General features: G+C 66.7%; 33 protein-coding genes and 1 tRNA gene. 19 read left to right on the forward strand and 15 right to left on the reverse strand.

The genetic code is table 11. The annotated features are described in order from the left end of the window. Window positions 1-70: 70 nt before the first annotated feature. From O3932_RS08625 to O3932_RS08640, 4 genes are all read right to left on the reverse strand, one after another. Window positions 71-154 (reverse strand) — tRNA-Leu (locus O3932_RS08625). Window positions 155-277: 123 nt separating this feature from the next. Continuing rightward, complete coding sequence (locus tag O3932_RS08630) at window positions 278-1,174, reverse strand: energy-coupling factor transporter transmembrane component T (protein WP_371537735.1); 897 nt, start codon at window positions 1,172-1,174, stop codon at window positions 278-280. Next, window positions 1,171-3,387: a DUF2232 domain-containing protein gene (locus O3932_RS08635; protein WP_371537738.1), complete on the reverse strand. Its 2,217-nt coding sequence runs from the start codon at window positions 3,385-3,387 to the stop codon at window positions 1,171-1,173. The genes O3932_RS08630 and O3932_RS08635 overlap by 4 nt, the downstream gene beginning before the upstream one ends. Before the next feature lie 72 nt (window positions 3,388-3,459). Continuing rightward, window positions 3,460-4,392 (reverse strand): 5'-nucleotidase, encoded by a 933-nt coding sequence (locus O3932_RS08640; protein ID WP_009647417.1) that lies wholly within the window; start codon window positions 4,390-4,392, stop codon window positions 3,460-3,462. A 249-nt stretch (window positions 4,393-4,641) separates the two neighbouring features. Between O3932_RS08640 and O3932_RS08645 the strand changes: the two genes are divergently transcribed. The 6 genes from O3932_RS08645 to O3932_RS08670 all read left to right on the forward strand — a co-directional run bounded on the left by O3932_RS08645 (window position 4,642) and on the right by O3932_RS08670 (window position 10,354). Further along, a complete protein-coding gene (locus O3932_RS08645) occupies window positions 4,642-5,769 on the forward strand; it encodes an ABC transporter substrate-binding protein (protein WP_371537783.1) in 1,128 nt (375 codons plus the stop codon). A gap of 88 nt (window positions 5,770-5,857) precedes the next feature. Next, window positions 5,858-6,886, forward strand: coding sequence for a FecCD family ABC transporter permease (locus O3932_RS08650; RefSeq protein WP_371537740.1), 1,029 nt, complete (start codon window positions 5,858-5,860; stop codon window positions 6,884-6,886). Then, window positions 6,883-7,683 (forward strand): ABC transporter ATP-binding protein, encoded by an 801-nt coding sequence (locus O3932_RS08655; RefSeq protein ID WP_314736592.1) that lies wholly within the window; start codon window positions 6,883-6,885, stop codon window positions 7,681-7,683. The genes O3932_RS08650 and O3932_RS08655 overlap by 4 nt, the downstream gene beginning before the upstream one ends. A 201-nt stretch (window positions 7,684-7,884) precedes the next feature. Beyond that, window positions 7,885-8,094 (forward strand): cold-shock protein, encoded by a 210-nt coding sequence (locus tag O3932_RS08660; protein WP_314736591.1) that lies wholly within the window; start codon window positions 7,885-7,887, stop codon window positions 8,092-8,094. Between the two features lie 329 nt (window positions 8,095-8,423). After that, the gene (locus O3932_RS08665) at window positions 8,424-8,642 is read left to right on the forward strand and encodes a hypothetical protein (protein ID WP_371537743.1); all 219 of its coding nucleotides are present in this window, start codon (window positions 8,424-8,426) and stop codon (window positions 8,640-8,642) included. 230 nt (window positions 8,643-8,872) lie between these two features. Beyond that, window positions 8,873-10,354 carry a hypothetical protein gene (locus O3932_RS08670; protein ID WP_371537746.1) on the forward strand — a complete coding sequence of 494 codons (1,482 nt, stop codon included), beginning with the start codon at window positions 8,873-8,875 and terminating at the stop codon, window positions 10,352-10,354. A gap of 87 nt (window positions 10,355-10,441) precedes the next feature. On the opposite strand, the gene O3932_RS08675 is transcribed toward O3932_RS08670, so the two are convergent. The 6 genes from O3932_RS08675 to hemE are packed head-to-tail and all read right to left on the reverse strand — an operon-like array spanning window position 10,442 to window position 17,299. Further along, window positions 10,442-11,827: a glutamate-1-semialdehyde 2,1-aminomutase gene (locus O3932_RS08675; protein ID WP_371537749.1), complete on the reverse strand. Its 1,386-nt coding sequence runs from the start codon at window positions 11,825-11,827 to the stop codon at window positions 10,442-10,444. A 49-nt stretch (window positions 11,828-11,876) separates the two neighbouring features. Continuing rightward, on the reverse strand, window positions 11,877-12,908 hold the full coding sequence (gene hemB / locus O3932_RS08680) for a porphobilinogen synthase (protein WP_371537752.1): 1,032 nt from the start codon (window positions 12,906-12,908) through the stop codon (window positions 11,877-11,879). Next, window positions 12,905-13,696: a uroporphyrinogen-III synthase gene (locus tag O3932_RS08685; protein ID WP_371537754.1), complete on the reverse strand. Its 792-nt coding sequence runs from the start codon at window positions 13,694-13,696 to the stop codon at window positions 12,905-12,907. Before O3932_RS08685 ends, hemB begins: the two co-directional genes overlap by 4 nt. A gap of 11 nt (window positions 13,697-13,707) precedes the next feature. Then, window positions 13,708-14,742: a hydroxymethylbilane synthase gene (hemC, locus tag O3932_RS08690; protein ID WP_371537756.1), complete on the reverse strand. Its 1,035-nt coding sequence runs from the start codon at window positions 14,740-14,742 to the stop codon at window positions 13,708-13,710. Further along, window positions 14,739-16,205 carry an NAD(P)/FAD-dependent oxidoreductase gene (locus O3932_RS08695; RefSeq protein ID WP_371537758.1) on the reverse strand — a complete coding sequence of 489 codons (1,467 nt, stop codon included), beginning with the start codon at window positions 16,203-16,205 and terminating at the stop codon, window positions 14,739-14,741. The genes hemC and O3932_RS08695 overlap by 4 nt, the downstream gene beginning before the upstream one ends. After that, entirely contained in the window at window positions 16,202-17,299 is a 1,098-nt protein-coding gene (gene hemE, locus O3932_RS08700) for a uroporphyrinogen decarboxylase (RefSeq protein ID WP_371537760.1), read from the reverse strand. Before hemE ends, O3932_RS08695 begins: the two co-directional genes overlap by 4 nt. A gap of 241 nt (window positions 17,300-17,540) precedes the next feature. On the opposite strand from hemE, the gene O3932_RS08705 reads away from it, so the two are divergent. Next, complete coding sequence (locus tag O3932_RS08705) at window positions 17,541-18,863, forward strand: glutamyl-tRNA reductase (protein ID WP_371537763.1); 1,323 nt, start codon at window positions 17,541-17,543, stop codon at window positions 18,861-18,863. After that, window positions 18,860-19,810: an EamA family transporter RarD gene (gene rarD / locus O3932_RS08710; protein WP_371537765.1), complete on the forward strand. Its 951-nt coding sequence runs from the start codon at window positions 18,860-18,862 to the stop codon at window positions 19,808-19,810. The genes O3932_RS08705 and rarD overlap by 4 nt, the downstream gene beginning before the upstream one ends. 603 nt (window positions 19,811-20,413) lie before the next feature. Here the strand turns inward: rarD and dnaB are convergent. After that, entirely contained in the window at window positions 20,414-21,769 is a 1,356-nt protein-coding gene (dnaB, locus tag O3932_RS08715; protein ID WP_314736581.1) for a replicative DNA helicase, read from the reverse strand. A gap of 341 nt (window positions 21,770-22,110) precedes the next feature. Between dnaB and O3932_RS08720 the strand changes: the two genes are divergently transcribed. The 5 genes from O3932_RS08720 (at window position 22,111) to rplI (ending at window position 25,561) form a co-directional block, all read left to right on the forward strand. Beyond that, a complete protein-coding gene (locus tag O3932_RS08720; protein ID WP_314736580.1) occupies window positions 22,111-23,484 on the forward strand; it encodes an MATE family efflux transporter in 1,374 nt (457 codons plus the stop codon). Between the two features lie 328 nt (window positions 23,485-23,812). After that, window positions 23,813-24,103, forward strand: coding sequence for a 30S ribosomal protein S6 (rpsF, locus tag O3932_RS08725; RefSeq protein WP_009058013.1), 291 nt, complete (start codon window positions 23,813-23,815; stop codon window positions 24,101-24,103). Between the two features lie 32 nt (window positions 24,104-24,135). After that, on the forward strand, window positions 24,136-24,744 hold the full coding sequence (locus O3932_RS08730; protein WP_009647984.1) for a single-stranded DNA-binding protein: 609 nt from the start codon (window positions 24,136-24,138) through the stop codon (window positions 24,742-24,744). Between the two features lie 94 nt (window positions 24,745-24,838). Beyond that, window positions 24,839-25,081 carry a 30S ribosomal protein S18 gene (rpsR, locus tag O3932_RS08735; RefSeq protein WP_003791435.1) on the forward strand — a complete coding sequence of 81 codons (243 nt, stop codon included), beginning with the start codon at window positions 24,839-24,841 and terminating at the stop codon, window positions 25,079-25,081. Between the two features lie 21 nt (window positions 25,082-25,102). Further along, a complete protein-coding gene (gene rplI, locus O3932_RS08740; protein WP_371537768.1) occupies window positions 25,103-25,561 on the forward strand; it encodes a 50S ribosomal protein L9 in 459 nt (152 codons plus the stop codon). A gap of 426 nt (window positions 25,562-25,987) precedes the next feature. On the opposite strand, the gene O3932_RS08745 is transcribed toward rplI, so the two are convergent. The 3 genes from O3932_RS08745 to O3932_RS08755 all read right to left on the reverse strand — a co-directional run bounded on the left by O3932_RS08745 (window position 25,988) and on the right by O3932_RS08755 (window position 31,809). Next, window positions 25,988-28,495 carry a transglycosylase domain-containing protein gene (locus tag O3932_RS08745; RefSeq protein WP_371537771.1) on the reverse strand — a complete coding sequence of 836 codons (2,508 nt, stop codon included), beginning with the start codon at window positions 28,493-28,495 and terminating at the stop codon, window positions 25,988-25,990. Window positions 28,496-28,640: 145 nt separating this feature from the next. Then, window positions 28,641-30,107, reverse strand: coding sequence for an NADP-dependent phosphogluconate dehydrogenase (gndA, locus tag O3932_RS08750; RefSeq protein ID WP_296502542.1), 1,467 nt, complete (start codon window positions 30,105-30,107; stop codon window positions 28,641-28,643). Between the two features lie 175 nt (window positions 30,108-30,282). Further along, window positions 30,283-31,809, reverse strand: a complete 1,527-nt coding sequence (locus O3932_RS08755; RefSeq protein ID WP_371537786.1) for a CCA tRNA nucleotidyltransferase — start codon at window positions 31,807-31,809, stop codon at window positions 30,283-30,285. 210 nt (window positions 31,810-32,019) lie between these two features. Here O3932_RS08755 and O3932_RS08760 point away from each other — a divergent pair, with 210 nt between their 5' ends. Genes O3932_RS08760 through O3932_RS08785 form a run of 6 tightly spaced genes read left to right on the forward strand, consistent with a single transcriptional unit; the run spans window position 32,020 to window position 40,194 of the window. Continuing rightward, window positions 32,020-32,490 carry an NUDIX hydrolase gene (locus tag O3932_RS08760; RefSeq protein ID WP_291449890.1) on the forward strand — a complete coding sequence of 157 codons (471 nt, stop codon included), beginning with the start codon at window positions 32,020-32,022 and terminating at the stop codon, window positions 32,488-32,490. Beyond that, a complete protein-coding gene (locus tag O3932_RS08765; protein WP_371537775.1) occupies window positions 32,483-34,963 on the forward strand; it encodes a DUF6049 family protein in 2,481 nt (826 codons plus the stop codon). The genes O3932_RS08760 and O3932_RS08765 overlap by 8 nt, the downstream gene beginning before the upstream one ends. Then, window positions 34,960-38,055, forward strand: coding sequence for a lipid II flippase MurJ (locus O3932_RS08770; protein WP_315295383.1), 3,096 nt, complete (start codon window positions 34,960-34,962; stop codon window positions 38,053-38,055). The genes O3932_RS08765 and O3932_RS08770 overlap by 4 nt, the downstream gene beginning before the upstream one ends. A 17-nt stretch (window positions 38,056-38,072) precedes the next feature. Continuing rightward, window positions 38,073-39,107 (forward strand): thioredoxin-disulfide reductase, encoded by a 1,035-nt coding sequence (gene trxB, locus O3932_RS08775; RefSeq protein WP_371537778.1) that lies wholly within the window; start codon window positions 38,073-38,075, stop codon window positions 39,105-39,107. Beyond that, entirely contained in the window at window positions 39,107-39,532 is a 426-nt protein-coding gene (locus tag O3932_RS08780; RefSeq protein WP_371537789.1) for a YchJ family protein, read from the forward strand. The genes trxB and O3932_RS08780 overlap by 1 nt, the downstream gene beginning before the upstream one ends. Window positions 39,533-39,552: 20 nt before the next feature. Continuing rightward, window positions 39,553-40,194: a phosphatase PAP2 family protein gene (locus O3932_RS08785; RefSeq protein WP_009648062.1), complete on the forward strand. Its 642-nt coding sequence runs from the start codon at window positions 39,553-39,555 to the stop codon at window positions 40,192-40,194. A gap of 500 nt (window positions 40,195-40,694) precedes the next feature. On the opposite strand, the gene O3932_RS08790 is transcribed toward O3932_RS08785, so the two are convergent. Beyond that, the gene (locus O3932_RS08790; protein WP_371537780.1) at window positions 40,695-41,264 is read right to left on the reverse strand and encodes a hypothetical protein; all 570 of its coding nucleotides are present in this window, start codon (window positions 41,262-41,264) and stop codon (window positions 40,695-40,697) included. Between the last annotated feature and the right edge of the window lie 340 nt (window positions 41,265-41,604).

Consider the following 41,604-nt stretch of genomic DNA (forward strand, 5'->3'; position numbering starts at 1 on the left):
ACCCGCGCACTGGCCACGCACGGTGAGGAAAACAAAAACCGCAGATCCCGAAGGATCTGCGGTTTCATCGTGCGCGAGGGGGGAGTTGAACCCCCACTCCATCACTGGAACACGGACCTGAACCGTGCGCGTCTGCCTATTCCGCCACTCGCGCGTACCCAGAAAGAATAGGGGGTTTTAGCGCCTCACGTCAAATCAGCAGAACATGACCCGGGACACATACTGAACCCACAGGACATAAAACCATTGCAATCACACCGAAAAATCGACATAAAGCCTACAGCATCAACGCGCACGCAACGACGCCACCCACACCCAACAGGGTCGCAGCGAACACGCACGCGTCCACCCATCCAAGCCGAGTACGTCGCTTCGGTACACTGCCGCCGACCTCGCCAACGGCATCCAGGGCACCGCGCATGGACATGGCTCGCCCGGTCTCGGCGGCACCGCGCGAGGCCGCGGACAGGATCGCCGTGATCACGTCGACGCTGAGACGCGCGTAGCCACCGAGGGACAGGGTGGCGACATCTTGGCCGAGGCGCAGCTTCGCCGTGTCGAGCACGGCCTGGGCCTGGTCGCGCAGCATCGGCAGGCCGCGCAGAGCGGAGGCCATGACGAGTGACCACTCATCGACGGGCGCGCCGACCACGCGCAGCGGCCGCAGGAAGACCCGCAGCGCTCCTGCGAGCGCCGCAGTGGGCGTCACCCAGGCGATGAGCGCGGATCCCCACAGGACGACGAGCGCCAGGACAGAGATCCGTAAGAACACCTCGAGTCCATCGCCCAGCCACGCGCCGATACACCCTCCGGCGAAGCCGGAGATCAGCCACATGGGAGGGCGCGGTACGACGCTGCGAGGCAGACGAATAGCCATGGAGGCGACGGCGAGGAGACCACCGACGATCGCCAGGGTTGACCAGCGTGGTTGCAGGATGACGCACGTCGTGAGAGCCGTCCAGCAGGCGATGAGCGTGCCTGGCCACGCGCGCCCGAGGACGGTCTGCCACGGCAATGGACGAGGCAGACTCATGCCCGTGCTTCGCCGCGGCTTGCGGCGCAGACAGGGTTCGCCGCCCACACCGGGACTCTGGGCCGGATCGGTGGGAAACCACCCGTGGGTGGCACCGCCGCCGGGGCCGGTCGCCCCGCATGAGGAGTGAGGATCGTTCATGCGAGCACCCCTTCATGCAGGTGTCGGTGGGTGTCACACAGCGCGTCCATGCCTTCGAGGTCATGGGAAATAACAAGAATGGACAGCCCAGCGCGTCGGCGCTCGTCGAGCACGGAGATGAGCAGTTCGCGCGAGGCCATGTCGAGTCCCGCCATGGGTTCGTCAAGGATGAGGACGCTCGGATTGGAGGCGAGCAGCCCGGCCAGGGCGACGCGCCGCATCTGGCCGCCGGAGAGATCGTCGATGCCGCGCGAGGCCAGGGCAGGGTCAAGTCCCACCAGGTTCATGGCCTGCGCGACGATCCGGTCGCCGTCCTCACGGCTCAGTCCTTTCTTGCGACGCCCCGCACCGCTGCCGATGCGCGGGCCGTGCCCGGCGGCGGCGAGAATGTCAGAACGCACGGAGGGGCGCTGAAGTTGGAGGCGCGCGAATTGCATGGACAGGGCGACGTCGCCGACCCGGCGTTCCATGGGGGTCCCGCCGAGGGTCACGTTTCCCCACGTCGGGACCAGCAGCCCGGTGAGGATGCGTGAGAGTGTCGTCTTGCCCGACCCGTTGTCGCCGGTGATGAGCATCGCCTGCCCGGGTTCGAGGATCAGGCTGACGTCGCGCAGGACGGGTTTCTCCCACGGTGTCCCGAGGTCATAGGTGTGTGCGACTCGGTCCGCCCACAGGTGCTCCGTATTCGTGAGGGTCGGGGTTCCCCACGCGCGCTCGCCCCCCTCTTTAGCGGACGAGGCCGTGGTCGCTTCTCGTGTCTTGCTTACGTCGCGGGTCGCTCCCCGGGATTCCTCCTCGGGGATAACGGGGCGCGCATTCCCGGCCACGGCCTCGTCGATGGAGGAGGAGCCGGGCACGTCGGAGAGAACACGCCCTCCATCGACTGTGATGACGCGGTCGGCGCGCGCGGCTTCGGCGGGGTCGTGGGTGATGTGGACGACGGCGATGCCGGTGTCGGGCAGGGAGGCGAGGAGATCGAGCATGTCGGCGCGCCCGTCGCGGTCGATCATGGCGGTGGATTCGTCGGAGATGAGCAGGCGCGGCGAGCGGGCGAGTGCCCCTGCGAGCGCGAGGCGTTGCAGCTGCCCGCCGGAGAGGGAGCGCGGGTCGGCGTCGGCCAGGCCATCCAGGCCCACGCGCGCCAGGAGGGCTTCGAGGTCGAGGGCCCGCGCGTCGCTAGCACTCATGCCCCAGGTGACGTCTTCGGCGACGTTCTGGCCGAGGACCAGCAGTTCGGAGCGCTGTCCGACCAGGGCGGTGCCGCCGACCTGGCCGAGCATGCCGCCGCCGGTGCGCGTCCCCTCGCTGGGGGTGGCACCGGCGAGGAGGAGGGCGAGGGTGGACTTGCCGGAGCCGTTGTGTCCGACGATGACCGTGTATTCGGGGCGCTCGAAGCGGAGCGTGACATCGCGCAGCGCGGGGTGGTCGGCGCCCGGGTAGGTGAAGGAAGCGTCGGTGAGAGTTAGGGGCAGGGGCGAGGCTGGGGTCCTCTCCCCGGGTCCCGCGTCCTCCTCGGATTGTGTGGTTCCGGCGGGAGCATAGTTGGGGCGGCCGGGCGCGTCCAGGAGCGGGTCCCACCCGTCGTCGAGGGTGATGCGGCGCAGGATCGCGCCGAGGAGCCAGCGCGCGGCGAGGACCAGGAAGGCGACGCCGATGAATCGGGTGATGGGCAGCCACACCCACCAGAAGTCGACGAACCATTGGCTCAGAAAATGGCCTGCGTCGACGAACCAACCGAATCCGGGGATGCGGCCGACGAGTGTGAGGAAGCCGTTGAGTGTTTTTTGGATGCTTTCGAGGCCAAGGTTGCGCAGGTCGACGAGGAACCAGAAGGCGATACCGGTCCCGACGCCCCAGACGAGGCCGAGGCCGGCGGCGACCGCGCCGACGCTCAGCCAGGTGGCACGTTTCTTGTGGAGAACACCAATGATGAGGCCGATGAGGGCGGCTTGGAAGGCTCTGCCGGCGGTGGCGAATCCGCCGACGGCGATGGCCAGGAGGACGGTGGAGGCAAAAGCCGCGATGGAGGCGCGGGCGCGCAGTTTGAGGGAAACCATGGCGAGGGGGACGGCCGTGGCTACCTGGAAGAAGAGTTGAAAGACGGGCGTGACGGCGGCGATGAGACCGAAGGTGACGGCCAGGCCCGAGAGCGCGCCTGCGGTCGCCACCTCAACAGGAGTGAGGCGGCGTGCGTCGCGCGCGTGGTTACTCATGTACCTAGTCTCCCAGGACGCGCCCTCATCTGCGACCGCCGGGCCGGGCGACCCAAAGGTTCGCCGACACCCCTACTCTCTGTTGATCTCCCCGAAGGGGATGTGGACGCTCGGGGTTGAGCGCGACGCGCCCTCGACGTGGCGTCGTTGGTCGTCGAAGAAAATGTGAGGCTCCAAAACCTCCAGGATAGGCCCCTTCGGGAGACCGCCCAGGAAGAAGGCATCGTTGACGCGCAGTCCCCATTGCCGGATCGAGTTGATCGCCCGCTCATGAGCGGGGGCGCTTCGGGCAGTGACGACCGCGACGCGGACCCTGCGCTGATACCCTTGTGGCTCGCTGACGCACCGGGCGTCCTCGATCCCCTGGATCCGGTTGATTTTCTCCAGGAAATCCGCCATCGGGCCGCGCTCGAGCGGCACCTCGGCCAGGGCGCGCTCGCTTTCCTGATATTCATCCAGACCCTCACTCTGGAACACGCGCTCGGCCGAATCATCGGCCAGGACCCCATCGAAGTCAAAGGCGATACGCAGGTCCGAGTCCCCGTCGTCAGGGACAGATCGGCCCACGACATGCCCCGCCGCAAACCCCAGCTCGGTCGCCTCGCGCACGTCGGCCTCGTTCGCGGAAAGGAACAGGGACATCTTCAACGGTCCCATATAGAGGTAGGGCGCGTGGCCCTGCATGAAGATCGCGCGCGTGATGTCCAGGCCGTGGCTCTGGACCGACCGCATGACGCGCATCCCAGTCTCCGGGTCGTTGCGCGAGAGGATGACGACCTCGACGAGGCGCTCGGTCTCCGACAGGGCGTTCAGGTCCAGGAGGCGCCGTATAAAGGGGAAGGCGACGCCGGGTGCGAGCACGTCATCCAGGTGCTCACGCTGATACGCCCGGTACTGCTCTTCCCCTTGCTCGCGAAAGACTGCGTCCGACTCTGCCAGGTCAAACAGTGCGCTGGACGCAACCCCAATGACGAGGGCACGCTCCAGGTCCAGACTCTCACCCACGATACGTTCCTTCCACTCACGCCAGGCACCTCACCCGACGCCGCCAGAGTAAAAGGAGGCGTGCACATCTGCGTCCCAGCCTGGGCCTCGTCCTTTATCGACGAGGCCGTGGCCGTGCCTCGCGCACCAACAACACGCGCAAGAAACCAAGGAAAAAACACCATATCATAATGCCGTACTCACTCTTGTGAGGAGCGCCTAATTTTGTGTAGTATCTCCCTCATAATCCCTGACATGCGAGAGGACACAATGAAGACACGCCTCGCCACGCTGACCGCGATCCTGACCACCGCTGCCCTGGCCCTCACTGCCTGCGCGGGCAGCTTCGGCTCCACCGCCCAGTCACAGACCACCACCCCGGACGCATCGTCAACACGCACGATCACCGACCACGCGGGCAACGAGGTCGTCCTGCCCGCCACGATCACCCGCGTCGCCATCGACCAGATCCCCATCGAATCCACCTACCTGGCCTACTTCGACGGCAAGGCCCCCTACCTGGTGGGCATGAGCGCCGCCCGTGTGAAGGCCATGAGCCAGACGATCGCCGCCGAGATGGCGCCCGACATGATGCAGGTGGACACCAGCTACTACGACAAGGGCGAGCTCAACGCCGAGGCCCTGCTCAACCTGGACGTCGACGTCGTTTTCTACAACGCCTTCAACAAGGAACACGGCGAAATGTTCCGCAAGGCGGGCATCCCAGCCGTCGGTTTCACAACGATGGGGAACCCGTCGGAGACGTACACGGAGTGGATGGAACTCCTCGAGGACGTCTTTAACGAGGATGGCCATATGGCTGACAAGATCACGCTCGGCAAGGATCTGGTCGCCGACGCTCGCGCGCGCACCGCGAAGGTGCCCGAGGACCAGCGCGTCTCGACGATGGTGCTCATGGGCGCGGCCGACGGCCAGCTCGCGGTCGCGGGCGGAAAGGACGGCTGGTTCACCAATGAATGGGCCGACTCTCTGAATTACACGAACGTCTCGAGCGACACGGACACCTCGCATACGCCGGTCACCTTCGAGCAGGTCCTCACGTGGGATCCCCAGGTCCTCCTCGTCACCGGCAAGGGCATGTCGAACATGACGGCGAACTCCGTCTTGACGAACTCGGTGCAGGGCGTGGACTTCTCGACCCTCAGCTCCGTGAAGTCCGGCCGCGTCTACTCCACCGGCCTGGGTATGTGGAATTGGTTCACCCCGAACCCGGATGCCCCCATTGTCGCCAACTGGATCGGCGCGTCCCTGTACCCGGAGCAGTTCTCCGACGTTGACCTCGTGTCGATGACGAAGGACTACTACCAGAAGATGTACAACTTCACGCTGACGGACGAACAGGCCCGCACGATTATCAACCCCGACACCGCGTCCTAACACCTGTCCCCGGCCTCGTTTTTCCCTTCGACGAGGCCGGGGTCCCTTGTGCGGTGAGACGCCCAGTAAGTGTCGGGAAGAGGACATCATGGCATCTGTGTTGACCAAGAATGGGCGGCTGCGCGTGTGGGTGGTCCCCACGCTGGTCGCCCTCATCGTCGCGTGCGCGGCGGCGGCCATGTTGATTGGTCGTTTCTCCGTGTCTCTGGAGGACGTGGTCGCGGCGCTGCGCGCGAGGTTTTGGGGCGGACCATCGGTGTCGCCCCGCATCAACTCAGTCGTGTTTGACCTGCGGGCACCGCGCATCATCGTGGCGATCCTGATCGGCGGGGGCCTATCCGTCGCGGGTGCCTCCTTCCAGTCGCTCTTCTCCAACCCCCTGGCCACGCCGGACACCCTGGGCGTCGCGGCGGGCACGTGCGTCGGCGCGGTGATCGCTCTGCTGCTGGACTGGAACCTGATCGGCGTGCAGGCCGCGGCCCTTGCGGCGGGCCTGGCGACGATGGCTTTCACGACGGCTATTTCGCGCACGCGCACGGGCGCGTTCAACGTCATCACGCTCGTGCTCGGCGGCGTCATCGTCTCCGCCCTGGCGAACGCGGTCCTCTCGCTCCTCAAGCTAACGGCCGATCCGACGAGTCAGCTCCCCGAGATCACCTACTGGCTCATGGGTTCACTCGCCGCGGTCACCTACCACCAGATCGCGCTGGGCGCACCCTTCATCATCGCAGGTGTCGTCGTCATCGTGGCACTGCGCTGGCAGCTCAATATTCTCTCCCTTTCAGAGGATGAGGCCCGCTCAGCCGGCGTGAACGTCTCCCTCATGCGCGCCGTCCTCATCATCGCCTCGACGGTCATCACGGCCTCGGTCATTTCGATGTGCGGCCAGGTCGGTTGGGTCGGCTTGCTCGTGCCACACTGCGCGCGCATGCTGTGCGGACAGAACAACCGCGCGGTCATTCCGGTCTCACTGCTGCTCGGGTCGGCGCTCATGATCGTCATCGACACGCTCGCACGCTCCCTGTCGGCCTCGGAAATCCCCATTTCGATCCTGACGGCCATCATCGGTGCGCCCTTCTTCATCGTGCTGCTGCGCCGGACGGGAGGAGCGCGATGATCAGTGTCGAAAACGCGACCTTCACCTATCCGGGTGCCCCCTCCCCGATCCTGACGAACGTGTCCTTCGAGGTGCCCGAGCGCTCGCTCTTGGCGATCCTGGGACCCAACGGCGCGGGAAAGACGACGCTGCTGCGCACCATGATCGGCCTGCAGAAGTGGGATAGCGGCCGCACGCTCATCGACGGCACCCCCATTTCGTCGATGTCGACCCGGGCGCTGGGCCGTGTCCTGTCCTACGTGCCGCAGGCCCGCAACGCCTCCAACGTGGCGCTCACCGGCCTCGAAATGGTGATGGTCGGGCGAGCCCCGCATATGCGCACCCTCGCTCAGCCCGGCGCGCGCGAGGAGCGCATGGCCCGCGACGTCCTCGACGAGGTGGGCGCCTCCCACCTGGCCGAGATGCCCTGCGCGACCATGTCGGGCGGCCAGTTCCAGATGATCCTCATCGCCCGAGCGCTCGTCGCCGACCCACGCGTCCTCGTGCTCGACGAGCCGGAGACCGGCCTCGATTTCCGCAACCAGCTCATCGTCCTGGGACTCCTCGAGCGCCTCGTGAGGGACCGAGGCCTCGCCGTTATCATGAACACGCACTACCCGGCGCACGCCCTGCGCATCGCGGACCAGGTCGCACTCTTCTCCTCCACGCACGAGGCCGTGGTCGGTCCGGCGTCCTCCGTGATGAACACGGATACCCTCGCGAGCGTCTTCGGGGTGGACGTGGCGATCGGGAACGTGACCTTCGAGGGTGAGGACGTGCAGGCTATCGTTCCGGTTCGTCTCACCTCAACAAACTAACCTGCCGCCACAGACGATACTTGGTCACGTTTTCGCAGGTCAGACACATTTTGCGTCGAAGTGCGGTACCGTAAGAGTGTGATTCCACACGCTGTGCGCGGGTGTGTGAGAGACGCCGGGGCGCGCGGGCGGGATCGCGTCGGTTTCCGCAGGCGAGACCGACCGGTGCCCCAGCGTTGGGGCGAACACGAAGGAGGGTCCATGGCTACCGGAACCATTAAGTGGTTCAACGACGCCAAAGGCTTCGGGTTCATCACTCCCGATGACAAATCTGGCGACATCTTCGTGCACTATTCAACCATTATCGGCCAATCTGGGCGCCGCACTCTTCTTGAGGGCGAGAGGGTCGAATATGAGGTGATTGAGGGACCCAAGGGTCTCCAAGCCATGAATGTGGCACGAACCGAGTGACATTGTGTGCCCGGGTGGATCATCCACTCGGGCACACGTGCATGAAGCGACATATTCATCGGAACCCTATTTTTTGACGTCGCAGCCATCCTCGAAAGACTCTTGACGCGGCGTCTGTGCACTCCCTAACAAGCACTTGTGCGGTATAGACCATGCGGTTATTTGCGCGTAGAATTGGTGATGCACCAACGGGGGCGACAACACGTCGGCCCCGTTTTTTGATGCAGAGCCGCCCACCCGGGCGGCGCGGGCCAAGAGGCCCACACAACACGCTGGCGTGCGGGGCGCGCTTCGCGCATCCGTGCGAAGACACTCACAAGGAGAACCTCATGAACCAGATCGTCAAGGCTGAAACCGCCCCCACCATGAGCCAGGCCACCACCTCGGCCTCCGTCTTCATCGCCCTCGTCGTCATCCTCGCCGGCCTCGGCATGGCCGCCGCCCTCCAGGTCGGCTCGATCGCTTCCGCTGTTCTCGCTGTCGTCGTCGCCCTGACTGCTCTGATCGTCTCCCCCGCGCTCCTCTCGATCGCTCGCACGCGCGCCTGAGACACTGCGGGGCGCGTGAGTTCCGCGCGCCCCTCCCCTGCCAGCGTGGCACCACCGAGGTGCCGCGCTTTTTCTTTACATAAACACTCGCCTCAACAATAAGGGCGATATGACAAGCGGCGATTATGGCTCCGACATGCGCATATTGACCATCTGATAGAAGGATTGCCAATTCCTGACAAGCATGACACAATGCACAGTTAACTTCCTGTCTGCGAAAGGTGTCAACAATGTCAAACCCTCACTACGGCGGCCAGTTCGGTCAGCCGGGGAACACCGGCCAATTCCAGGGCCAAGTTCCCCAGCCCAGTCAGCAATTCCAGGGTCAGATGCCCCAGCAGGCGGGTTTCAACGGCCAGATGCCCCAGGCTCCCCGCAAGAAGAACAACAAGGCAACGGCGTTGATCGCCGCGATCGTCGCCGCAGTCCTGGTCATCATTGGCGGCGGCGCGTTCGCCCTCGCCCACTCGCTCTCCACCTCCGGCGGTTTCGCCAGCCCCACCGCGCTGGCCAACTCCATTAATTCGGCGTTCGGCTCCAATAAACTGACGTCGCTGGCCACGGCCCTGTCGCCCTCGGAGCTGAAGGCAGCAACGACCTGGCAGAAGGATTACAAGGCCAACGGCAAGGCCGACTGGTCGAAGCTGGTGAGTCCCGAGGCATTGGCCGACTACATCGGCCAGATCGACCTCAGCAAGTCCACCATCGAATATACGGTCGACGAGAAGTCGGAGAACCTGAGCCTCATCACGATCACGAAGTGGGAAGGCGAGGTCACCATCAAGCCGGAACTCGTCGATAAGATTCGTCAGAACTACGAGAAAGCCAAGGGCGAGAAGCTCACGGCAAACGAATCCTCGATGCTCGACGACATGAAGTCCTCGCTCTCGAAGGAATCCACGTTTAGTGGCAACATCCTGGGTCAGCTCGATCTCGACACGCTGACGATCGTGTCCGTGAAGGAAGACGGCAAGTGGTACATCTCCCCGGCGATGACGATGGCCGAACAGATGTACCCGACCAGCTCCATCCGTCCCAACTACGACGCTGACTTCACCGATGTGAAGGGGGCTTCCTCCGCCGAGGAGGCCGTCTCTGGCCTGGTTGACGCCCTGCGTAACGGCGCCGGCATGGGTGACAAGGACTTCTACCGCTACCTTGACCTGCCCGAGCGCCGCATTGCCGCGGTCTACGGAGGCACTGGCTCCGGCTCGGACATGAACATCGGCGCAGGTATCCAGGTGCACTGGGGTCTGACCTCCACGAAGGTCACCGACGGCGCGATCGTCGGCTTCGGTACGACGTCCATCACCTTCGACGGCGACTACAAGGTCGATTTCAACAACGACACGGTTACCGTCGGTTTCCCCGATTTTAGCTCCAGCTACGGCTCGTCCAACAAGAACACGAGCAGCCAGTCTCAGAACCTGACTGTTCGCTTCACGGAGGGTCTGGTCAACCCCGAGCGCCTCGGCGTGTTCACGGTGAAGGACAAGACCGGCTGGCACGTGTCCTTCATTCGAACTGCGGGCAACCTGAACCTGCTGGAAGCGACTGACGACGCGGTCAACCAGGCCGTCGATGGCATGAGCAGCTCCTTCGGCTACGGTTCCGACGTCTCGGCTGACGAAATGCGCGACATGGCAACGACCAACAAGCCGGTCGGCGCGATGCTTGTCATCGCGTGGAACTTCATGAAGAGTCTCAACTGACGTTTGCACGCGCGCGAGGGGGGCGGGAATCCGACAGGGTTCCCGCCCCCTCACCCATCCACAGCACAGACGCCGCGGCGCGGTTAGCTACTCGGGCTGAGCCGCAGCGGCGGCCTGCGCGGCGGCCGGAGCCGCGGCGGCAATGGCCTCCAGCTCCGCCTCGCCGTGAGCCCCGGACACGAACCACACCTCGTACACCGAGGGCGGCAGGGCCACGCCCGAGGACAGGAAGGAGTGGAAGAAGGGAGCGTAACGCCACGCCTCCTGGGCGCGCGCCTGGTCGTAGTCGTACACGCCCGAGGCTGCTGCGGCCTCGCCGAACATGACGGAGAACAGCGACCCTGTGCGCTGGACGCGGTGCGCGACGCCGGCAGCGCTGAGCGCGTCCGACACGATCGTGCTGATCTCCTGCGCCGAGGCATTGACGCGGTCGTACACGCTCTGATCGGCCAGTTCGAGGGTGCGCAGGCCAGCGGCCGTGGCCAGGGGATTGCCCGAGAGGGTGCCCGCCTGGTAGACGGGGCCCAGGGGAGCCAGCAGGTCCATGACGTCCGCGCGCCCGGCCACGGCGGCCAGGGGCATGCCGCCGCCCACGACCTTGCCGAAGGTCACGAGGTCGGGCACCCAGTCGGCGCGCTCGACGGAGGAGGCATCGACGAAACCAGCGCCGTAGCGGCCCGCGGGCGCGCCGTCCACCCACCCGGCCACGGCCTCGAGGCCCCACCAGCCGGCGGGGTCGACGCGGAAGCCGGTGAGGACCTCGTCGAGGATCATGAGCGCGCCGTGCGCGGTGCACAGGCGGCGGATCTCTCGGTTCCACCCGGGGTGGGGCGGGACCGTGCCCATGTTGGCGGGGGCACCCTCGAAGATGACTGCGGCGATACTCTCACCCACCTGCTCGAAGCACGCGCGCAGGGCGTCGACATCGTTGTAGGGCAGGACGATCGTCTGCGCGGTAATGGCCTCGGGGACGCCCGCGGAACCGGGCAGTCCGCCGGTGGCGACGCCCGAGCCGGCGGCGGCGAGCAGGCCGTCGGAATGACCGTGGTAATTGCCGGCGAATTTCACGATGAGGTCGCGCCCCGTGGCACCGCGCGCCAGGCGGATCGCCGTCATCGTCGCCTCGGTGCCCGTCGACACGAAGCGGACGCGCTGCGCGAAGGGCACACGCTCGCGCACAGCGCTGGCCAGCAGCGTCTCAGTTTCGGTGGGTGCGCCGAAAGACAGGCCGCGCGAGGCGGCCTCCTGGACGGCGGAGACCACCTCGGGGTGCGCGTGTCCGAGCAGCGCCGGGCCCCACGACCCGACCAGGTCCACGTAGGAGCGTCCCTCGACGTCGGTGACGCGCGCGCCGCTCGCGCTCGCGATGAAGCGCGGGGTGCCGCCGACGCCGCCGAAGGCGCGCACGGGCGAGTCCACGCCGCCGGGGATCACGGATTTTGCTTGGGAGAATGCGGTTTCGTTAGTGGTCATAGCTACCTTCATCAGGAGTCAGAGGGAACAGCAGGACGGGGACGAGAGCTCAGCGAACCCGACGGGCGACCTCGAGGGCCCAGTAGGTGAGGACGGAATCCGCGCCCGCGCGGAAAATGCCGGTGAGGGATTCGTCGATGACGCGCGTGCGGTCGATCCACCCGTTGGCGGCGGCGGCCTCGACCATCGCATACTCGCCGGACACCTGGTAGGCGGCGACCGGAATATCAGAGGCAGTGGCCACGTCGGCCAGCACGTCGAGGTAGGGGCCGGCGGGCTTGACCATGAGCATGTCGGCGCCCTCGGCCGCGTCAAGCAGCGCCTCAAAGAGGCCTTCGCGTCGGTTGGCGGGGTCCTGCTGGTAGGTGCGTCGGTCGCCCTTGAGCGTAGAGCCAACGGCCTCGCGGAAGGGCCCGAAGTAGGCGGACGCGTACTTCGCGGAGTAGGCGAGGATCGCGACGTCCGCGTGTCCCGCCTGGTCGAGGGCGGCGCGGATCGCAGCGACCTGGCCGTCCATCATGCCCGAGGGCGACACCATGTGCGCACCCGCGCGCGCCTGGGAAATCGCCATCGCCTGGTAGAGCGGCAGGGTCGCGTCGTTATCGACGCCGCCTTCGGCATCGAGGAGGCCGCAGTGCCCGTGGTCGGTGAACTCATCCAGGCAGGTGTCCGCGCACACGACCAGGGCGTCGCCGACCTCGGCGCGCACGGCAGCGAGGCCACGGTTGAGGATCCCGTCCTCCGCCCACGCCTGGGAGCCGATCGCGTCGCGGTGGGAGGGCACGCCGAACAGGTCGATGGCGCCCACGCCGGCTTCGGCGGCCTCGGCTGCGGCCCGGCGCAGCGAGTCGATCGTGTGCTGGTACTGGCCGGGCATTGCGTCGATCTCGCGGGGTTCGTCGATGTCGTCGCGCACGAAGACGGGCCAGATGAGCTTGGCGGGGTCGACGTGGGTTTCGCGCACGAGCGCGCGCATCGCGGGGGTCGAGCGCAGGCGGCGCGGGCGAATCGTCGGGATCGGGGCGCAGTCCACCCCGGCCTCGGCCAGGTAGGAGGTAACGGATTCGGGGACGGTAGTCATGAGTTTCTTTCTTCAGGTACGTCGGCTTGGGCGGGGCGGGTGAGGGCGTCGACGAGGGCGCAGACGATGGCTTCGGGTGTGGGGGACGAGGCCTGGGCTGCGACCGCGATTCCCTGACGCCTGGCGGTGGCGGCGGTGGGCGCGCCGATGGTCACAACCCGAGTTTCGGGGGGCGGCAGGCCGAGGAGCGAGGGGAGGGCGCGTGCCTGGGAGGATGCAGTGAGCACCGCGCCGTCGTAGTACCCCGCGCGGAAATTCTCCGCGATATCTGCGTCAATATCACCAGCGCCCGCGGGGAGAGTGGTGTAGGCGTCGACGGCCTCGACGCTCCAACCGAGGGCGCGTAGCCCTTCCGGCAGCGTATCGGGGGCGAGCGCCGACCTGGGGATGAGGATCGGGCGCGCGCCAGAGTCCGGGGCTGGGAAGTACTGAAGCAGTTCGGCGGCAGACCCGCCACCGGTCAGGTCGGCGCTGACTCCCGCGTGGTCGCTGATCCATCGGGCCGTGACCTTTCCGACGGCGGCGATGCGCGTGCCAAGCGAGCGCGCCCGTGGAAGGGCATCCGCGACGGCACGCGCGGACCTCCAGGAGGAGAATACGACCCACGCGTACTCCCCGTCGATAAGGCGGTCACGGGCCGCGTCGAGCTGCGCGGAGTCCAGCGGCGTCGACACGGTGAGGGCGAGAGCATCCACCCGCGCCCCGGCAAGGCGCAGGGCGCGAGCGATGGCGTCATCGGGTTTGACTCGGGTCAGGAGGATTCGCCGCCCGTTCAGGGGCGCTCTCACGAAAGGTTCGTTCACAATGGGTGCCTCGGCGCTTTCGTCGCCCCCAGGTCGGTGACCTCGGCAGCGCCTCGCTGGAGCAGCTGGCGCGCCACGTCGGCTCCGAGGCGAGCCGCCTCGTCCAGACCAACCGCGTCCGTGAGCGTGAGCGCGCCGCTCGCCTCGACCCGCTCGCGCCCGTCGACGCTCATCACGCGCGCGTCAAGGACGAGAGCTGAGGAGGCCTCGTCCACGCGGGCGAAGGTGCCCACGGGTGCCGCACACCCTGCTCCGAGGGAGGACAAAACAGCGCGCTCGGCGCTGGCCGCGAGGGCGGTCGGCCGGTGGTTGAGGGAGCCCAGGAGGGTGCGAAGGAGCGGGTCCGGCTCGTCGCGCGTTTCGATGGCGAGGGCACCCTGCGAGGGGGCGGGCATCATGATGGTGGGGTCGAGCACGTCGGTGGCGTGGGCGTCGAGGCCGATGCGCCGCAGCCCGGAGAGGGCGAGGACGACCGCATCGAGGCGATCACCCGTGCCGAGTGCGGAGGGCGCGGTGCCCGCGTCGGCACCCAGGTCGATGCCACGCACGCGCGAAAGCCGCGTGGGGACGTTGCCGCGCAGGTCGCACACGCGCAGGTCGGGGCGCACGGCGAGCACCTGGGCGGCGCGCCTGGGCGATCCCGTGCCGACGAGCGCGCCCTCCGGCAGGGATGCCAGGGTTGCCCCGTCGGCCGCGCACAGTGCGTCGCGGGGGTCTTCGCGCTGCGGGATGGCCGCGATGCGCAGCCCCGGCGTGGGGGCAGTGGGCAGGTCCTTGAAGGAGTGGACGGCCAGGTCACACTCCCCCTGAAGGAGGGCGAGCCGCAGCTGCGCGGCGAACACGCCCACTCCACCGAGCGCGGCCAGGGGTGCCGCGGAGACGTCGCCGTGCGTGCGCACGACCTCCAGCTGAACGCGCACGTCCTCGCCGAGGCGAGCCCCGGCCTCCTCGATCGCCCGCGCGACGGTGGTGGATTGGGCGAGCGCCAGGCGCGATCCCCTGGTTCCCAGAACGAATGTCCGCGTGGTCATAGCAGTCCTTTCGCGCCCGCGCGGGCGTGGGAGACGACGGATGCGATGCCGGTTCCGGCGACCCAGGCGCCCGTGAGAGCCACACCGCCCAGGCCCCGCACCTGCTCCTCGAGCGCGTTCATGCGGGCGCGATACTCGGGGGGCAGGGGCGGGAGCGTGCCGTTCCAGCGGGCGAGCAGGTGATCGGTGACGGCCTCGGGCGCAATGTCCACGCCGGTGAGCGTGCGGATGTCGCGCAGGGCGCCTTCGACGGTGACGTCGGGTTCGGTCTCGCCGAGGCGCCCGTAGGACAGGCGCAACAGGTGAGTGTGGGGCGCACACTGGTCGGCAAGCCACGGCCACTTGACATTGAGGTGGGACAGGGCCTTGGCCGCCACGGGCCGCTCGTCGGCGGGGGCGGGTGCGACCAGGAGGCCCTGGGAGACGGGCGCGTCATCCAGCTCGGGGGCGCGTACAGCCAGGGTGAGGCGCGCGATGGGCGCTCCCTCGGGAACGCTCACATCGGGCACGAGGCCTGGGATGCGCGCCTCGGTCACCAGGCGCAGGGCGGCGCTGGCACTACAGGCGAGGACGAGGCGCTGAGTCGTGACGCTCACGCCCGGGCCGGCCGGCACGGGTTCGGCTCCGGGAGTCGGCCCGGGCTTGGTCGGCCCACATTCGAGGACCCATCCAGAGGCCTCGCGAGCCATCGCAAACGCACCCGTGCGAGTCAGGACTGTTCCCCCGGCCTCTTCGATGGCGGTCCGCAGCGCGTCAACGAGGACGAACATGCCTCCTTCGACGCAGGCTTCGGGGGTGCGGCGCGATCCCGCGGCGGCCAGGCGCGCGGCGACCGCTGCGGCCAGGGACCCGTGACGGGCGGTCTCCGCACGCAGGCCGGGGGCGACCGTGTCAGTCGCCAGCATGGTCGGGTCGGCGGTGTAGATACCCGCGATGATGGGACGCACCGAGCGCTCCAGCACGGCCTGCCCCATGCGCGCGGTCACGAAACCGGCCAGGGTGTCCCCGGCCTCGTCCATGCCGACGCCGCCACCCATCGACTGATCCTTCAGCGCCCGGCGCACCCCGGCCTCGCCGAGGACGCTCGCGCAGTCGGGTGCGTCCGGGTGGGCCGGGATACCGAGGAACGAGTCGCGCAGGAAGGGGCGCAGCTCCCAGCCGCCGCGCAGGGCGGGAGCATACAGGCGGGCGCCCGAGCCAGCGGGCTCGACTGAGGTCAACCCCAGGGCGTCCACGATCGACGAGGTGTCGGTGCCGCGCACGACGTACGTTTCCGCGCCGAGGTCCACGTCCACGTCGCCGACCGTGCCTCGGGCGATGAGGCCGCCCAGGTAGCCGCGCGCCTCGATGAGGAGGGGGCGCACGCCCGCGCGGGCCAGTTCCCACGCGCTCACGAGGCCGGCGATGCCTCCGCCGACGACGACCGCGCCGGGGTGGGTGGGGATGGCATCAGGCGCGCTCATCGAGCATCACCCAGCTCGTGCACCAGCTCGACGATGCGCGTCAGAACGTCGGGGTCGGTCGTGGGCGGCACGCCGTGCCCGAGGTTAAAGACGTGACCGGGGGCGGAGCGCCCCGCGTCGAGAATATCTCGAACAGCCTGTTCGATAACGGGCCACGGGGCCTGCAACAGCGCGGGGTCCAAGTTTCCCTGCACGGCCTTTCCGGGCACCTGGGCGATGGCCCACGACAGGTCCGTCTTCCAGTCGACACCCACGCAGTTCGCGCCGACCTCGGCCATGTCGGCCAGGATCGGGGCACTGCCCGTCCCGAAGTGGATGAGCGGGGCGCGCTCGCCGGTCACGGGACTAACGGCACCGGCGACGCGCTGCGCGACCATGCGCGAGTACGGCGCAACGGATTCGCGATAGGTACGAGGCGAGAGGGACCCCACCCACGAGTCGAAGAGCTGCACGGCGCTGGCCCCGGCCTCGATCTGAGAGGTGATGAAGTCGGCGCTCACGCGCGCGCACCAGCTCATAAGGGCGTCCCACGCGCCCGGGTCGGACGCAGCAAGAGTCCGCGCAGCCATGTGATCGCGGGAAGGACGCCCCTCAACCATGTACGCGGCCAGAGTGAAGGGGGCACCACCAAAGCCAATGAGGGGTGTGGAGTCCAGCTCTCGCACCGCCGTCGCGACGCCGTCACGCACCGCCTGAGCCCCTTCGGCGCAGTCTCGCGCACGCCCGGCGGAGTCGGTCCAAGACCCCTCGCCGTAGCGATGGCTCAGTAGTTCGTCGATGCTCTCGCGCGTGCGATAAGGATGGTCGAGGATCGGGCCGACACCCGGCTCAATCTCGACACCCACCCCGGCCAGGCGCAGGGGGACCATGATATCCGAAAAGAAGATACCCGCGTCCACGCCGTGGCGTCGCACGGGCTGCACCGTCGCCTCGGCGGCCACGTCGGGGCGCAGGCAGGCCTCGAGCATGGGCAGGCCGACGTCGGCGCGCAGCTGGCGGTACTCCGGCAGGGAGCGTCCGGCCTGACGCATGAACCACACGGGCGTGGACCCGCGTTGCCCGGTCAGGGCGCTCAGCAGCGGAGGCGTCGTCATGTGTCTCCCTTAATTTAATGATGTTTTCATGCGTTAATTCACGCATTTCCGTTGTTTTCCAGTCTAGTTCAAGACAATTTCTCGTACGCCACAAAAGCGCGGAATGACAGGCCCTGAGACCGATTTATCCGCGCGAGATAGCCATTTATTGAGGCACAATTGCAAAATGACAGGGCGTCACCAACATAAATCGCCTCTCGGAGCTGCTGTCACGAATCGTGTGCCTTTAAATGGACGCGTTGTGACTATTCATGTGCTTTCCGCGGACCACCGTTACGCCCCCCTCGACGATATCGCCCGACTCTCCGGCGCGACCGACCTCGGCCCCACGCTCATGCGCTCGCTGACGCAGGTGCGCGGAGTCATGGTCCTGCGCACGTGTAACCGCGTCACCATCTACGTCGACGCCCCGACCTCGGCCGACCCCCACGCACTCAAGGACGCGGTGGAGTGCGAACTCGCCCAGGCCTCGCACACCCCGCGCGAGGACGTGCAGCTGCGTCACCTGTGGGGCCGCGACGGCCTCGTCGATCTTTTCGCGACGGCATCCGGGCTGGAGTCCATGGTCATCGGCGAGCGCGAGATCGCCGGGCAGATGCGCCGAGCCGCGCGCGCCGCCTGGGAGGACGGGACCCTGAGCTGCGACCTGGGACGCGCCGCCGAGCGGGCGTCGGCCACCTCGCGCCGCGTCGCCACCGAGACCGGGCTGGCGGGGGCGGGACGCTCGGTCGTCGCCGTCGGCTTGGACATGGCGGCAGCTCACCTGGGGCCGTGGGAGGCCACCCGCGTGCTCATCGTCGGCACGGGCGCCTACGCGGGGGCGACCGTCAGCGCCCTGAGCGCGCTCGGCGCATCCGACGTGTCCGTCTACTCGACGTCTGGGCGCGCCCGCGAATTCGCCCAGGGACGAGGCATCGGCTGGGTCGAGTCCGCAAGCCTTCCCGTCGCTCTCAAGCGCTCCGACCTGGTGGTGACCTGCCGGGGACTCGGAAGCGCCGTCCTGACCCGCGACATGGCTACGGCCTCCGGGTGCACCGTGGTCCTGGACCTCGCGCTCATGCGCGACGCGGAAAGCTCTGTCTCCTCACTGCCGAACGTGACGCTTATCGACCTGCCGACCATCCAGGCGTCGGTCCCGGCTGCGGATGCCGACGCACTGACGCGCGCCCGTGCCATCATCGACGAGGAGGTCTCCTCCTTCGAGCGCGGCCTTGGCGCACGCTCCATGGACCCCGTCGTGCGGCACCTGCGCTCGCGCGTCTTCCGCATCGTCGAGGAGGAGATCGACCGCCTTGGCGATGCTCCCCTCTCGACCGAGGACGCGGCCCGAGCACTACGCCACCTGGCAGCGCGCCTTATCCACAACCCGACTGTGCTCGCGCGCCGGGCGGGTGAGGAGAGCCAGCAGGAACGCTACCTGGAGGCCCTGAGCGTGGTCCTCGGCATCGACGAGGCCTCCCTGACCTCCGGCGATCAGGCAGGTGGTCACGCATTCTCATCAGGTGACCATGACCGTCCCGTCGAGGGCCGCTGCCCACACGATGTTCATACACTGGGTGCATGAGCAGCCAGAAGAACGAACCGCGCGCACTTGCCCTCGGCGTCGCCGTCTATATCATCTGGGGTTTCTTTCCCCTGTACTTTTCGCTGCTCTCCCCCGCCGGTGCCGTCGAGGTGATCGTCCACAGGGCGGTGTGGGGCCTGTTTTTCTGCTTGGTTGCGCTCGCTGTGACGAGGTCGCTGGGGAAGGTGCGCGCGCTGATCGCCGACCGGGGAGCCCTGTGGCGCCTGGCGGTCGCGGGCGCGCTCGTCGTCGTCAACTGGTCGGTGTACGTGTACGCGGTCCTCTCGGGGCACACGACGGACGCGGCGATCGGTTACTTCATCAACCCGCTGGTGACGATTGCTCTGGGTCTGATCGTGCTGCGCGAGCGGGTCACGCCAATCCAAAAGATCGCTCTCGCGCTGGGTGTCGTCGCCGTCGTCATCCTCGTTGTCGGCCAGCGCGCGGTTCCGATCGTCTCGCTCACACTTGCCCTGACGTTTGGCCTGTATTCGCTTGTGAAAAAGAATGTCGCCGGGCGGGTTGATCCGCTGGCGGGCATGGTGATTGAGACGGCGGCGGTCTCTCCCTTCTTGCTCGGTTACTACGCGTATCTGGCGGCCACGTCCGCCACGTCCTTCCACGCGATCGCCTCTTCCGACGAGGCCGGGGTGTCCTGGCCCCTTCACCTGGCCCTCTTGGTGGGCGCGGGTGCGCTGACGATGATCCCGCTCATCATGTTTGCCTCGGCGGCGCGAGGCCTGACCCTGGGGACGATGGGTTTCCTACAGTACCTGGGACCCACCCTGCAGCTCCTCGTCGCCGTGTTCATCTTCCACGAGACAGTACCGATGTTCCGTTGGATCGCGATGGGCGTCGTGTGGGTGGCGCTGGCGTGCCTGAGCGCCGACTGGCTGCTCTCTTCCGTGCGCGCTAAGCGCCTGGCGCGCGCGGCGCACCGAGACTGAGGCAACGCCTGGGCGGACCACCCGGCGGCACTAAGCTCCGCCCGATGGGAGGCTGCCGCGGGGCCTTCAGGGCCTGGTCCCACTGGTGCGGAGGGCGCCGGAGGGCCCGAAGGCGCCCAGAACACCAGCGGAGCACACCAAGTACCGCCCGATTGGAGGACGCCGCGGGGCCTGCAGGGCCTGGCCGGGCTTCGAGACGACGCGCCGAGCGAAGCTCGCGGCGCGGACGGCGAGCGGGCGGGCAGGCCCCGCGGCGGTCGGAGATCAGGCGGGCGGCCGGGCCCGAAGGCGCCCGGAACACCAGCGGAGCACACCAAGTACCGCCCGATGGGAGGCCGCCGCGAGGCCTTCAGGGCCTGGTCCCACTGGTGCGGAAGGCGCCCGGAACACCAGCGGAGCACACCAAGTACCGCCCGATGGGAGGCTGCCGCAACCCCGCCGGTGTGAAGGGCGCCGGAGGACAGGGCTGCGGTGCCCGTGGGTGGCGGCAGGGCCTGGCCGGGCTTCGAGACGACGCGCCGAGCCGAAGGCTCGCGGCGCGGACGGCGAGCGGGCGGGCCGCCGCCCACGGGCACACAAAGCAGCGCGGCGAGCGAACTGCCTCTACTCTCCGCCGACGCCGGGTTCTGGGCGTCCCGTGTAGTTGACGAAGCGCGCCATGTCGCCCTGGAAGAGGGCGGTGACGGTCGCGGTCGCGCCCGCGCGGTGCTTGGCGACGATGATGTCGGCTTCGCCGGGGCGGTCTTCCTTGTCGTAGTAGTCGGGGCGGTGCAGCAGGATAATGATGTCGGCGTCCTGCTCGAGTGAGCCGGATTCACGCAGGTCGCTCATCATGGGTTTGCGGTCGGTGCGGCCCTCGGAGTTTCGGTTCAGCTGTGAGACTGCGATGACTGGGATGTCGAGGTCCTTGGCCAGGAGCTTGAGGTTTCGGGACATCGCGGAGACTTCCTGCTGGCGCGACTCGACTTGGCGGCCGCTTGTCATGAGCTGGAGGTAGTCGATGACGACGAGGCCGAGGTTTTCTTGTTGCTTGAGGCGGCGGCACTTCGAGCGGATTTCGGAGATGGTGATGTTTGCGGAGTCGTCGACGTACAGGGGGGCTTCGCTCATGCGTGAGGTGGTTTCGGCGACCTTGCGCCAGTCGACGTCGCTCATTTTGCCGGCCTGCATCTTGGACAGGCGCACGCCGGATTCGGCGGAGAGCATGCGCATGGCGATTTCCTGCGAGCTCATTTCCAGTGAGAAGATCAGCGAGGTGATGCCGTGTTTCATGGAGGCGGAGCGGCAGAAGTCTAGGGCGAGCGTAGATTTGCCCATGGCGGGTCGGGCGGCGACGATGATCATTTGGCCGCCGTGCAGGCCCTGGGTGAGTTCGTCGAGGTCGGTGAAGCCTGTGGGCACGCCGTTGAGTTTGCCTTTGTTTTTCTCGATTTCTTCGAGTGTGTTGAGGACGTCTGAGCTCATTTGGTTCATGGACACGTAGTCGCTGGTTTCGCGTCCGTCGGAGACGGCGTAGACCTCGGCCTGCGCCTGGTCGACGATTTCGTCGACGTCGCCGCCGGCGTCCGCGTAGCCGAGCTGGACGACGCGCGTGCCCGCGGTGACGAGGCGGCGCATGATGGCGCGTTCGCGCACGATGCGCGCGTAGTAGGCGGCGTTGGCGGCGGTGGGGACGGAGGCGATGAGGGTGTGCAGGTAGGCGGCGCCGCCCACCTTTGAGAGGACGCCTGTGCGCTTGAGTTCGCCGGCGACGGTGATTGCGTCGGCGGGTTCTGCGCGGCCGTTGAGTTCGACGATGGTGTTGAAGATGGTCTCGTGGCTGGGCTGGTAGAAGTCTTGGCCGCGCAGCATTTCGGAGACGACGTTGGCGGCCTCGGTTGTCAGCATCATGGACCCGAGGACGCTCATCTCCGCGTCGATGTCCTGTGGGGGGACGCGGTCGAACTGGTCGTCGGGCATCGTGATCCTCTCGGGTCTGTGGGTGTGCGGTGACGAGGCCTGGGCCGGGTTCTCGGGGTTGCTCGCGCCCGGTGAGCCTGTGGATACAGAGCCGTCAGGCGAAGACTAACGCGTCGTCGTCAATCGCGCGACCGGCGCTGTGCACGGGCATGTGCACATATTGTGGATAACCTGTGCGCAACGCCGATTATCCCTGTGCACAGAGAGTAATGACCGCCCTGTCAGGGCAGATATGCTCATCACAGTCACATCATTGTGATTCATTGGGGCGTCTAGAATTTCCATGTGCACAGTTATCCACAGGCCTGTGCACATGTTGTGGATAAGAAGTGGAGCGTGTAATGAGCAGCAATCGTGACTGGGTGAACCAGACGTTGGGCGACCCGGATGAGGCCACCCCGGCCTCGTCGATGCCGACGATCACGACGGGCAAGATCCTCGCGCTGGCCTTGCCGTCGCTGGGCGCTCTGATCGCCGAGCCGCTGTTCACGATCATCGACTCGACGATGGTTGGCCACCTGGGCACGCCGCAGCTGGCGGGCCTGGGCGTCGCTTCCACGGTCTTGAACACGGCGGTTGGGCTTTTTATCTTCCTGGCCTATTCGACGACGTCCCTGACGGGGCGTCACCTGGGGGCGGGGCGGCGTGACCTGGCGCTGCGCTCAGGGATCGAGGCTATGTGGCTGGCGGGAGGCATCGGCGCGGTTGCCGCGATCCTCCTGGCTGCCTTCGCTTCTCCCCTGCTCACCTGGCTGGGTGCCGACGCTGCGACCTTGCCGCACGCCCTGGCCTACCTGCGCTCTTCAGCGCCGGGCTTGATCGGCATGTTCGTCGTCCTGGCGGCCACGGGTACCCTGCGCGGGCTCCAGGACACGCGCACTCCGCTGATCGCGGCCTCTGTGGGCGCGGCCTTCAATGCGGTGGCGAACTGGGTGCTTATGTACCCGCTCGGGCTGGGGGTCGCCGGATCCGGCCTGGGTACGGCGCTCACGCAGACGCTCATGGCGCTCTTTCTCGGCGGGATTATCGCGCGAGCGGCCCGCCGCGAGGGTGTGAGCCTCAAGCCCTCCATGTACGGACTTTTCGCCTCGGCCGCCGAGGGGACCCCACTCCTTATCCGAACGATCACGCTGCGCGTCGCTCTCCTCGCGACCCTGAGCGCCGTCACGTCGATCTCCACCCAGGCCCTGGCCGCCCACCAGATCGTGTGGACCCTGTGGAGCTTCGCCGCCTACGTCCTCGACGCCCTCGCGATTGCCGCTCAAGCACTGGCCGGCTTCGCGTCGGGCACGGGCCAGCGCGGTGCCATGCAGCCACTCCTGCGCACCCTGAGCCGCTGGGGGCTCGGCTTCGGCGCGGTCGTCGGCGTGGTGCTCGCCCTCACCGCACCGTGGATGAGCCGCATCTTCACAACCGACTTGACAGTCATCGACTACGCGACCACCGCGATCATCGTCAGCGCATTCTTCCAGCCCGTCGCCGGCTACGTATTCCTCCTTGACGGCATCCTCATCGGGGCGGGCCACGGGCGTTACTTGGCCGCAGCCTCCCTCCTCAACCTTGCCGTGTACGCGCCCGTCCTGTGGCTTATCGCCCACTCCTCCGTGCTCGCCAGCTCCCCCGCGCTCGCCCTTGCGCTCGTCTGGCTCGCCTACTCCGCGGTGTACACGGGTATGCGGGCCTTCACCAACGGGTACGCGGCGCGCACACTCTGAGCTCTGATCTTCGACGAGGCCTGGGCGGGCTTCGCCCCTCACGCCCGGTTCGCGCTACTGCGGGTGTCCAGCGGAGGCGGCCGGGGCCTCGTCCCCCGATCGAGGCATCGGCGCGCTCAGCGGCCCCTCTTGAGCGGCCACGGCCTCGTCCCAAGAACCCAGTCGTGACCGGAAACGCCCTGGCGAACAGGCCTCCGCCCGTGTAGAATGAGCAGCTGGACTGTCCGCACCCGTGGACGGCCCAGCAGGCCCCTCCAGGGGCCATACGCAACGCCCTCCTGTCACGGACCGTCCGTGACCGCAGAGACCATAGGAGGTGGGAACCAACGTGCGTAACTACGAACTGATGGTGATCCTCGATCCTTCGATCGACGAGCGCACCGTCGCCCCCACGATGGAGAAGTACCTGGCACCCGTGGCTGCCAATGGCGGCTCCGTCGAGAACGTTGACATCTGGGGCAAGCGTCGCCTTGCTTACGACATCCTCAAGCGTTCTGAGGGCATCTACGTCGTCATCGACATGACCACGACCCCCGAGGTCGCTCTCGAGATCAACCGCCGCATGGGCATCGACGAGACCATTCTCCGTACGAAGCTCCTGCGCCCCGACGCTCACTGAGCCGACACCACCCCTAAGCCCGAGGAGCCGACATGGCCGGAGATACCGTCATCACAGTCATCGGTAACCTGACCGCCGACCCAGAACTGCGGTGGACGCAGTCCGGTGCCGCGGTCGCCGATTTCACGGTGGCCTCCACCCCCCGAACCTACGACCGTAACGCCGGTGAGTGGCGCGACGGCGACACCCTCTTCATGCGCTGCTCCGTGTGGCGCGAGACCGCAGAGAACGTCGCCGAGTCGCTGCGCAAGGGCATGCGCGTTATCGTTCAGGGTCGCCTCACCCAGCGCTCGTACGACACCCAGCAGGGTGAACGTCGCACGGTCGTTGAGCTGCAGGTCGACGAGGTCGGCCCCTCCCTGCGCCGCGCACGCGCGCAGGTCACCCGCACTGCCCCCTCCGGTGGCGGAGGCTACCAGTCCGACAACCGCGGCCAGCAGCAGGGCGGCTACCAGCAGGCAGCCTCCCAGGGCGGCGGTTACGGCGGCGGCCAGCAGGGTGGATACGGCCAGGGCGGCACCAACTACGGTGCCCAGGGTGGTGCCAACTACGGCGCCCCGACCGGCGGCTCCCCCGAGGACCCGTGGCGCACCGCCCCTTCCGGCGGCTCCACGTCCTTCGGTGACGAGCCCCCGTTCTAAAGTCGCGCGCCCCGGCCCCATTGCCGGATAGCGCCACGTCGAAGACACAACGCTTGGGGCGGGATTGCCCGCCCGGATTCACTAGGAGACCATCATGGCGAAGCCCCAACTTCGCAACAAGCCCATCAAGAAGAAGGCCAACCCGCTGAAGTCGGCCAAGATCGAGAAGATCGACTACAAGGACACCGCTCTGCTGCGCAAGTTCATCTCGGACCGCGGCAAGATCCGCGCCCGCCGCGTGACCGGTGTCTCCACGCAGGAGCAGCGCAAGATCGCTCGCGCCGTGAAGAACGCGCGCGAGATGGCTCTGCTGCCCTACTCCACGACCGGCCGCTGATAAGGGAAGGACACAGCTGATATGGCTACCACGAAACTGATCCTCACCCACGACGTTCCGAAGCTCGGCCACGCCGGCGAGGTCGTCGAGGTCAAGGCTGGCTACGCCCGCAACTACCTGGTCCCCCGTGGCTTCGCCACCAAGTGGACCGCTGGCGCCCAGAAGCAGATCGACCAGATCGCCGCTGCCCGCCGCCGTCACGAGATCGCCACGATCGACGACGCCCGCGCCGTGCGCGACACGCTGCAGGCCGGTGTCGTTGAGATCACCGCGAAGGTCGGCAACTCCGGCCGCCTCTTCGGCGCTATCTCCGCTGCTGCGATCGCTGACGCGGTCAAGGAGCAGCTGGGCCAGACCATTGACCGTCGTCGCGTCATCATCGCCTCGCCCATCAAGGCTGCCGGCGACTACACGGTGACCGTCGGCCTGCACGCCGAGGTGTCCGCGAACCTGCGCGTCCGCGTCATCGCCAAGAAGTGAAGGCTTCACGCATCGGTTGATTGACTGAAGGGTTGGCCCCCGCTCGAACGAGTGGGGGCCAACTTTTTGTTTGTCGCGTTGTTTGTCGCGCGCGGGGCGGGTGGCATTGCCGTGCACTCGCATGCTGGGCCCCGTTGAACGCTCATGCGGATACGTTGTGCACTCACGGATAGGTCCTGGCTTCGCGGATAGGTTATTGGCCTATCCGCATGCTCGTAACCTATCCGCACCGTCATTTCCTATCCGGCAATGAAGCCACAGAACACACGCTGAGCGCCTGACACGCATGCGGATACCCGTAGAGGTATCGGCGGGCCGCGAGGGGCGCTCAGGCGCCTCCCACAGGCCTCCGACAGGTACGAGTGCGGGTCCCGAGGAGCTCCTCGGGACCCGCACTATGTGACTACCTACGCGGCAGTAGCAGTCTCATCGAATGTTGCCGCCGCCGTTGTTTCCACCGTTAGCGCCGCCGTTGTTATTGCCGTTGCCGCCACCGTGGTTTCCACCGTTGCCGCCACCGTTGTTGCCGCCGCCGTTGTTTCCACCGTTGCCGCCACCATTGTTGCCGCCGCCGTTGTTTCCACCGTTGCCGCCACCATTGTTGCCGCCGCCGTTGTTTCCACCGTTGCCGCCACCATTGTTGCCGCCGCCGTTGTTGCCGCCGTTCCCGTTTCCGTTCCCGTTGCCGTTTCCGTTCCCGTTGCCGTTTCCGTTCCCGTTGCCGTTTCCGTTGCCGTTCCCGTTGTTGGAATCCCTGGTCGGCTCATCGGAGGGAACTCCCGACTGAATCGGATTGTTCTCAGGCTCGTTCGAAGACTGCGGGGTGTCGATCGTGCTGGTGGGGAGCGGGATGGGCGAGTAGTTCTGACCCGGACGGTTCGAATCGACCTTCCAGGTGAAGTCGCTGCCCGGCAGATTCTTCGTCACAGGCTTCATGTACTTGATCCACACGTCCACCGGCCAGTCGCCGCCATGGAACTGGTCGAGACCACCAACGTCGTCCAGGGGCACCGAGTTACCGAGTTCATCCGACTGGTACATGGACACGGCCGTGACCATGCCGGGCACGAAACCAATGAACTGCGCCGACAACTGGTCGGAAGACGTACCGGTCTTGCCCGCCGTCACCAGGCGATCAATCGCCTGGTCGACATTGTTCGCGGTACCGTCGCCCTTCGTGACGGCCTCGAGGGCCGGCATGATGGACGACACCTCTTCGACATCGAACACGCGGACTGGATCCACGTCGCCGCTGAAGAGCAGCTTGTTGCGGGAATCCTCGACCTTCTTGACGATGTGTGCGCTGACGCGCTCGCCACCGTTCGCGATCGTCGAGTAAGCGGTCGCCAAGTCGATGTTGTGCGGGGACGCCGAACCCAGGACGTTCAGAAGTTCATCGGTCAGGCCAAACGTATCCTCGGGAATACCCGCGTCGACCGCGGCCTGGAGGGTGTTCTTAGGCCCCACGTCGTCGTTAAGGGCCACGTAGGCCGTATTCATCGAATACTCGGTTGCACGCACCAGCGTCACGTTGTCGAAGGAATAGCCACCATCGTTCGCGACGGCCGTATCCAGGCCTTCGAAGTACTGCGGCGACTTACCCGAATAGATGTCATACACCGAGCCTCCCAGGCGCGCATTGGCCAGCAGGGCGAAGGGCTTGAAAGACGAGCCCGCCATCGCGATGTCCTGCGTGACCGCATTCTGCTGACGCTCGTCGAAATCCGGACCCGCGTACTCAGCGAAGATCTCACCAGTGGCCGGGTCCATGGAGGACAGTGCGACGTGCTGATACTTGGGATCCCAGCCACGGATCTTGTTCATGGACTCGGCGGCCTCGACGGCCTCATCCTGGTAGTCCTTGACGATCGTAGAGGTGATGCGCAGGCCGCCCTGGCTGATCTTGTCCTCATCGAACTGGCCGGAGGCCAGCAGCTCGGACTTAACCTGTGCCATCAGGTAGCCATTGGTGCCGGACATGGACTCGCTGTTGAGCGTGTCGGGGTCAATCGTCTCGGGGAACACCGCCGCATCCCTCTGGGCCTGCGTGATCCAGCCGTCCTCCACCATGAGATTCAGGTCGCGCTCCCAGCGCTCCTTCGCCTTCCCGGGGCTGATGGCGGGGTCCCACGCGGAGGGTGCGGGAATAACCGCAGCGATCAGCGCGGCCTCGGACAGGGTCAGGTCGGTTGCACCATGGCCGAAGTAGGCCTGCGCAGCAGCGTCGATGCCGTAGGCACCACGACCGAAGTAGATCGTGTTCATGTAGGCACCGATGACCTCGTCCTTGGACTTTTCACGGTTGATCTTGAGCGCGAGCACGGATTCCTTGAGCTTGCCACCGTAGGTATCCGTGGTCTTACCGACGAAGTATCGCTCAACGTACTGCTGAGTGAGGGTCGATGCACCCTGCCGTGCTCCGCCGCGCAGATTGTTGACGAGCGCGCGGAGGATACCCTTGACGTCAACGCCGGAGTTCGTGTAGAACGTGCGGTCCTCGGAGGCGACGATCGCCTTGGACACGTAGTCGGGAAGCTTGGTCGTGTCGATGATCTGCCTATTGATCTCGCCGAGGCTACCCATCTCGGTCGTGCCGTCCGCGTAGTAGACGGTCGTCTTCTGCGCGAGCGCCAGGTCAGCCGGCGCGGGCACGCTGAGCGTGTTGTACAGGTACAGAAACACGGCCATGCCGATGATAAAAAATCCCAGGAAGACGGTCAGGATTCCAAAGCCGATGCGCTTGGCCCAGCGGAAACGCTTCTTCTTGGGACCCTTCTTGTCACTCGACGAGGCCGTGGCGGCCTTCGTCGATGAGCCGGAGGCATGCGCAGAGTGCGACGGGCGACGCGGGGGCAGGTGTTCCTGCCCGGACGCGCTCTGGCTGCCCGGTTCGACGTTGCCGTTCCCGTTGTTCTTTCCGTTGCTAGTCGCCACGTGTTCGCCCTTTCAGCGGATTGTTGTACCTCTAGGTTAACCGTGTTTCCTGAAAGTTCACCACGGAATGGGCACAAACACGTTGGGGGTGGGTGCGCGTGATAGCGTACCCACCCCCGGATGTTTTTCCGTCAGTGCCCCCTGATCAGGACCACTGTTCCTCGGGACGACCATCGAGCGCCCACAGGGTGTGGAACACACCCTCCTTGTCTACCCGGCGGTAGGTATGGGAGCCGAAGAAGTCGCGCTGGCCCTGGATGAGGGCGGCAGGCAGGCGCGTCGCGCGGATCTGGTCGAAGTAGGCCAGGGACGAGGCGAACACGGGGATCGGAACGCCGGCGAGGGCCGCCTGGGACACGACGCGGCGCAGCGCGGGCGTGCACTCCTGGAAGCGGGTCGCAAACGGCTCTGCGGCCAGCAGCAGCGGCAGATCCGGGTCGGCCTCGTAGGCGCGGGTGATGTCGTCGAGGAAGGCGGCGCGGATGATGCAGCCCGCGCGCCAGATGCGAGCCAGGGCACCCTTGTCGATGCCCCACTCGTACTCGGAAGCCCCGGCCTCGATCTCGTCGAAGCCCTGCGAGTAGGCGACGATCTTGGAGGCGAAGAGCGCCTGGCGCACGTCCTCGATGAACGCAGCCCGGGCCTCGTCCGATTCGATGACGAGCGCGGAGGCGTTGCCCGCGAGCGTCTGCCCGGCTGCGCGCTGGGCCGGCTCGGAGGATGCGCCGCGCGCGAAGGTCGCCTCGCCGATAGCGGTGACGGGCACGGCCAGGTCGAGGGCGGTCTGCACCGTCCACTTACCGGTGCCCTTCTGGGAGGCGGCGTCCACGATGAGATCGACGAGCGGACGACCGGTTTCGGCGTCCACCTGGCGCAGGACCTCGACGGTGATCTCCATGAGGTAGGAGTTGAGCTCGCCCTCGTTCCAGGCGGCGAAAATGTCGGCAATCTCGGCCGGCGTCGCGCCCAGGCCCTCGCGCAGGAGGGTGTAGGCCTCGGCGATGACCTGCATGTCCGCGTACTCGATGCCGTTGTGCACCATCTTCACGAAGTGGCCGGCGCCGTTCGCGCCGATGTACGTGCAGCAGGGCACGCCGTCGTAGGTGCCGGCGATGGCCTCGAACATGGGGCCGAGGCGGTCGTACGAGGCCGGGGTGCCGCCGGGCATGATGGAGGGACCCCACAGGGCACCCTCCTCGCCGCCTGAGACGCCTGCGCCCACGAAGTGCAGGCCGCGCTCGGCGGCCCATTTCTCGCGGCGGATCGTGTCGGTGAACAGGGAGTTACCGCAGTCGACGATGATGTCGCCCTCGTCCATGAGGTCGGCGAGCTGGCCCATGACGGCGTCGGTCGAGGGGCCGGCCTGGACCATCATGATGGCGACGCGCGGGGTGCGAAGCGATGCGACGAAGTCCTCGAGCGTGGAGGCGGGCACGAAGGTGGCCTCGTCCCCGTGCTCGGCCATGAGCTTGTCGGTGCGCGCGGGCGTGCGGTTAAAGACGGCGGTCGCGTAGCCGTTGCGAGCCAGGTTGCGGGCGAGGTTCGCGCCCATGACTCCCAGGCCGTACACGCCGATGTCAGCGGAGGCCTTCTCGGGGGTAAACGTGCTCATGCGGTGACTCTCCTAACGTATAGGTCAGTTGTCACCAGAGTACGTCCGTGGCAGGTGGGGGTGCACCGCGCGCGGGCGTGAGGATGGTCGCGCCCGCTCCACTGACGAGGCCGCTCACCGCCGCGCCACCGGCGCACTTACGTCTCGGCGGGGCTGTGCGCGGGGTCTGCGGGGTCTAGTCCTGGGCCTGTCGGGCGGCCTTCGCGGCGGCCTTACGGGCCTTCTTTTCGGCGACCTTTGCTTCCCAGCGGGCTTGCTGCGCCTGGTATTCCTCGGCCAGGGCGCGCACGTCGTCCGAGGCCCACCACGCTAGGAGCGCCTCGCGGGCTGCCTCCTCGCCCAGCGGTCCGCGCTCCATGCGCAGCTCCAGCAGGTAGTCGCGGGCGATCTTGACGGCGCGCGAGGGGCGAAGCCCCAGGATGTCCATGATCTGGTCACCGTCGAGGTCGGGGCGGATCGCGTCGAGTTCCTCCTGTTCGCGCAGGGCGGCGATACGGGCCTCGAGGTCGTCGTAGGCCGCCGACAGGAAGTTGGCCTTGCGACGGTTGCGGGTCGTGCAGTCGGCGCGCGTGAGGCGGTGGAGGCGTTCGAGGAGGTCGCCCGCGTCGGCCACGTAGCGGCGCACTGCGGAGTCGGACCATGCGGCCTCGCCGTAGCCGTGGAAACGCAGGTGCAGCGCGACCAGCGTGGACACGGCCTCGATTGTCGCCTTGTCGAAGTGCAGGGCCTTCATGCGCTTGCGCGTCATCTTCGCGCCCACGATCTCGTGGTGGTGGAAGGACACGGTGCCGTTCTTCTCGAAGCGGCGGGTCGCCGGCTTGCCGACGTCGTGCATGAGTGCCGCGAAGCGCAGGACGAAATCGGGGGCGGGCACGGGGCCGTCCGGGCCGGTCTCCAGGTCCATGGCCTGCTCGACGACGGTGAGGGTGTGCTCGTAGACGTCCTTGTGGCGCTTGTGCTCGTCAACCGTGGAGACCAGTGCGGCGACCTCGGGCAGGACGATATCGGCGACGCCCGTGTGCACCATCAGCTCGATGCCGCGGCGCGGGTAGGGCGAGATGATGAGGCGCTCGAGTTCGGCGCGGATGCGCTCAGCGGACACGATCTCCAGGCGCGAGGCCATGGTTTCCATGGCGTTCATGACGTCCAGGTCCACGTCGAGGCCCAGCTGGGCGCTAAAGCGCGCGGCGCGCATGATGCGCAGCGGGTCGTCGTCGAAGGACTGCTCGGCGGACACGGGGGTGCGCAGGTTGCCGTCCGCGAGGTCCGCCAGGCCGCCGCAGGGGTCGACCAGGGCCATCTGCGGCAGGCGCATCGCCATCGCGTTGACCGTAAAGTCGCGGCGCGTCAGATCGCCTTCGAGCGTGTCGCCGAAGGTCACCTCAGGCTTGCGCGACCCGATCTCGTACTCGTCGGTGCGATACGTCGTCACTTCAACGACCACGTCGCCGCGGCGCCCGCCGATCGTGCCGAACTCCTTGCCGATGTCCCATGTCGCGTTGCCCCACTGGGCCAGCAGTTCCTCGGTGCGCTCGGGACGCGCGGAGGTCGTCATGTCAAAGTCGTGCGGAGTCACACCCAGGAAAGCATCGCGCACCGGTCCACCAACGAGCGCGAGTTCCTCCCCGGCCTCGTCAAAAATCGTGCCGAGTTCCATAATTGCGGGCGGGAGTGCCGCGAATGTCTTCGTGGCGTTGGCCATGAGGGTAGGAATGTCCGTCGTTCCGGCGTTTTGCGGGGTCACGGGGCCGTTGATCGGGGAAGCTGACTGGGTACTCATCGCCTCTAAGCATGCCAGGAAAGCGCCCTAGCCGACTACCGGGGGCCGCCCACCGGCTAAAGTGGAGTCATGCCTGCACGTTCAGTTGACCGCCGATCCGGGGTTCCGAGACCCCCGCGTCGGTCTGCTTCCATGCGCGCGGGCCGCTCTCACCTGCCGATTTCCGCAGAAACCAGCGCGGGCGGTATTGTCGTGGACGTGCGTGACGGAATTCCCTATGCAGCGCTTATCGCGCGACGCAATCGAGCGGGGCGTATCGAGTGGTGCCTGCCCAAGGGTCACCTGGAGGGTTCCGAGACCCCGCAGCAGGCGGCGCTGCGCGAGGTCGCCGAGGAAACCGGCATCCACGGGCGCATCATTCGCCACCTGGCGTCGATCGACTACTGGTTTTCCGGCAACGACCGCCGCGTCCACAAGGTCGTTCACCACTACCTAATGGACTACGAGTCCGGTACGATCACCGTCGATGGAGATCCTGATCATGAGGCCGAGGCCGCCGCATGGGTTCCCCTGCGCGACGTGTCGCGTCAGCTGGCCTACCCCAACGAACGCCGCATCGTGCGCATCGCCCTCGACCTGCTGTATCGGGATAGCCGTGGCTAGGCGCGGCAGGTGGGTCGCCGCCCTGTGCGCGGCGCTGATGATTCCGCTCGGTCTCTCCGTTCACGAGGCCGGGGCAATTCCCGTACATTCGGCGACGTCCGCGCAGGATCAGTCGCGCCCCTCCGTGATGGGTACTGTGTCCGCAGATTCGGGACTCTCGGTATCGATTGACTCTCTGTCGCCTCGGATCATTACGAACGAGGAAGAAGTGGTTATTTCTGGCACGATCCGCAACGATTCGCCGACGACGCTGGCCTCTGTCTCCGTCGATGTGTTCGTTGCTAACGAGACACCCATCTCTGTTTCGTCGATGACGACACAGCTCAGCGAGGACGAACCCGACGCCACGCACGTCGCTTCCTCGACGCTGACCGACGTACGCCGCAGCGTGACCACACCTTTTGAGATTCGTATCCCCACCTCCTCCCTGCCGCTGACCGACACCGAGGAGTGGGGGCCTCGCATCACGACCGTCACTGCGACCTCCGGCGACTTCTCCGGCAAGGACCGCACAATCCTCGTGTGGGACTCCGGCGCACAGGTCGCCCCCTCCCGTGTGTCCGCGGTGGTTCCCTGGACCTCAGGAAACGCCGCATCAACTCAGGCCGAGCGTTCCGCGGTCCTGACCCTGGCCGGAACCTCGGGCGTCACCCTCGCCGTCGATCCTCTCCTGATCCCTCGCGGCCCCCAGCCCACGACCAAGCACAGCCCCACCCCATCCGCGTCCGCAACCGAGGATGAGGCGCAGTCGGAGGGACAGTCGGAGCAGTCGGGGCAGTCCGACGCCCCCACGGCCTCGCCGAGTCCGTCCGCCTCCGCCGCACCGACGCCCGCGCCCACCGCGACCGACCCGGCGCAGCGCTCGCGCGACCTCCAGGCCGAGGCCTTCGTGTCCTCGTTCATGTCGACCGCCTCCGAAATCATCGCGCTGCCCGACGCCGATGCGGATCTCGGGGCCCTCGCACTGTCCGGCAACACCGGCTTCTGGGGCCTGGCCTCCGAATCCATCAACGCTTTCCCGGGCACGCCGCGCGCGGCCGGCTGGGTCGCGCCGAGTCACGCCCACAATCCCGGCGCTCCGAGTCCCTCCGCGACCCCGTCGACATCCCCCACGGCCTCGCCGTCGGCATCCGCGACGCCCAACCCGACCCCCTCCGCGACCGGTCCGAGCGGAACCATGACTTCCAAGCCCGACTCGGGTCCTACGATCCTGCGCAACGTCGGCTGGCCCGATGACGCAACCTTCGGCACAACCTTCCTGTCCAACTTCGCCGCGGCCGACCAGATCGCCATCGCCCCGACCTCGGCACTGACCCCCACTGACGAGGTCCCCTTCACCTCCATGGCGCGCGTCAACGTCAACCCGACGACCGGTGAGACCTCGACAAACGGGACGGGCGCGCACGTCCTCGCCCAGCAGGCAGACATCTCCTCGATCCTGTCGTGGAATGCTTCCGGCGGCGACGCGCTCGACGCAGAGCAGGCCCTCACCGCCATCACGGCGATCATCGCGCGCGAACGCCCCTCTTCCTCGCGCACCCTGTTCGCGACGGCAGCGCGCGGAACCACCATCAACGACCGCCTCTCCAGCCGCGCCAGCGCGCTCTTCTCGCCGCGCTGGGTCACCGCCACGAGCTTCACGGACATGGCCACCAGCGAACCCACGGACGTCGAGCGCGCCACCGTCGGCACGGGCACCCTCGCTGACGACACGGCGAGCGCCATCACCGAGATGTCGACCTCGCTGACGCTCCTCATTCCGCTGGCGAACGCAACGGACGACCCCGACGCGGTCTTCGACTCGGTCACGCCCCAGGTCCTTCCGGCATTAACTGCCGGGCGCACCCCCTCCGAGCAGCTGGACTCCGCGACCGCCATGACCAGCCAAGTGACGACCATGCTATCCTCGGTGACCGTTGAACCTTCCTCGGCGGTCAACCTGATCAACAAGTCCGCGAACTTCCCCGTCCTGATCCGTAACAACCTGGACTGGCCGGTACGCGTCGACGTCACCCTCATCCCCGACGACCCGCGACTGCGTGCCACCCCCGCGCAATCCCAGCTGCTGGCCGCGCGTGGTGCCACCACGGTCGAAGTGCCCGTCGGCGCGATCGGCAGTGGCGACATCGAAGTCACTTACAAGGTCACAACCCCCGACGGCCACATCCTGGACGACTCACAAACCGTTTTCGTGCGCATGCGCGCCGGCTGGGAAGATGCAATCACCGCGGTTATCGCCGCGCTCTTCGGCCTCCTGTTCCTCGTCGGCATCACGCGTTCGATCCGTGGGCGATCCAGGCGCAAGGCCGAGGCCTCCACCGCTTCCGGGAGTACCGACGAACCCGTCGGCTCAACCGAGGCACCCCAGGGGGCATCCGCCCCCGAGACACACCCCGAGGACCCAGAGAAGGCCTCGGACACCGCAGACGAGAACACCGACTCGAAGACCGCCACGACGAAGGAGACCCCATGAGCTCGAAAACGCCAGGCCGATCGATCCTGAGGGCATCGGCGCTGATGGCGTCGGGAACCATGGTGTCGCGCATCCTCGGCTTTATCCGAAACGCGATGCTGATCGCCGCAGTCGGCGCCACCGCAGGTGGCGTGGGTGCGGCCTTCCAGACCGCCAACACGCTGCCCAACACCGTGTTCAACCTGCTTGCCTCCGGCATCTTCGACGCGGTGCTAGTTCCCCAGATCGTCGGCGCGATCAAGCGACGTAACGACGGTGACACCTACGTTAACCGCCTGCTGACGCTCGCTGGCACGGTCCTGTTCGTCGTCACCTTCATCACGATGGTGCTCGCGCCCCTGCTCGTCATCATCACGGCCGCCGGCTACACCGAGGACATCCGTAACCTCGCGATCCTCTTCGCGCTTCTGTGTCTGCCGCAGCTCTTCTTCTACGGCCTGTATAACCTGCTCGGTGAGCTCCTCAACGCCCGCGAAATCTTCGGCCCCTACATGTGGGCACCCGTCGTCAACAACGTCGTGGGCATCGCCGGCCTCGCCCTGTTCCTGGGCATCTGGGGCGGTGCCCCCAACGGCGGTATCCCCGCAGGCGACATCACCTCAGCCCAGTTCTGGGTTTTGGCTGGCTCGGCGACCCTTGGCGTCATCTGCCAGGCCCTGTGTCTGCTGTGGCCGATGCGTCGCGCGGGCATCTCTTTCAAGCTGGACTTCCACTTCCGCGGCACTTCCTTCGGCTCGATGCCGCGCGTGGCCGGCTGGACGTTCGCGACCCTCGGCGTCTCGCAGGTCGGCGTCCTGTCGACTAACAACCTGGCCGCGATGGCCGACGGCTTCATCGGCCGCAACGGTACCCAGGGCGGCGTCGTCGGCATCCTTGCCTATTCGACGGCGTTCATGATCTTCATGGTCCCCCAGTCGCTCATCACCGTGTCCCTGACGACCGCAATCTTCACGCGCATGGCCGGTGCCGTCGCCGACGGCGACGACCGTGCGGTGGCCGACAGCTACCATCTGGGCGTCCGCACAATCACGTCGCTGACCCTCGTGGCCGCGGCCATGCTCATGGCCGGCTCGGTGCCCATGATGGAGATCGCGATGGCCGCCAAGGGCGGGGATCCCGAGGCTGTGACAGCCTACGCCCTCGTCCTGACTTCGCTGATGCCCGGCGTCGCCTCCACGGGCATGGTCCTCATGAGCCAGCGCGTCTTCTTCGCCTACGAGGACGTCAAGCCCGTGTTCCTCATGGGTATTGGCCCGACGATCATCCAGGTGATCGTGGGCTGGTCCCTGTACGCGATGACCGGCGCGCGCTGGTGGGTTATTGCCGCGTCCCTGGGCGAGACGGTCTGCCGTCTCACGCAGGGCATCATCGCTGTCGTGTGGGTTTCCCGCCAGAACCGTTACGTGGATCGAGTGGGCCTGCTGCGCTCCTACGTGTCCTTCCTGGTGGCCGCCATCGTGGCAGGTATCGTCGGATTCGGTGTCCTGTCCCTGATGGGCATCCACACGGATACTTCCTCGACCCTGGCACGCATGGGTATCGCCGCTGTCAAGCTGACCATCGTCTCGGCAATCACCGGCTTCGTGTACCTGCTGTTCCTGCGCTTCGTTTCTCCGCGCGAATCCGCGACGATGATGCGCCCCCTCCTGACCCGCCTGCGCGTCCCCGCCTCTGTGGTGAACATCCTGGCAGCGTCTTCCACGCCGACCGCTGACGGAGCTGCGATAATGGTGTCAAACACACCCGACCAGACGGAGGAAGCGATGGCCCCCACGCCTGAACCGACCGGCGACGAGAAGAAGATGCCGTCGTTCGACGAGGTCGTTGACCCCTCGCCGATCCCTGTGCCTCCGGCGAGTCCCTCCCCCGCCTCGGAAGACGCCTCCGTTCCGCCAATTCCAGATGCTCTGCCGACCCCCGCGCCCGTCGTAGCTCCGGCCATCGCACCCGCGACGCAGGCTCCTGCCGTGAACCCGGGTTTCATCGAGGCAGTGGTCGCGCCCGCTGTCGATGCCGTCGCTGAAGCGACGGATGCCGCCAGCGCGCAGCCGATCCCCGAGACCTCGGCTGAGGTCGGCGTCAAGCCGGTGAGTGACAAGGCCGCGGACGCGGCCGAGGTTCCCGCCACCGCCTTCCCGGTCGCTCCCACGCCACCCAAGTCCACCGCCAGCGGCTACGAACGCGAGGGGGCCGCCTTCCAGACGGACTTCCCACACCCGGAGCCGCTTACCGACGCACCCTCAACCCACCAGATCCCGCGCATCCAGCCGCTCGCACCCGAGCCACCCGCCTCTGCGAAGATCCCTGACGGCACTCACGCCCCCGCTGACGCCACGGCAGTGATCCCCCCGATCACCGCCGCTGTGGCCGCCCAGGCAGCCGCCCAAGCCGAGCAGCAGGCCGCTGAGGCTGCCCCGACCTCGTCAGACGAGAAGAAGACAGCCGAGAGTTCCGATCACCTCATCGACCCGACGAGGCCCGCGCTGATCTTCGGTGCCATCGTGTTCCTCTTCGGCGCGATCTGGGGTCCGTGGATGGCGACCCGCCCGGTCACCGACCTCAATCTGGCACAGTCGCTGCGCGAGGCTACCACGCAGGTGCAGTCTGACAACACGCCCGCGCCGAACCTGACGACCACTCCCCCGCCCGCGCCCTCCGTGACGCCCGTGATCTCCTCCGTGCAGGTCCTGTCGTGGAACAACGACGACGGCGACCACCCGGACCGCGCGATCAACATGATCGACTCGAACCCGTCGACGTCGTGGAGTTCGCGCTGGTTTGATAACAATCAGTTCCGCGACGACACCTCCGTGACTATCGTCGTCAAGCTGCAGCAGAAGGCCACCGTGTCCTCGGTGACCCTGCACATGGATTCAGCCACCTCCGGCGGCGAGCTCGTCGTGCGTAACGTCACCGATCCGACGAAGCCGCGCGAGGGAACAGAACTGGCCACCTCGTCGTTGTCCCCGACGACGACGATTACACTGCCCCAGCCTGTCGAGACCGACTCGATTGCGCTGCAGTTCCGCTCGATGCCCAAGGGTCAGGACGGACGCAACTGGGCGTGGATCTCCGAGCTCACCGTCCAGTAAACCCTGAAGGAGGGTACATGTCTTTCGTGACGATTCCGGGCCTCGTGACGGCCGAACCTACCGAGGCCGCCGCTCCCGTCGACGCCTCGATCCCCTCGGTCGAGGTCCCCGAGGACGCCACCGTCCACGACGTCGTCATCATCGGCTCGGGTCCGGCCGGTTACACGGCTGCGGTCTACACGGCGCGCGCCGGCCTCGCCCCCATCGTGCTGGCCGGTCAGCTGGCCGCGGGTGGCGCGCTCATGACCACGACCGAGGTCGAGAATTTTCCCGGTTTCCCGGAGGGCATTCAGGGTCCCGAGCTCATGGACAACATGCGCGAGCAGGCCGAGAAGTTCGGCGCGGACGTGCGCTACGAGGATGTCGTCGCCGTCAACTTCGAGGGCGACGTGAAGGCCGTGGCGACCGAGGACGAGGTCTTCTACGCGCGCGCCGTCATCCTGGCCACCGGCTCGGAGTACCGTCACATGAACGTGCCTGGCGAGGAGGAGTTCTCCGGCCGCGGCGTCTCCTACTGCGCGACTTGCGACGGCTTCTTCTTCAAGGATCGTCGCCTGGCCGTCATCGGCGGCGGCGACTCCGCGATGGAGGAGGCGACGTTCCTGACGAACTTTGCCTCTGAGGTCGTCGTCGTGCACCGCCGCGACGCCCTGCGTGCCTCGCGAGTCATGGCTGAGCGCGCCCTGAATAACCCGAAGATCTCCTTCGAGTGGAACGCGACCGTCGCCGAGGTCCTCGGTGACGAGGCCGTGACCGGCCTGCGCCTGGCGTCCACAGTGGACGAATCCACCCGTGAAATCGCCGTGGACGGCGTCTTCGTTGCGATCGGCCACCTGCCCCGCACGGGCTTCCTGCGCGGCCAGGTCGCCCTCGACGAGGCCGGCTACATTACGGTCGACGAGCCATCGACGCGCACGTCCGTGGCGGGCGTGTTCGCGTGCGGCGATGCCGTGGACCACACGTACCGTCAGGCCATCACGGCGGCTGGCTCCGGCTGCCGCGCCGCCCTGGACGCGGAGCGCTGGCTGGCGTCCCTGGGCGACCAGGCGTGATCTTCCCCACTCCCACCGGCGCGTCCGGCACTGACTCTCCCCGTCCTCGTATCTGCCCATGCGGGTCGGGGGCGCTGCTCGCGCAATGCTGCGGGCGCTATCTGGACGGCGAGGCGGTGCCGACCGCCGAGGCACTCATGCGCTCGCGCTACACGGCGTTCGCGCTGCGCGACGAAAACTACCTGTTCCGCACCTGGCACCCGCGCACGCGTCCCGCTCCCCCGTACTGGGTCGAGGGAACGCAGTGGATCGGCCTGCAGATTCTTGGGGCCGAGGCCGGGGGTCCTTCCGACGAGGAGGGGACCGTCACGTTCGTGGCCTCGTGGCGGGACGCGCTAACGGGAGAAACCGGGCAGATGCGTGAGCGTTCGCGTTTCTCGCGCCGGGCTGGGCGCTGGGTGTATGACTACGGTGCGAATGACTGACACTACGGTAGGATTTTCATATGCTTGTTCGTCGACTTCTGTCACCCCCCGTTATCGTCGGGGCTCTTCTCGTCGTAGCGGTTGCTATCGCCGGTGATTTCATTACAAATCCCCTGCCGATCGACACCGCCGTGTGGTCCAACTTCATCGAGTCACGCTCTCCCGCGATGAATACGTTCATGACGGGCGCGTCCTGGCTGTTTGATCCAAAGCGCGCCATCGTCTTGGCGCTGGTGGTCGCGGCCGCCGTCTGGTGGTTCGCCAAGAAGGTCGTGCACGCGCTCTACGTCCTGTCGTCAGTTGTGCTCTCGGCTGCGAATAGCTTCGTGATTAAGCACCTGTACGAGCGTCCCCGCCCCGAAGAGGCGTACCGCTTGATCACTGAGGACGGCTACTCCTTCCCGTCGGGTCACGCGACGGTCGTCACGGCGCTGGTGGTCTCCCTCGTGATGGTGATGACGATGACGCGCGTCGGGCGCGAGATTCGTCACCTGCTGTGGGTCGCCGCGGTCGTCTTCATCGCGTTTATCTGCGTGACGCGTCTGTACCTGGGTGTCCACTGGGTGACGGACGTGCTGGGCGGTTGCAGTGTCGGCCTGGGTTCCACGCTGATCCTGTCGCCGTTCATGCTGCGACCGAACGCGTTGCGTTGGGTTCGCTAAGCTCACATCTTATTGCTGCTAGTGCGCCCGGGGCTACGGCCCCGGGCGCTTCTGTATGCGCCTGTGAGGCCCGATCACACCCCGACATGGACTCGTACCCGCCTCGGCTCCAAAAGGCCTGCAGAGGCCCCGGAGAGGCCTTACCGGACACCTCGCGTAGAACAATCCCCACTGTCCTGATCAGTATCCTCCCGCCTGGGTCCGCCACACACGAAACCACGTGAGCCCGCAGTGCAGAGGGTGCCGCAGGACCCGGAGGGATGACCGCGGTGTCCGTGGGCGGCGGCAGGGCCTAGCCGGACAACGAGCCGACGCGCCGAGCGAAGCTCGCGGCGCGGACGGCGAGCGGGCGGGCCGCCGCCCACGGACACATACAGCGACCCGGCCCGAAGGCGCCCGGGAGCACCGGCAGCGCCACCCGGGCACGCCAAAGGGGCGGGTACCGAAGTACCCGCCCCTCACTCAGCCACGACCTCGTCGAGGCTCAGGCTGAATCAGGCTCAACCCTGGCGGCGGCGCATGTCGTAGACCGCGAAGCTGTCGTCGGTGGAGCCGTAGAAGCAGATGGTCGTCGACTTGAAGGTCAGCGCGTACTCGGGTTCGGTCGCGGAGATGTCGGCCTCGTTTTTGTGGGTGCCGACGCTCGTGGAGGTGCCGACCTTGTCGCGCATCTGGATAGTGGTACCACCCTTGGTCTGATAGTCGGGCCACGTCCGCTTGATCTCGGGAGTAACGACCTTGTTGCCGACGGTGGCCGTGGGGTTGATGCCGTCGGGAGCCGAGTCGGGGTTGGAGTCACCTGCGGGAGTGATCGTGTGCGGCAGCGTGATGGTCACGACCGAGTTCAGGCAGTCCTCTGTGGTGGAGGCGCAGGAAAACTCGACGACGTAGCGTTGTTCGACGCCTGACAGGTAGGAGTCCTCGTCGGCGTTGATTGCAAGTTTGAGGGTGGGGGCGGCCGCATATGTGGGCAGCGACGTCACGCCAAGGATGACGAGAGCGGTCGTCACCAACATGGCAAGCAGCTGGGCTGGCCTCGAAGCCTTTGACCATGTGTCGTTGATATGCACAGCGTTCTCCTGTTGTGCGTATAAGGGATGAATCAGGCCAATTTTAGCGGTTTCAAAGCAAGTGTGAAATAGTGGCAACTATTGCAAAACTGCTCGTAACTAAAGGTTTATTAGGTCAGATTTCAAACTTCTGACCGATTGTGTGAAAGACTTATTCACACAGTTTATTCACAAGTGTGCACAGGCCTGTGGATAAACATTGGCGGAATACCAGCTCAGGGTCGTTAGTCCCAGAAGCGACCGCCGATGATCAGCATCATCTACAGACATGACCAGCTGGTCGGATAAATAAGGGCACACAGCCTCCGATACGCTGACATGTGAGGCCATCGCCAACAAA

The sequence above is a fragment of the Pauljensenia sp. 20925_1_25 genome (genome assembly GCF_041433955.1).
Taxonomy (GTDB): Bacteria; Actinomycetota; Actinomycetes; order Actinomycetales; family Actinomycetaceae; genus Pauljensenia.

Bases quoted from the DNA above. Each gene is read 5' to 3' on its own strand.
- O3932_RS08660 (WP_314736591.1), top strand. From the start codon at position 7,885: ATGGCTACCGGAACCATTAAGTGGTTCAACGACGCCAAAGGCTTCGGG.
- dnaB (WP_314736581.1), bottom strand. From the start codon at position 21,769: ATGCCCGACGACCAGTTCGACCGCGTCCCCCCACAGGACATCGACGCG.
- rarD (WP_371537765.1), top strand. From the start codon at position 18,860: ATGAGCAGCCAGAAGAACGAACCGCGCGCACTTGCCCTCGGCGTCGCC.
- rplI (WP_371537768.1), top strand. From the start codon at position 25,103: ATGGCTACCACGAAACTGATCCTCACCCACGACGTTCCGAAGCTCGGC.
- O3932_RS08755 (WP_371537786.1), bottom strand. From the start codon at position 31,809: ATGGCCAACGCCACGAAGACATTCGCGGCACTCCCGCCCGCAATTATG.
- O3932_RS08635 (WP_371537738.1), bottom strand. From the start codon at position 3,387: ATGAGTAACCACGCGCGCGACGCACGCCGCCTCACTCCTGTTGAGGTG.
- O3932_RS08655 (WP_314736592.1), top strand. From the start codon at position 6,883: ATGATCAGTGTCGAAAACGCGACCTTCACCTATCCGGGTGCCCCCTCC.
- O3932_RS08645 (WP_371537783.1), top strand. From the start codon at position 4,642: ATGAAGACACGCCTCGCCACGCTGACCGCGATCCTGACCACCGCTGCC.
- O3932_RS08760 (WP_291449890.1), top strand. From the start codon at position 32,020: ATGCGCGCGGGCCGCTCTCACCTGCCGATTTCCGCAGAAACCAGCGCG.
- hemB (WP_371537752.1), bottom strand. From the start codon at position 12,908: ATGACTACCGTCCCCGAATCCGTTACCTCCTACCTGGCCGAGGCCGGG.
- O3932_RS08675 (WP_371537749.1), bottom strand. From the start codon at position 11,827: ATGACCACTAACGAAACCGCATTCTCCCAAGCAAAATCCGTGATCCCC.
- O3932_RS08665 (WP_371537743.1), top strand. From the start codon at position 8,424: ATGAACCAGATCGTCAAGGCTGAAACCGCCCCCACCATGAGCCAGGCC.
- O3932_RS08650 (WP_371537740.1), top strand. From the start codon at position 5,858: ATGGCATCTGTGTTGACCAAGAATGGGCGGCTGCGCGTGTGGGTGGTC.
- O3932_RS08630 (WP_371537735.1), bottom strand. From the start codon at position 1,174: ATGAACGATCCTCACTCCTCATGCGGGGCGACCGGCCCCGGCGGCGGT.
- hemC (WP_371537756.1), bottom strand. From the start codon at position 14,742: ATGACCACGCGGACATTCGTTCTGGGAACCAGGGGATCGCGCCTGGCG.
- O3932_RS08720 (WP_314736580.1), top strand. From the start codon at position 22,111: ATGAGCAGCAATCGTGACTGGGTGAACCAGACGTTGGGCGACCCGGAT.
- O3932_RS08695 (WP_371537758.1), bottom strand. From the start codon at position 16,205: ATGAGCGCGCCTGATGCCATCCCCACCCACCCCGGCGCGGTCGTCGTC.
- gndA (WP_296502542.1), bottom strand. From the start codon at position 30,107: ATGAGCACGTTTACCCCCGAGAAGGCCTCCGCTGACATCGGCGTGTAC.
- O3932_RS08785 (WP_009648062.1), top strand. From the start codon at position 39,553: ATGCTTGTTCGTCGACTTCTGTCACCCCCCGTTATCGTCGGGGCTCTT.
- O3932_RS08730 (WP_009647984.1), top strand. From the start codon at position 24,136: ATGGCCGGAGATACCGTCATCACAGTCATCGGTAACCTGACCGCCGAC.
- O3932_RS08670 (WP_371537746.1), top strand. From the start codon at position 8,873: ATGTCAAACCCTCACTACGGCGGCCAGTTCGGTCAGCCGGGGAACACC.
- trxB (WP_371537778.1), top strand. From the start codon at position 38,073: ATGTCTTTCGTGACGATTCCGGGCCTCGTGACGGCCGAACCTACCGAG.
- hemE (WP_371537760.1), bottom strand. From the start codon at position 17,299: ATGACGACGCCTCCGCTGCTGAGCGCCCTGACCGGGCAACGCGGGTCC.
- rpsR (WP_003791435.1), top strand. From the start codon at position 24,839: ATGGCGAAGCCCCAACTTCGCAACAAGCCCATCAAGAAGAAGGCCAAC.
- O3932_RS08770 (WP_315295383.1), top strand. From the start codon at position 34,960: ATGAGCTCGAAAACGCCAGGCCGATCGATCCTGAGGGCATCGGCGCTG.